Annotated in this window: 51 protein-coding genes and 4 tRNA genes (1 of these 55 only partly in view); 47 read left to right on the top strand and 8 right to left on the bottom strand. The window is 31.9% G+C overall.

Annotated features, from left to right (window positions below):
• Nucleotides 1-388: the end of a lytic murein transglycosylase B gene (mltB, locus tag A9G17_RS03730; RefSeq protein WP_065737560.1), read on the top strand. It extends 686 nt beyond the left edge of the window; the window shows 388 of its 1,074 coding nt (coding positions 687-1,074); its start codon lies beyond the left edge, outside the window; the stop codon is at nt 386-388.
• Nucleotides 389-713: 325 nt separating this feature from the next.
• Here mltB and A9G17_RS03725 read toward each other — a convergent pair whose 3' ends face one another.
• The gene (locus tag A9G17_RS03725) at nt 714-1,520 is read right to left on the bottom strand and encodes a sulfite exporter TauE/SafE family protein (RefSeq protein ID WP_065737559.1); all 807 of its coding nucleotides are present in this window, start codon (nt 1,518-1,520) and stop codon (nt 714-716) included.
• A 296-nt stretch (nt 1,521-1,816) separates the two neighbouring features.
• Between A9G17_RS03725 and A9G17_RS03720 the strand changes: the two genes are divergently transcribed.
• The 4 genes from A9G17_RS03720 (at nt 1,817) to A9G17_RS03705 (ending at nt 6,778) form a co-directional block, all read left to right on the top strand.
• A complete protein-coding gene (locus tag A9G17_RS03720; RefSeq protein ID WP_065737558.1) occupies nt 1,817-2,236 on the top strand; it encodes an OsmC family protein in 420 nt (139 codons plus the stop codon).
• 111 nt (nt 2,237-2,347) lie between these two features.
• Nucleotides 2,348-3,697, top strand: coding sequence for an APC family permease (locus tag A9G17_RS03715; RefSeq protein WP_176714250.1), 1,350 nt, complete (start codon nt 2,348-2,350; stop codon nt 3,695-3,697).
• A gap of 86 nt (nt 3,698-3,783) precedes the next feature.
• Nucleotides 3,784-4,410, top strand: coding sequence for a LysE/ArgO family amino acid transporter (locus A9G17_RS03710; protein ID WP_065737556.1), 627 nt, complete (start codon nt 3,784-3,786; stop codon nt 4,408-4,410).
• Between the two features lie 406 nt (nt 4,411-4,816).
• Nucleotides 4,817-6,778, top strand: a complete 1,962-nt coding sequence (locus A9G17_RS03705; RefSeq protein WP_065737555.1) for a glycoside hydrolase family 3 protein — start codon at nt 4,817-4,819, stop codon at nt 6,776-6,778.
• Between the two features lie 333 nt (nt 6,779-7,111).
• Here the strand turns inward: A9G17_RS03705 and A9G17_RS03700 are convergent, their stop codons facing one another.
• The 5 genes from A9G17_RS03700 to A9G17_RS03680 all read right to left on the bottom strand — a co-directional run bounded on the left by A9G17_RS03700 (nt 7,112) and on the right by A9G17_RS03680 (nt 9,422).
• The gene (locus tag A9G17_RS03700) at nt 7,112-7,720 is read right to left on the bottom strand and encodes a tetratricopeptide repeat protein (protein ID WP_065737554.1); all 609 of its coding nucleotides are present in this window, start codon (nt 7,718-7,720) and stop codon (nt 7,112-7,114) included.
• Between the two features lie 170 nt (nt 7,721-7,890).
• Nucleotides 7,891-8,595 (bottom strand): tetratricopeptide repeat protein, encoded by a 705-nt coding sequence (locus A9G17_RS03695; RefSeq protein ID WP_065737553.1) that lies wholly within the window; start codon nt 8,593-8,595, stop codon nt 7,891-7,893.
• 544 nt (nt 8,596-9,139) lie between these two features.
• Nucleotides 9,140-9,215 (bottom strand) — tRNA-Lys (locus tag A9G17_RS03690).
• A 20-nt stretch (nt 9,216-9,235) separates the two neighbouring features.
• A tRNA-Val gene (locus A9G17_RS03685) sits at nt 9,236-9,311 on the bottom strand.
• A gap of 35 nt (nt 9,312-9,346) precedes the next feature.
• Nucleotides 9,347-9,422, bottom strand: a tRNA-Val gene (locus A9G17_RS03680).
• A 199-nt stretch (nt 9,423-9,621) separates the two neighbouring features.
• Between A9G17_RS03680 and A9G17_RS03675 the strand changes: the two genes are divergently transcribed.
• The 6 genes from A9G17_RS03675 (at nt 9,622) to tusA (ending at nt 13,935) form a co-directional block, all read left to right on the top strand.
• Nucleotides 9,622-10,578, top strand: coding sequence for a PilN domain-containing protein (locus A9G17_RS03675; protein ID WP_065737552.1), 957 nt, complete (start codon nt 9,622-9,624; stop codon nt 10,576-10,578).
• A complete protein-coding gene (locus tag A9G17_RS03670; protein ID WP_065737551.1) occupies nt 10,568-11,041 on the top strand; it encodes a type II secretion system protein in 474 nt (157 codons plus the stop codon). The genes A9G17_RS03675 and A9G17_RS03670 overlap by 11 nt, the downstream gene beginning before the upstream one ends.
• Nucleotides 11,038-11,412, top strand: coding sequence for a hypothetical protein (locus tag A9G17_RS03665; RefSeq protein ID WP_065737550.1), 375 nt, complete (start codon nt 11,038-11,040; stop codon nt 11,410-11,412). The genes A9G17_RS03670 and A9G17_RS03665 overlap by 4 nt, the downstream gene beginning before the upstream one ends.
• A 64-nt stretch (nt 11,413-11,476) precedes the next feature.
• Nucleotides 11,477-12,745 carry a secretin N-terminal domain-containing protein gene (locus A9G17_RS03660; RefSeq protein WP_176714249.1) on the top strand — a complete coding sequence of 423 codons (1,269 nt, stop codon included), beginning with the start codon at nt 11,477-11,479 and terminating at the stop codon, nt 12,743-12,745.
• Nucleotides 12,746-12,872: 127 nt separating this feature from the next.
• The gene (locus A9G17_RS03655) at nt 12,873-13,679 is read left to right on the top strand and encodes a Cof-type HAD-IIB family hydrolase (protein ID WP_065737549.1); all 807 of its coding nucleotides are present in this window, start codon (nt 12,873-12,875) and stop codon (nt 13,677-13,679) included.
• A 19-nt stretch (nt 13,680-13,698) separates the two neighbouring features.
• Nucleotides 13,699-13,935 (top strand): sulfurtransferase TusA, encoded by a 237-nt coding sequence (gene tusA, locus A9G17_RS03650; protein ID WP_065737548.1) that lies wholly within the window; start codon nt 13,699-13,701, stop codon nt 13,933-13,935.
• 35 nt (nt 13,936-13,970) lie between these two features.
• Here tusA and A9G17_RS13380 read toward each other — a convergent pair whose 3' ends face one another.
• Nucleotides 13,971-14,378, bottom strand: a complete 408-nt coding sequence (locus A9G17_RS13380) for a protein YgfX (RefSeq protein WP_081301660.1) — start codon at nt 14,376-14,378, stop codon at nt 13,971-13,973.
• Between the two features lie 268 nt (nt 14,379-14,646).
• Here A9G17_RS13380 and A9G17_RS03645 point away from each other — a divergent pair, with 268 nt between their 5' ends.
• The 29 genes from A9G17_RS03645 (at nt 14,647) to A9G17_RS03505 (ending at nt 50,361) form a co-directional block, all read left to right on the top strand.
• The gene (locus A9G17_RS03645) at nt 14,647-17,178 is read left to right on the top strand and encodes a penicillin-binding protein 1A (RefSeq protein ID WP_065739073.1); all 2,532 of its coding nucleotides are present in this window, start codon (nt 14,647-14,649) and stop codon (nt 17,176-17,178) included.
• A gap of 13 nt (nt 17,179-17,191) precedes the next feature.
• On the top strand, nt 17,192-17,755 hold the full coding sequence (gene rsmD, locus A9G17_RS03640; protein ID WP_065737547.1) for a 16S rRNA (guanine(966)-N(2))-methyltransferase RsmD: 564 nt from the start codon (nt 17,192-17,194) through the stop codon (nt 17,753-17,755).
• Nucleotides 17,755-18,012 (top strand): DUF1145 domain-containing protein, encoded by a 258-nt coding sequence (locus A9G17_RS03635; RefSeq protein WP_065737546.1) that lies wholly within the window; start codon nt 17,755-17,757, stop codon nt 18,010-18,012. Before rsmD ends, A9G17_RS03635 begins: the two co-directional genes overlap by 1 nt.
• 70 nt (nt 18,013-18,082) lie before the next feature.
• Nucleotides 18,083-18,158, top strand: a tRNA-Gly gene (locus A9G17_RS03630).
• 888 nt (nt 18,159-19,046) lie between these two features.
• Nucleotides 19,047-19,268 carry a Flp family type IVb pilin gene (locus tag A9G17_RS03625; protein ID WP_065737545.1) on the top strand — a complete coding sequence of 74 codons (222 nt, stop codon included), beginning with the start codon at nt 19,047-19,049 and terminating at the stop codon, nt 19,266-19,268.
• Nucleotides 19,269-19,650: 382 nt separating this feature from the next.
• Complete coding sequence (locus A9G17_RS03620) at nt 19,651-19,869, top strand: Flp family type IVb pilin (protein ID WP_065737544.1); 219 nt, start codon at nt 19,651-19,653, stop codon at nt 19,867-19,869.
• Nucleotides 19,870-20,409: 540 nt separating this feature from the next.
• On the top strand, nt 20,410-20,628 hold the full coding sequence (locus A9G17_RS03615; RefSeq protein WP_065737543.1) for a Flp family type IVb pilin: 219 nt from the start codon (nt 20,410-20,412) through the stop codon (nt 20,626-20,628).
• 512 nt (nt 20,629-21,140) lie between these two features.
• The gene (locus tag A9G17_RS03610) at nt 21,141-21,359 is read left to right on the top strand and encodes a Flp family type IVb pilin (protein WP_065737542.1); all 219 of its coding nucleotides are present in this window, start codon (nt 21,141-21,143) and stop codon (nt 21,357-21,359) included.
• 504 nt (nt 21,360-21,863) lie between these two features.
• Nucleotides 21,864-22,082, top strand: coding sequence for a Flp family type IVb pilin (locus A9G17_RS03605; protein WP_065737541.1), 219 nt, complete (start codon nt 21,864-21,866; stop codon nt 22,080-22,082).
• 540 nt (nt 22,083-22,622) lie between these two features.
• On the top strand, nt 22,623-22,841 hold the full coding sequence (locus tag A9G17_RS03600) for a Flp family type IVb pilin (protein WP_065737541.1): 219 nt from the start codon (nt 22,623-22,625) through the stop codon (nt 22,839-22,841).
• Nucleotides 22,842-23,346: 505 nt separating this feature from the next.
• Nucleotides 23,347-23,565: a Flp family type IVb pilin gene (locus tag A9G17_RS03595; RefSeq protein ID WP_065737540.1), complete on the top strand. Its 219-nt coding sequence runs from the start codon at nt 23,347-23,349 to the stop codon at nt 23,563-23,565.
• Between the two features lie 513 nt (nt 23,566-24,078).
• Nucleotides 24,079-24,297 carry a Flp family type IVb pilin gene (locus tag A9G17_RS03590; protein ID WP_065737539.1) on the top strand — a complete coding sequence of 73 codons (219 nt, stop codon included), beginning with the start codon at nt 24,079-24,081 and terminating at the stop codon, nt 24,295-24,297.
• A gap of 778 nt (nt 24,298-25,075) precedes the next feature.
• Nucleotides 25,076-26,383, top strand: coding sequence for a TadA family conjugal transfer-associated ATPase (locus A9G17_RS03585; protein WP_081301659.1), 1,308 nt, complete (start codon nt 25,076-25,078; stop codon nt 26,381-26,383).
• Nucleotides 26,380-27,306, top strand: coding sequence for a type II secretion system F family protein (locus A9G17_RS03580; RefSeq protein WP_065737538.1), 927 nt, complete (start codon nt 26,380-26,382; stop codon nt 27,304-27,306). Before A9G17_RS03585 ends, A9G17_RS03580 begins: the two co-directional genes overlap by 4 nt.
• A gap of 3 nt (nt 27,307-27,309) precedes the next feature.
• Nucleotides 27,310-28,182, top strand: a complete 873-nt coding sequence (locus A9G17_RS03575; protein WP_081301658.1) for a type II secretion system F family protein — start codon at nt 27,310-27,312, stop codon at nt 28,180-28,182.
• Nucleotides 28,183-28,187: 5 nt separating this feature from the next.
• Nucleotides 28,188-29,600: a tetratricopeptide repeat protein gene (locus A9G17_RS03570; RefSeq protein WP_065737536.1), complete on the top strand. Its 1,413-nt coding sequence runs from the start codon at nt 28,188-28,190 to the stop codon at nt 29,598-29,600.
• A 48-nt stretch (nt 29,601-29,648) separates the two neighbouring features.
• Nucleotides 29,649-30,503 (top strand): CpaB family protein, encoded by an 855-nt coding sequence (locus A9G17_RS03565; RefSeq protein ID WP_065737535.1) that lies wholly within the window; start codon nt 29,649-29,651, stop codon nt 30,501-30,503.
• Between the two features lie 2 nt (nt 30,504-30,505).
• Nucleotides 30,506-31,945, top strand: coding sequence for a type II and III secretion system protein family protein (locus A9G17_RS03560; protein ID WP_065737534.1), 1,440 nt, complete (start codon nt 30,506-30,508; stop codon nt 31,943-31,945).
• Between the two features lie 18 nt (nt 31,946-31,963).
• On the top strand, nt 31,964-33,136 hold the full coding sequence (locus tag A9G17_RS03555) for a CpaE/TadZ family protein (protein WP_065737533.1): 1,173 nt from the start codon (nt 31,964-31,966) through the stop codon (nt 33,134-33,136).
• Nucleotides 33,137-33,156: 20 nt separating this feature from the next.
• Nucleotides 33,157-33,645 carry a TadE/TadG family type IV pilus assembly protein gene (locus A9G17_RS03550; protein WP_172398260.1) on the top strand — a complete coding sequence of 163 codons (489 nt, stop codon included), beginning with the start codon at nt 33,157-33,159 and terminating at the stop codon, nt 33,643-33,645.
• 2 nt (nt 33,646-33,647) lie between these two features.
• Nucleotides 33,648-34,406: a tight adherence pilus pseudopilin TadF gene (gene tadF / locus A9G17_RS03545; RefSeq protein WP_065737531.1), complete on the top strand. Its 759-nt coding sequence runs from the start codon at nt 33,648-33,650 to the stop codon at nt 34,404-34,406.
• Nucleotides 34,407-34,427: 21 nt separating this feature from the next.
• A complete protein-coding gene (locus tag A9G17_RS03540) occupies nt 34,428-36,419 on the top strand; it encodes a VWA domain-containing protein (RefSeq protein WP_065737530.1) in 1,992 nt (663 codons plus the stop codon).
• Between the two features lie 156 nt (nt 36,420-36,575).
• Nucleotides 36,576-37,889 carry an RCC1 domain-containing protein gene (locus tag A9G17_RS03535; protein ID WP_176714248.1) on the top strand — a complete coding sequence of 438 codons (1,314 nt, stop codon included), beginning with the start codon at nt 36,576-36,578 and terminating at the stop codon, nt 37,887-37,889.
• The gene (locus tag A9G17_RS03530) at nt 37,889-38,344 is read left to right on the top strand and encodes a prepilin peptidase (protein WP_065737528.1); all 456 of its coding nucleotides are present in this window, start codon (nt 37,889-37,891) and stop codon (nt 38,342-38,344) included. The genes A9G17_RS03535 and A9G17_RS03530 overlap by 1 nt, the downstream gene beginning before the upstream one ends.
• Nucleotides 38,345-38,808: 464 nt before the next feature.
• The gene (locus tag A9G17_RS03525) at nt 38,809-40,044 is read left to right on the top strand and encodes an NRAMP family divalent metal transporter (protein WP_065737527.1); all 1,236 of its coding nucleotides are present in this window, start codon (nt 38,809-38,811) and stop codon (nt 40,042-40,044) included.
• A gap of 9 nt (nt 40,045-40,053) precedes the next feature.
• Nucleotides 40,054-40,836 (top strand): LamB/YcsF family protein, encoded by a 783-nt coding sequence (locus tag A9G17_RS03520; protein ID WP_065737526.1) that lies wholly within the window; start codon nt 40,054-40,056, stop codon nt 40,834-40,836.
• 108 nt (nt 40,837-40,944) lie between these two features.
• Nucleotides 40,945-42,540, top strand: coding sequence for a 5-oxoprolinase subunit B/C family protein (locus A9G17_RS03515; protein WP_065737525.1), 1,596 nt, complete (start codon nt 40,945-40,947; stop codon nt 42,538-42,540).
• On the top strand, nt 42,533-44,281 hold the full coding sequence (locus tag A9G17_RS03510; protein WP_065737524.1) for an acetyl/propionyl/methylcrotonyl-CoA carboxylase subunit alpha: 1,749 nt from the start codon (nt 42,533-42,535) through the stop codon (nt 44,279-44,281). Before A9G17_RS03515 ends, A9G17_RS03510 begins: the two co-directional genes overlap by 8 nt.
• 791 nt (nt 44,282-45,072) lie before the next feature.
• Nucleotides 45,073-50,361: an autotransporter outer membrane beta-barrel domain-containing protein gene (locus tag A9G17_RS03505; protein ID WP_065737523.1), complete on the top strand. Its 5,289-nt coding sequence runs from the start codon at nt 45,073-45,075 to the stop codon at nt 50,359-50,361.
• A gap of 437 nt (nt 50,362-50,798) precedes the next feature.
• On the opposite strand, the gene A9G17_RS03500 is transcribed toward A9G17_RS03505, so the two are convergent.
• Nucleotides 50,799-51,647, bottom strand: coding sequence for an aldo/keto reductase (locus A9G17_RS03500; RefSeq protein ID WP_065737522.1), 849 nt, complete (start codon nt 51,645-51,647; stop codon nt 50,799-50,801).
• A 731-nt stretch (nt 51,648-52,378) separates the two neighbouring features.
• On the opposite strand from A9G17_RS03500, the gene A9G17_RS13155 reads away from it, so the two are divergent.
• The 7 genes from A9G17_RS13155 to A9G17_RS03470 all read left to right on the top strand — a co-directional run bounded on the left by A9G17_RS13155 (nt 52,379) and on the right by A9G17_RS03470 (nt 57,358).
• Entirely contained in the window at nt 52,379-52,519 is a 141-nt protein-coding gene (locus A9G17_RS13155) for a hypothetical protein (protein ID WP_216354798.1), read from the top strand.
• Nucleotides 52,520-52,643: 124 nt separating this feature from the next.
• A complete protein-coding gene (locus A9G17_RS13150; RefSeq protein WP_218059749.1) occupies nt 52,644-52,850 on the top strand; it encodes a hypothetical protein in 207 nt (68 codons plus the stop codon).
• Between the two features lie 370 nt (nt 52,851-53,220).
• Entirely contained in the window at nt 53,221-54,453 is a 1,233-nt protein-coding gene (gene sstT, locus A9G17_RS03490; RefSeq protein ID WP_065737521.1) for a serine/threonine transporter SstT, read from the top strand.
• A gap of 182 nt (nt 54,454-54,635) precedes the next feature.
• Nucleotides 54,636-55,274, top strand: coding sequence for an acrylate utilization transcriptional regulator AcuR (acuR, locus tag A9G17_RS03485; RefSeq protein WP_065737520.1), 639 nt, complete (start codon nt 54,636-54,638; stop codon nt 55,272-55,274).
• Nucleotides 55,275-55,476: 202 nt separating this feature from the next.
• Complete coding sequence (acuI, locus tag A9G17_RS03480; RefSeq protein WP_065737519.1) at nt 55,477-56,472, top strand: acrylyl-CoA reductase (NADPH); 996 nt, start codon at nt 55,477-55,479, stop codon at nt 56,470-56,472.
• Nucleotides 56,473-56,713: 241 nt separating this feature from the next.
• A complete protein-coding gene (locus tag A9G17_RS03475) occupies nt 56,714-56,941 on the top strand; it encodes a ChaB family protein (protein ID WP_065737518.1) in 228 nt (75 codons plus the stop codon).
• Nucleotides 56,942-57,073: 132 nt separating this feature from the next.
• Nucleotides 57,074-57,358, top strand: coding sequence for a YciI family protein (locus A9G17_RS03470; protein ID WP_065737517.1), 285 nt, complete (start codon nt 57,074-57,076; stop codon nt 57,356-57,358).
• Nucleotides 57,359-57,671: the final 313 nt, after the last annotated feature.

Below are 57,671 nucleotides of genomic sequence, written 5' to 3'. Positions count from 1 at the left end.
CAGAAATCACGCTGTCGATTTCAATAATGATGGTCACATCGATCTGTGGGATCCGGTTGATGCAATCGGCAGTGTAGCTAACTACTTTAAAGCACACGGTTGGCAACGTGGTAAAAAAGTCGCGGTTATCGCCGATGGGCAAGCACTATCACTTGATACGGGTTTTAGTACAAAATACACCGTTGAAACGTTAGCTAGAGCAGGATTAAAACCGAAAAGTTCATTAGATGGTCATAATAAGGTCAGTTTACTGCGGTTGGATATGGGCGATAGCTATCAATATTGGTATGGCTTACCAAACTTTTATGTCATCACTCGATACAATCATAGTACGCATTATGCTATGGCCGTATGGCAATTAGGCTTAGCGGTGAAAGAGGCGCGATAATACCAAGCATATTTCGTAACTGAAACAAAAGGTCGCATTAGCGACCTTTTTAATTGTTTAAAATTAAAACGGTATAGACTCCTGAATAATTTTTACATAGCTATCTTTTATATCAATATAATTAATTAGAACTCTCTAAACTTCTCTGTGATCACATGCTATAACCACTGCACACATCTTATTATGGCGGTATGGCAAAAACTTAGCGGTAAAAGAGGCTCTAAGCCTAGTGTGTTTTTCTATCCAAACAAAAAGTCACTAATATGTACTGTTTAATTATAAAAATTAACTCTTTCAAAAAAATTAAGAAGAGTAGGGATGAACGTTAGGAAACAATAAGTTTTACTGCTAGCATTAATAAGAAAATACCGAAATAGGTAATCAGTTTATTTACAGGTAATTTTTGCGAAATTTGCACACCGACTTTTGCCATAGGTATACTGGTGAGCATAATTGAAAATACCGCAGGTAAATAGATAAAACCTAAGCTATATTCAGGAAGTTCTTGGATATTCCAACTCGCAATAATGTACCCAATAGTGCCACCAAAAGCGACGGGTAAGGTGAATGCTGCTGATGTTCCAATTGCTTTACGCATATCGACTCCGCATTTTTTCAAAAACGGTACAACCAGTACACCGCCACCCACACCGACCAGCGCAGCAAAAACACCAATTAATGTACCAACAGCAATAAAAATACTGTTACCCAACGAAGTTACTTCAGATGTTTGATTTTGTATCACTTTATTGGTTTTAAAAATAAATTTACTACCAACATAAATTAGAAAAAAGATAAATAGCCATTTTAACCATATACCTGGAATATAAGGGGTCATGTAAGAACCGGCAATTGTACCGATAATGCAACCTATCACCATCTTTTTTAGAATTGACCATTCAATGTTTTTGTTTTTATTTTGGGTCCAACTTGATGATAAACTAGTGCCAATAATTGTCGCTAAGGATGAAGCTATAGCAATATGGTGAGTCCAATGGTTACCCAGATTGAAATAATTGAGCGTAAAAATTAGAGCCGGTACAATCAATGCTCCCCCACTAACACCGAACATACCTGCAAGCAAACCAGCCGCAGCACCGATAATGAGGAAGATAACAAACTCAAAAATCATATTTTTAATCCTTAAGATGGGATAACGTCATTAGCCTACCTATTTGATTCAAAAATAAAAATCATAGCTAGCCAATTGATTGTAAATATGTTTCATTCTGGTTGCAAATAATTTGGTTATTCTATTCGAGTTGTTTAATATATAACGAGAAATCGATTAGCAAAGTAATTAACGTTAAGCTTTAATTGATTAACAAAGTAATCAGCTAAAAGATGAAATAGTGCTTAAAAAATCTTATGTTATTTAGCCTAATCGATAAAAGTTTTAAGATAAATTTAAATTGAAAGGAGTGAAAAATGAAAGATCGTTTAAAGTGGATTGATGATTTTGGCTTTTTAGGCGAAACCGCAAGTGGTCATTCGTTAGTGATGGATGGCGGAATTGAGCATGGTGGGCGTAATCGTGGTGCTCGTCCTATGGAACTTTTATTGCACGGTGCTGCTGGTTGTATGGCGTATGATATTATCGCTATATTAAAAAATAAAAAAAAGGATGTGCGTGATCTTTGGATTGAAATTGATAAAACTCAGGCAGAATCTTCACCAAAAGTTTATACCACAATTAATTTTCATATCGTAATTACAGGTGTGAATGTGGATAACGAAGCGGTTGAAAATGCGATAAAACTTGCTTCTGAAAAATATTGTAGTGCCTCTATCATGTTAAGTAAGACAGCAAAAATGTCCTACACCTATGAAATACGTGTACATGAGTAAATATCTTCTTATAACAAAAAATTATAATCTAATAACTAGCTAATATTAGTGAGTTTTGCAGTAATCATTTAACATTTTATTTAATTGATAGATTGTTACAAAGGAATGATTATGCAACAGTTAAGTAAAAATATGCGATTCCGAGATATGGTTATTTTGGGATTGCTTTTTATTGGCCCTGCCGCACCAGTGGGTTTGTTTGGTGTTTTAGATGCGATAAGTGATGGTGCTATTGCTTTAGTTTATATTGTTGCAACTTTAGTGATGGCATTTACTGCTTATTCGTATGCCAGAATGGCGAATGCTTTACCTCATGCCGGGGCCGTTTATGCTTATTGTTCTTTAGGTATTCATCCAAATGCTGGTTTTTTAGTCGGTTGGCTGTTACTTCTTGATTATATGTTTATTCCAGCCGTTGCTTACTTATTTAGTGGTATTTCTCTCAACGCTTTAATACCTGATGTGCCAGTATGGCTATGGACTTGTCTGGCGGTAGTGTTAACAACTACTCTAAATTTAATTGGAGTAAAAAAATCTGCCAAAATTACTTTAATCATTTTGTTACTTGAAATCCTAATACTTTTTGCGGTGTTATTGGTTGGTATTTGGATCATATTGACTACGGATCTTAACCGAAATTGGTTACAACCTTTTATTGGTGGAGCAGCATTTACTTGGAGTAATCTATTTAGTGCCGTATCCATTGCTGTTTTAGCCTATTTAGGATTTGATGCTATTGCTACTTTTTCGGAAGAAAATAGTGGTCAGCGCAACTTAGTTAGTAAGGCTATTATTAGTTGTTTAATTCTAGCTGGTTGTCTATTTGTAATGCAGATTTACGTTGCATCCTTACTTTCTCCTTATGATTCTGAATATTTGCGTAATCATCCTGAACTACAAGGCAAAGCTTACTATCATATTGTCAATCAAGAGATAAATTTATGGTTGGGATGGGCATTAAGTTTAATGAAAGCGATCGGAGCATCATTTGCTGCAATGGTAGGGCAGGCTGCTGCAAGTCGTCTTTTATTCAGTATGGGACGTGATAAGCGCTTACCTCCTTTTTTTGCCAAAGTAAGTCAGAAAAGCGGTGTTCCGACAATGGCAATCTTATTTGCAGCTCTATTTAATTTATGCTTAGTGATTATTGCTGCTAATAATGCTAAGGGATTACCAACGTTGGTATCATTTGTTGATATTGGAGCCTTAACCGCATTTATTATGTTACACATTTCAGTTATTGGTTACTTTAAATTCAAGAAAGCTTCAAAAGGAGGACTTTCATGGTTTCTTGATGTGTTTATACCTATTGTTGGTATTTTGGTGCTATTACCCGTACTGTTACACATTGATAATTATGCAAAAATTGTAGGTATTATTTGGTTAGTAATCGGTTTGATAATTCTTTATTTTAATAAAGATAAAGCTCAATTAAATTGGTTAGAAAAAGTTAAATATTAATTATCTGATTGAAATAATTTGAACTATTGATTAATCATATTAATTATATACAATACTTGTCCATTTCAATTGAGTATTAAAACAAAATGATTTCAGAAATATTACGAGGCGCTTTAATTTCAGCCAGTTTAATTATTGCCATTGGTGCACAAAATCTATTTGTATTAAAACAGGGATTATTACGAAATCATATATTTTATGTTTCAGGGATCTGTTTTATCTGTGATTTTGTATTGATGTCAATTGGTATTCTTGGGGTTGGGACATTTATCAGTAGTAATCCCTTAATTACGAATATATTAGCAATATTAGGTGCACTTTTTTTAATTTGGTATGGCTTTAAGGCATTTAAAAGCGCAATTAAAGGTACCAGCAGTATGCAAGTTCAATCTCAAGACTCGAATGACAACAGTTTAGTCAAAGTGATTTTGGCAACATTAGCCATTACTTTACTCAATCCACACGTATATTTAGATACTGTTGTTATTGTTGGTGGTATTGCTGGAACGTTAAGCAGTGAACAAAAAATTGCTTTTCTGATCGGGGCTGTATGTGTTTCATTCATCTGGTTTTTCAGTATTGGTTATGGTGCAAGATTACTCACTCCTTTATTTAAACAAAAAAGAATGTGGGTGATTTTAGATTGTTTAGTTGGTTTGGTAATGTTTTATATTGCTTATCGTTTAATTCTGTATGTATATTACGGTAATTAGGCTAAAATTATCTATTCTAGGCGCAATTTCAGTTAGCTACAACATTAGCTAAAGCATATTGTGCTTTATTTTTGTTCTAATCTGTTTAAACTCTTTTCACTTCCCTTTCTTTGTTAGATTACTTTTTCCATAAATATTAAATAGATATAAAAAATTGATGTTTTGTGGAAGTAATAACATAAAAAATGTGATTATTATCACAATTGTATCATTTAATTTTAATTGTTGATTTCTTATTTCTATGATTAATGCTAATTTATTGAGCATAATTTTGGATTGTTACTGTAAAACTTAACAAGTATGCAGGCAAAACCTAAGCACTTTGGTTAGCAAAGTGCTTAGGTTTTTGTTGTTTTAAGCGCACAAAAATTAGCTTAAATATAATAAGTTATTCAAGGAGTATAATATGAAATGTAAAACGATAAAGCTAACATTGTTAATTAGCGCTGCACTTGTATCCAACACATTATGGGCAATTGAGCAGGTTAAAATTGAAAGCCAAGAATTAAAAATCATTACCGTTAATAATCTCAAATTTAAAGATATGAATAAAGATGGCAAACTAACGCCTTATGAAGATTGGCGTTTGACACCAGCTCAGCGCGCGAAGGATCTACTTGCTAGAATGACGCTAGAAGAAAAAGCAGGTATGATGATGCATGGCAATGCTCGAAGTTTGGATGATGAACTTGGTCATGGCGATAAATATAATTTAGAAGAGATCAAGGATCTGGTACTAAATGATAAAGTAAATAGTTTAATCACTCGTTTAGAAGTCAGCCCAGAAGATTTTGCACAACAAAATAATCAGTTGCAAAAAATTGCTGAACTATCACGCCTCTCTATTCCTTTGACTATCAGTGTCGATCCAAGAAATACATTCTATTATGGTAATGAAGTGACCAGTAAAAGTGGTTTTAGTCAATGGCCGGGTACATTAGGAATGGCTGCAATTGGCAGCGAGAAAGATATTAACGAATATGGCGATATTATTCGACAAGAATATCGATCTTTAGGGGTAACTCAAGCATTATCACCAATGGCTGATTTAGGTACTGAACCGCGTTGGGCTCGTTTTGAGGGTACCTTTGGCGAAAACCCTGAATTAAGTAAAAAGATGGTGCGCGGTTATATATCAGGTATGCAAAATGGTAAAGATGGATTAAATTCACAAAGCGTTTCTGCCGTTGTTAAACATTGGGTGGGGTATGGTGCTGCCGAAGAAGGGCTTGATAGCCATAGTTTTTATGGCAAATATGCTTTATTTACACAAAATGATAGTTTGAAACAGCATATTATTCCATTTACTGGTGCTTTTGAGGTGAATGTAGCTGCTATAATGCCGACATACTCTATATTGAAAAATGCTCAAATAAATAATCATAAAATCGATCCTGTTGGTGCAGGTTTTAATAATTATTTATTGAAAGATTTACTGCGTGATACTTATAAATTTAAAGGTGTCATCATGAGTGATTGGAATATTACTAAAGATTGCAATGAAGTATGTATTAATGGATCACCTAAAGGTGTTGCACCTAAAGCAGAAGGAATGCCTTGGGGAGTTGAGGAGTTAACAGTTGAAGAGCGTTTTATTAAAGCTATCCTAGCGGGTGTTCAACAATTTGGAGGAGTAAGCGACAGCTCAACTATTGTCTCAGCAGTTAAGAATAAAAAACTAGATGAGAAGCTAATAGACAGTGCAGTATTGGCAATTTTAACGCAAAAATTTGCTTTAGGCCAATTTGAAACACCTTATACAGATCCAACTGAAGCAAGTAAATTTGTTGGTAATCAACAATTCCAACAAATTGCCAATAAAGCACAATTTAACTCAATGGTATTGCTTGAAAATGAACAACAAACCTTACCACTAGATATTGATAAAAAAGTTTACTTACATGGTTTTATGGCGGAAGCAAAAAATCAATTAAAAAATAAAGTAACTATTGTTGATGATATTGATGATGCTGATGTGGTGGTTGCGCGTATTGATGCACCTTTTGAGCAAAACCATAAAAACTACTTTTTTGGTTTAAGACATCATGAAGGTTCACTTGCGTTTCCTGAAAAAGATAAAAATATTAAATTTATCGCCAAGGCAAGTAAAAAGCGTCCTGTTATTGTAACAGTTTATTTAGATCGACCAGCCGTTCTTACACCGATAAAACAATATGCTAGTGCTATTGTGGCTAATTTTGGTGTAAATGATGAAGTGTTGTTTGAACGTTTGTTTGCTGATAAACCGTATAACGCTAAAATGCCATTTGCTTTACCTGATTCAATGGAAAGTGTACTTCAACAAGCTACTGATTTACCAAATGACATGAAATCTTTATACCCATTAGGTTATGGTCTAACTCATTAATTTATCTTGTTTAATATTATTGCTATCTTAGTGATGGCAATAATATTACTATCGTCATCAGTTATAGCATATCTTTTATTTTTCTATTTAATAATCATCCGAACTATGAATTAAGGATTTTTTAAATACGATTTTTTAATGTAATTAAAATTCAATGGTAACGTATTACTCACTCGTTTTTTGTGAAGAGGTTACAGGTTACACATAGGTTTTAGTAAAAAATAAATTTATTAAATCTCTATTTTACTTTCTTGTGATATATGATCTGACTTTAATATCAAGATTATTAGGCGTACCTATAATAATAGAAAATAGCGATATAATTATTTTTTGTTAATCACAACCACAATCATAATTACTTTTTTGTTTTTTAGCTGCTTGTTGCTTAGCAACAATCGCTGATACTTTTTTCGATACAATGGCCAATTGTTCTTTGGAATCAGAGTAGTTTTGTTCAGCTGCTTTAGCAAACCATTGTTTTGCTTTGAAATAGTCCTGTTTTACACCTGTACCTTTATAATAAAGATTCGCTAAAGTATATTGGGCTATCACATTACCTTTTTTTGCAGCTTTGGTATCCCACTTGATTCCTTGTGAATAATTTTGTTTGGTCCCTTGACCATTATAATAAAGTACAGCAAGTTGATGTTGTGCTTCAATATGGCCTTGATTGGCTGCTTTTTCGAACCATTCTTTAGCTTTAGTATAATCTGCTTGAGATTCATCGGGTTGCTCAAATTGTTTTTCAATACCCTTAAAATGACGCTTTTTAGTATGCGTACCATTGGCATACATAATACCTAAATGAAATTGAGCTTCAGCATTGTTTTGTTCAGTCGCTTTCTGATATTCTTGTTTAAAATCAGATGATATTTGTGGATTAGCACTGACAAAAAAGCTGAAACATAAGCCTAATGTAATTTTAGTAAAGAACTTGATCATACTTCATCCTACAGTAAATCATACATGAGCATATTTTAGAGTACCTGTTTTTTATATGGTGCCATATATTTGGTTAAAATATCATAATTAATATAATGGAAATTTTATTTATTCACACTTAAACATTTTTCCGTTATTAAATTGACAGATTTTTTGGCATTAATTTATTGTTATTGTATATCTTTGGAGAGTTCACACCCCTTTTGTAATCCATTTTTGCAAGCCAAATCATAATATTTTTTGGCTTCATTCATATCTTGTGATACGGCTGTTCCATTATAATACAATACGCCCATTAATAATTGTGCTTGAGGATTATTGGCTTTTAGCGCTTGTTTAAGTAATTCTAATCCTTTAGTGTAGTTTTTATTATTTGACAGATATATGCTTGCTAACGCTACTTGAGATTTTAGATGGCCTTGATTGGCAGCTTTTTCAAACCAGAATTTCGCTTTATCTAAATCTTGTGGAACCACTTTACCTTCATAATATATTAAACCTAAATTATTTTGCGCTCTCACAAAGTTAGCCTGAGCGGCTTGTTCATAATACATTATTGCTTTTTTATAATCAGGTTTTACTCCTTCTCCTTTATTATACATAAGACCTAGATTATATTGAGAGGTCGTATATCCTTGCTTGGCTGACGCTTCAAACCACTTTTTAGCTTGACTATAATCTTGGGTATAACCATTTTGTCCAAAATAGTAATTGGCACCTAAAGCAAATTGCGCTGCAGCATCCTGTAATATAGCTGCTTTTTTATATAACACATCTTTATCGTTATAAGTTTCAACTTCATTATAATCAGAATCAGAACTACAACCCGTCAACAAATTGATCATAATAAACATCGATAATAATAACTTTTTCATAATATTTCCTAAATCATTTCCTTTTGATATTGATATATTTTACATGATAATAAATTTAGGGTGTTAGTTGATTTATTGTGGATGGAGAAGTCAAGGTTATAAATGATTAATAGGGTATTTGCTATTTTAGCAACGTTTATCAAATATTGGTGTTCTTGAAACCTAATTTTATTAAATAAAATTGATTTTAAGGGTTACATTTTGTAGAAAACTCAAGGTGTTAAATTTGACAATTTGGTTAATCTCTTACATGCTCTTTTGAGCCAATATTATATGTTAATTAAAAATAGTTATATATTAATTTATTGAATGTTGGTGTTTTTACTGTTTGATTTATTATCGTTCGTATTGATTTTCTAAAGGAAAAATAATTGGTAGATTTTAAGCTTGATTATTCGGCACATTATGTACCTTATCATTTCATAACGCAGACATTTAATATTTTTTAGATGCATTCCGAATGGATTAGTTAAACGCTAGTATTCTTATAACTCAATATATTTAATTATTGTCTTTGATTAGTGAAACAGAGAATTAAAAAAAGTGGTGGGTCGTGAGCGATTCGAACGCTCGACAAACGGATTAAAAGTCCGCTGCTCTACCGACTGAGCTAACAACCCATATAGAAAACTGCTAAAAGTGGTGGGTGATACCGGGTTCGAACCAGTGACCCCCTCCTTGTAAGGGAGGTGCTCTCCCAACTGAGCTAATCACCCCAAGTGTTTTATTTCTAAAACGTCACGGTAAAGATTGGTGGGTGATACCGGGTTCGAACCAGTGACCCCCTCCTTGTAAGGGAGGTGCTCTCCCAACTGAGCTAATCACCCTTACCGTGTGGATGTGCATTATAAGGCACGTCTTATTTCAGTCAACCTTTTTTTTTAATTTTCTGCAAAATTAGCTTTGTTCGATTTAATTTTAAACGTTTTTTGGATGATGAATCGCAAAAACACCTTTTATTTGTGTTTACCTCAGTTGTTGTGACTATGATTTATGGATGAAATTATTTTTATGAGCAGTCAATTGATGAACATAATAGATAAATGTCGGGTCGTAATTTATGTCGAACCCAAGGTTATACGATATAAGACAAGTCAATCTAACGGACTATTAACGTTTTCCCCGTTTGGCGATTTAATTGAATATGATTATCAAAATTTCAATGATATTGATATTTTTGTTGGTCAACTACAAGCTAAGTTACCAAAATATACCAAATATGAAATAAACCTTTCAGATAACTATATTCAATTAACAAAAGTGATGATGCCGGATGTGAAATTGCAACCCAATGAAATTGCTTTGTATATCGAAGCCTCGATCTATAAATTATTTGAATTATCCGCTAAAAACGTCTTTTTTGATTTTAATTTTTTAACTGATAAACAGAACCAAAAGCAAATTATGATTGCCGTATGCGAGCGTGATTATATTAATAGCTGGATTGAGTTATTTAAAAAAAATGAATGTTTAATCAATTTTATTGGTTGTTCAAGCGATAATAAAAAATTCAATTTTTTACCATGGCGACAAAGTCAATATAATAAGCAAAAACAGTATTTATCAATTGTAATAGTATGTTTGATGGGGGTGATGAGTTGTTTATTTTGTTATATGTGGAGGCAAGCCCAAACAAAATTAACTCGCTGTATGAATGACGTTTCACAGCAACAACTTATTGAGCAAAAGTTAAATGAGCAATTATCAACTTATCTGCCAAATCCTTCCGAGAGTCAAAGACAAATTGAGCAGTCATTAATATTAATTTCAGAACAATTACCTACTAATATTTGGTTATCTTCGTTTACTTATAAACCCGATAAAATAACAATAAAAGGGCATAGTTTTAATTATATTGAACTCACTAATTTTAATCTAAATCTTTTACAACATAAAAATGTCAGTAAAAGCCAAATCAAAACAATTATTAATAATAAACATAGTCTGTTCTTTGAAATGGATATTGATTTAAATGAACAGTGATTTTTTTAATCGGCCACTTTGGCAACAATATTTAATCTGTATTTTATTAATGGTCGTTATTTTTATTATCGGTTATCTGTTTTTTATTTACGATATAAACAAACAATCAGACAAGCAACAAAAATTATATCAAACTAAACAGCTACAAATTGAGTCATTACAATCAAGGCTTAAACATTATCAATTTGGGCAAAACCGTTCATTAATAATCATCAATCAAAACGAATTTGCTCAATATATTGAACGAAACCATTTAGTCCTAAACGCTTTCAAACATTATCAAACGGATGAAACAATAAATTGGGACATTGAACTTAATGGTGAATTTATTGATTTTATGAATTTAATTTCAGACCTTAATAAAGATTATTACTATTTGAATTTTCGAGATTTAAAGATGACTAAACAGGAATCTTATCTACAAATTATATTTACCTTATTATTTAAAAGGAAAATAGAGTGAAAGCAAACTTATTTATAATGGGTTGTTTATTGATTATCAGCTGTTTTAATGTTATCGCGGAGTTAAACTTTTATCGAGATCCATTTGTTGAACCAACGCAAACGTCATGTAATGAACAGAAAGAAATATTATTAAAACAGATACAAGCTTGGCGATTCAAAGGTCTGATTCAACATAAAAGTCATTACTATCCGCAAATTTGGCTCTATTCTGAAAATCAGTGGCTTGCCATAAATCAAGAGGTTCAGCCTAAAGTTCTATTTCCCTGGTTTTTGCAATCTTGGCAAAATCATAAAATCGTGTGGCAAGCTAATTTGACAGATTATTGTCATGAAACGATTGAATGGACAATGTCATTAAATGAGTCATAAAGATATGCAAACAAAAAAGATGTCATCAATTCATCAATGTCAAAAGATATTGTCAAGGATAACAATGATCTGTTTGATCTCAATGATCATAATGATAAGTACTGTTAGAGCTAACGAAAATCAGTTAAGTTTTAATTTGTCTTCAAAAGTTGAGCAGCATGATAATGATTTGATTTCAATGAATTTTCATCAAACAGATATTGCCATTATTTTGCAAGCTTTAGCTGATTGTAAACAAATGAATCTTATTATGAGTGAGAATTTATCGATAAAACAAACCATTAAACTGCAAAATATAGATTGGCAAAAAGCATTAACCATTATTTTAGATTCGGCCAATTTACAAGCCACAATGGATGATAATATTTTATTTATTTCCAAAGCTATCGAACCAGAAATTTTAGAACAAAAAAAGCAATTGGAACTCAAACAACAAGAGCAAAAGCTGCCGCTTGAATCTTTGTCCATTGCGATTAATCATGCAGATCTTGCAAATTTAAATGAAACCATTCAGCAGCAAGGATTATTATCCGAACGGGGCAAAGTGATTCTGGATAAACGAACCAATTCACTTATTATTATGGATTTACCAAAACAGTTTAAAGCGATTAACAATTTGATTAAGTCGATTGATAAACCAATGCCACAAGTACATATATCTGCACATATTGTAACAATGAGTAGTGAAAGTATGAATGAATTGGGAATTGAATGGGGCTATTCAGGGCGTTCATCTCAATTATTAGATAAGTTTGAAGTTGGGTTAGGTATTACTAACTCTACCTCTACCATAGGTTTCAATTTAGCTAAAATTTCTGGTAGTTTGCTTAATTTACAACTATCAGCATTAGAGTCTGAAAATCAAGTTGAAATTATCGCTAGTCCTAATTTATTAACATCGAACCAGAATATGGCATCAATAAAGCAAGGTACAGAAATACCTTATGAAGTTTCAAATGGAAATAATGGTGCAACATCAATTGAGTTTAAGCAAGCCGTTCTAGGATTAGAAGTGACGCCCAAAATACTATCTAATAATCAGATACTTTTAGATTTGTACATTACTCAAAATACCGCAGGGCGCTCAATTAAACGAAGTGAGGGAGGGGAAGCATTGGCTATCGATACCCAAGAAATTAAAACACAAGTAAAAGTTCACAACGGCGAAACTATTGTTTTAGGCGGCATCTTTCAACAAACTAACGATAATCTTAAACGAAACGTACCAAGTGCGAGTGAGCTTCCGATTATTGGTAACTTATTTAAATATAAAGGTAAAAAACAGCAAAAAAAAGAACTTGTTATTTTTATCACGCTACAATTAGTTGAGTAAATGCCATCAGAGTTGTATCATACAGAGTTTATTTTTCTATGGTTTACTTTGAAACTTAATTTACTGTTTCAATGTTTAGTTTTTTTAGTCATCATCATTACAAATTATTATAAAAGTAGAGAATATTATGTTTCGTGTTGTAGCTTCTGATTTAGATGGCACTTTATTAACTCCTGAGCATTGCTTATCACCTTACACTAAACAAGTCCTTCAAGCTTTGCGTAAAAAAGATATTCATTTTGTGTTTGCAACTGGGCGACATCATATTGATGTGGCTCAAATGCGAGAAAACATGGAAATTGATGCTTTTATGATTACTTCCAATGGTGCTAGAGTGCATGATAGCTCAGGGAATCTAATCTTCGGCCAAAGTATTGATCCTGTATTAGCATGTGAGGTAGCAAAAGAATGTATTGATGATCCGTCAGTATATACTCATGTCTATCGCGGTGATAATTGGCTTATTAATAAAGAAGATACTTATTCTTTAAGTTTTTTTAGGGATACAGATTTTACTTATGAATATTTTAATCCATCTGATTTTGAAGCCGACGATATTGCCAAAATTTACTTCACAACAAGTAGTGATTCATTACATCCACATTTAGCCGAAATAAAAAATAGGCTTGATAAAAAATATGGTAGTAAAATAAGTATCACATTTTCATCTTTAAACTGTCTTGAAATTATGGCTGAAAATGTATCAAAAGGCAGTGCGCTAAAAAGGGTAGTTGAAAAACTTGGTCTCGATCTAAAAGATAGTATTGCTTTTGGTGATGGCATGAATGATTTTGAGATGTTAAAAATGGCAGGAAAAGGTTGCATTATGCAAAATGCTAGTTTAGATTTACGTCAAAAACTACCTCAATTAGAGGTAATTGGTTCAAACGTTGATGATGCCGTACCTCACTATTTAAGTAATTTATTACTATAAATTAATCTAATTATATTTTATGACTCTAACTTTTGATAAAAAACTCGATACTCTGGGATTACGTTGCCCAGAGCCTATCATGCTGGTTCGAAAAGCTATAAGAGAACTGGGTATAGGACAAGTACTTTATTTGATCGCTGATGATTTTGCCACTACTCGTGATGTACCGAGTTTTTGCAGATATATGGATCATGAACTGCTTGCCTCACAAATAGAATCCAAACCTTATCAATATTGGATAAAAAAATCCCATTGATCTTTCTGACAAAAATTTCAGGTTAACGATACATTTTAGTAAGTTAACCTAATTTGATAGAGATAGTAACGTAAAGTTCGCCAGTCATTTGGAGAAAAATTATCCGACATTAAAAATAGGGTATGTTGCCTATTGGTTCTTCTTGATTGCAAATTTAAAATAATAATGTAACGAAGTATTAATGGATTGCGTCTTAAATACCACCGTTGTTTATACCAATAGATTTGATTGATATAATGAAATACTGCAAATTCTCCTTTGATTTTTTTGCAACAACAAATGCTTCGCCACCAGTCAATAATTAGGAACAATAAAATAATAAAAGTGTAGTTATTTAATAATGTATCGGCAAATTTTAATAAACATTCAACAACTATAATCAAATAAAATATTGATAATATTATTATTTGTTGACGGGATAAGTTTAATTTAGTTCTCCACATAATAAAAACTTAGTTCAAATAAAACACAATTAATAAATGATGTTGTTAAAAATTGCTTAAAATTAAGCTAAATATGGGAGATAATACGCATAATTAAAGTAATTTTTTATGAGTGACTAATATATCTGCTCTATGACTAGAATATTAAATTCATCATATCAATGTTCATAAAAACTGTGTGTTAAATTATTTGCGGGGGTAACAGAAATTACTTCGTTGCCCTTACTTTTTCCTTTGAAAATTCAGCTAGGAATAATTTGTGATAATAATTAAAGTGTTAAAATTTTTTCTTAAGTTTTTTATCGGCTGTTTTCTATGTGCTTTAGTCATAGTAATTGCTGGTTATGCTTATTATTCAAAAGACTTGCCTGATGTTACAACTTTAAAAGATGTAAGGTTGCAGACACCGCTGCAAATTTTGAGCAAAGATGGAGAGCTTATTGCTATTTTTGGTGAACGTCGACGAACACCATTAAAATATAATGAAATCCCACCGGTAGTGGTTAATGCTGTGATTGCTACAGAAGATGCAAGATTTCATGAGCATTTTGGCATCGATCCGGTCGGCATTGTCCGAGCAATGTACATCGGTTTAAAACAAAAAGGGTTTTCTCAAGGTGGGAGCACTATAACCCAGCAGGTTGCAAAAAACTTTTTCTTAACACCAGAAAAGAGTATTTCACGAAAAGCGAAAGAAATTATTTTAGCGATTCGTATGGAAAAAGAGCTAACTAAAGAAGAAATCATGACTCTTTATCTGAATATGATTAACTTTGGTTCTAGAGCATATGGTGTTGCAGCTGCTTCTTATACTTTTTTTGGTAAAACCCCAGATCAGTTAACTATTGATGAAGTTGCACTATTAGCTGGTTTGCCAAATGCACCTTCCGCTTATAATCCTATTTCACATCCTGATCGTGCACTGACCAGACGTAACTGGGTTTTGGGTCGTATGTTGGATCAATCTTATATTACTCAATCACAATACAATGAAGCAATCAGTAAGCCAATTAATGTAAGTTATCATTCACCACAGATCGAATTTTCAGCCCCATATATTGCTGAGATGGCAAGGCAGTTTATGTACGATAAATTTGGTGAAAATGCGTATACTGATGGCTATAAAGTCTATACAACTATTTCTAAAACAGATCAGTTAGCAGCTGAGCAAGCCGTGCAAAAAAATATTATTGATTATGATATAAGGCATGGTTATCGTGGTCCTGAAAAAATATTATGGAAAAATAATGAAAAGGCATGGAATGATGACCAAATTCAAAATATGTTAAAAAAATATACTTGTTATAGTGGTATGTGCCCTGGTGTTGTTACTCAATCTTCTGATCTAGAAGCAAATGTTGTTTTAACCGATAAATCTAAAATCATTATTGCATTCCAAGATATGAAGTGGGCTCGACCATTTATTAGTGATACTAAACAAGGTTCTTTTCCGAAAAAAGTTTCTGATACATTAAAACCAGGACAACTTATTTGGGTTAAGAAAACAAATGATAAATGGGCATTAGCACAAATTCCAGCCGTCAATGCTGCACTAGTTTCACTTGATTCTGACAATGGTGCTATCAAAGCGATTGTTGGCGGTTATGATTTTTATTTAAGTAAATTTAATCGTGCTACTCAAGCCCTTCGTCAATTAGGTTCAAATATTAAACCTTTTATTTATACAGCAACATTAGAAAAAGGTTTAACTATGGCTACACTACTCAATGATGCGCCTATTGTTCGCTCTACAGGTAGTGCGACTTGGCGACCTAAAAATTCCCCACCAAACTATGCTGGCCCATTACGTTTAAGAATTGGTTTAGGGATGTCTAAAAATGTAATGATGGTTAGAGCGCTGCGTGCAGTAGGAATTGAATATGTTGCGACTTATTTAGAGCGATTTGGATTCCCTAAAGAAAATATCTCACTTAATGAATCTTTAGCTTTAGGTTCTGCTTCGTTCACACCATTGCAAGTAGCAAGAGCTTATTCGGTGATTGTTAATGGTGGATATTTAATTTCACCTTATTTAATTGACAAAATCGAAGACAATAATGGTAGTGGTGTTATTTATCAACATCAACCTTTGATTGCTTGCAAAAATTGTACTGATGAGGTTATCAAAACAGAGTCAATGCCAGTATCCCTAAATAATGTAGAGAATGAAATAGACGAATCAGGTAATGAAGAACCTGAACAAGCTAACCTTAAATCAGATGATAATATGGTGTTACCAAATATCAATCTGGATAATAAAGCAACGGATGTTACTCCAAAATATGCACCTCATACGATCGATAGTGGTTTAGCTTTTATTATGAAAGATGGACTTAGATCCATTGTCTTTGGCGGATCTGATTGGCAAGGTACGGCTTGGCGCGTGAAAGCATTAGGTAGAAAAGATGTGGGGGGGAAAACCGGTACCACAAATGCATCAAAAGATGTTTGGTTTTCTGGCTATGGTGGTAATATTGTAACAACTGTATGGATGGGCTTTGATGATCATCGACGCAATTTAGGTCGAACTATTCGAGCGGAAGCAGGGGCTGTTACAGCCAATCCACTTTGGATTGATTATATGAAAATTGCCTTACAAGATATACCTGTAAAAGAAGATATCAAGCCGGACAATATCATCTCTGTAACCATTGACCAAAAGACAGGGTTATTACCTCAATCTGGTTCCCAAACAATGACGGAATACTTTATTAAAGGTACTGAACCAACATCTTATGCAACTCAAGAAGTTGATACGAGTGTGACCGATTCCCAAGGTAACACTCAAGAACTATTCTAGTAAGGAATTGAGTATGAATGGTTCTATAAGAATTATTGGTGGAAAATGGCGTGGACGTAAATTGGCGGTACTTGACAAACAAGGTTTACGTCCTACTACTGATAGAGTTAAAGAAACTCTATACAATTGGTTAATGCCAGTTATTTATGATAGTGAATGTTTAGATTGTTTTTCGGGAAGTGGTTCATTAGGCTTTGAAGCTGCATCACGAGGTGCAAAAAGTGTAATATTACTAGAAAAAGATAAACAAGTTGCGCAGCTGCTTAATAAAAATAAACAGCTTATTGCTTGTGATTTAATTGAGATTCATCACACTAATACGCTAATATGGCTTAATCAACCTACTCAAAAACAGTTTGATATTGTGTTTATCGATCCACCATTTCGTCAATCACTCGTTGCCCAAACGGTTAGTAAGCTTGAAAAGAATAATTGGTTGAAATCATCTGCATATATTTATATTGAAACAGAAAAAGACCATGAGCTAATGAGTTATATTCCTACTAATTGGCAATTACATCGAGAAAAAATCGTCGGTCAAGTTCACTGCTATCTTTTTATACGAGAAGAAAATTAATGTTTATATTTATTGGTAAATTTTTATATACCATAATGTGGTTATTTTTATTATTTAATCTGATTCACCCTTACCCAAAACCTGCCAATATTGTTGCATATTTGGGTTTGGCCGCTTTTACCCTAACTCATGGCTTGCAAGCCTATATGTTACAGTCAACAATGACGAATAAAGAGAAAGAAGAGGATAAATTTAAAGCACTTCGTCTTTTTATTTTTGGTGTATTTGAATCACTTAGCTGGAAAATTAAAAAATAACGATAAAAGTGGTTGCCAGATACAAAAAATTTTGTATAATGCTCCCACTTCTTTCGAAGTATTCCAATAAGCGGGAATAGCTCAGTTGGTAGAGCGCAACCTTGCCAAGGTTGAGGTCGCGAGTTCGAACCTCGTTTCCCGCTCCAATTCTTCACCTACAAATATCCAATATCGAATAAACCTCCTTATAAAAGGAACTAGTCTATCTACTTTTTAACGGAATTTGGTTAAACTAATCATTAATACATTATATATGTAGTATCAATCATGTTGAAACTTAACATTTATATCTGACAAAAATTACCTTTAATTTTATAATTATATATCTTTTTTTATCCCTCCAAATATTTCTATAATCTTGGATTAATTATCTTTAGTAACTTTACAGTAATTATCATCAAACTTAAAAAATAACACTAGAGAAAATAAAATGTAAGCCAGTAAATGGAGCATTATTATTATGGATATATCAGCAATTTTTAATCAACTAAAATCCATTAGAAACTAAATTTAAAAAAACGAACGTGGTATGTATACAATTGAATATTCAATTATACATCAGGAATTACAATGATAATTTCAGGTATTTTGTGTGATGATGATCCAGTTAAAAAAGCTTTAACTGAATTATTTAATAAACTAAAGCATAAATTTAGTACTATCATTTAATTTTGATTTTACAATTTTAACTTATTATAAGTATTAAAATAGATATAAATTACAGTATAGGAGATAAGCCCAAATTTTTAATATAGCTATTTGAACTTATAAAGTTTCAATTTTCTTTTTTTAATTATCAAACATTCAATATAATTTTTTATTTTATTATTATTATTCATATGTTTAACAATTTATTTCTCTGTTAAGATTTCTTTTATTTACTATTATTTAACAAGCTATATTTAATATAAATTTAACAAAAAAATTATATTTGCATCTAGCAAATTTATATGAAACAGCATATAATTTGTTAAATTCTGTAAAGAGTAATTAATAAAGGTTAGAATAATGTAAATATTAAGGAGAAAGTTATTATGATGTATTTAGCAGCAATCCGTGCACAAATAAGAAATTTCACAAGCAAATTTATTAAGAATGAATATGGTGTAACTGCAATTGAATATGCAATCGTTGCGGCAGGTGTTTCCAGTGTGATTCTGGTTATCTTCAGGGGAAACGGTGGTCCTGTTTTTATAATGCTAGAGGATTTATTTGATAACTTGAAATTCAGACTGGAGAGTGTTATTCATTCATAAGTAATATTATTAATAATAACCACACCTCTATAACCGAGGGTGGTTTATTATTTAGGAGAAGTTAAACACCACTTTAACTTATGACATAAAATGTTGCAAATAGTAAAATATATATTACAAACGTTTTTAGTCCAAAACGCTATTATTCTCTCTATATTTATTCAAATATTGTATTTTCATTCTTTTATATTTGAATTATTTCCAATTTTATAATTCATAATTTAGTTACCGCTTTTTCCTATCATTCAATTTTAAAAAAAATTCAAATAAATTTGCGCTTTTGCTGGTAAATTTATTTTAACAAACATATAATGTAAAAACTTTCTAAAATGAAAGTAAATTAATATTAAAATAAATGTAAATACTAAAGGAAAGAATCATTATGATGTACTTATCAGCAGTTCGCGCACAAGTAAGAAGTTTTGCGGGCAAATTTATCAAAAATGAACGTGGTGTAACTGCAATTGAATATGCAATTGTTGCTGCAGGTGTTTCATCTGTAATTTTACTTATCTTTAATAAAGATACAGGTCCTGTTCGTAATATGTTATGGAATGTGTTTAGTTCATTACAAAGTAAATTAACTAGTATTATTTCTTAATTAGCAATCTTTAATTGTTATTTTGATATGAACCATCCCTTTTAGAACGGGGTGGTTTATTGTGTTAGGTTGGTTGGTTATTGTTGCACTTAATAACAAAACATTGTCAATAATAAAACCGATATTTTAACGGTTATTAAAATGAGTTAATATTCGCTGCTATCTTGATTTGAATCTTGAATTTTCAGTTATTTATACTTGAACTTTAAGCAATTTTATAACTCATATCTAAGTTACCTCTTTTTCTTTCTGACTTTAAAAAATTTAATGATGTTTTAGCAAATTATTTAATTAGTAAATTATTTTTTATTTTAATTTTTTAAAAAGGTTAAAATGTATTAACTTGTTAAAATATTGATTATAAACTATTTTTTACCTTTCATTGCATTGTTCGTGCTTTTTGTAGATTAATATAAAAAAATAAATAAAATTGCGGTTATGCTGGTAAATTTATATTAAACTGCATATAATATGAAAACTTTATGATAAGAAAAGTAAAACAGATTGATAATAATGTAAATATTTAAGGAGAGAGTTATTATGATGTATTTATCAGCAGTTCGTGCGCAATTAAGAAATTTTGCAGGCAAATTTATCAAAAATGAACGCGGTGTAACTGCAATTGAATATGCAATTGTTGCTGCAGGTCTTTCAGCTGTGCTTTTGATTATCTTTGGTAAAGATAATGGTCCTGTTCGTAATATGTTGGCTTTTTTGTTTATTGCATTAGATGATAAATTAATGAGTGTTATACGTTAATTAATAGTTTTTAATTGCTATTCTGATATAAACCACTCCTTTGCAAAGGGGTGGTTTATTATTTTAGCTTTTTATTACTACAAGTAATAATAGCATTGTCAATAATACAACCGATATTTTTAACGGTTAGTGAAATGGGTTAATATTTGCTGTTAACTTGATTTGAATCTTGAGTTTTCAGTTATTTATAAATGAACTTTAAGTAATTTTATGATTCACCCTCAGGTTGCCTTCTTTTTTCTGTCATGGCCTAAAAAATTTAATGGCGTTTTTGGCAAAATATCTAATGAGTAAATTGTCTTTATATTGATTATTAAAATATTAGTTATAAATTATTTTTTTATCTTTCATTGTATTGTTTATGCTTTTGGTATATTGAATATTAAAAATTTACAATAAAATTGCATTTTGGGCTGGTAAGTTTATATAAAACTGCATATAATGTGAAAACTTTCTGATAAGAAAGATAAAACAGTTTAAAAAAAATGTAAATATTGAAGGAGAGAGTTATTATGATGTACTTATCAGCAGTTCGCGCACAAGTAAGAAGTTTTGCAGGCAAATTTATCAAAAATGAACGCGGTGTAACTGCAATTGAATATGCAATTGTTGCTGCAGGTGTTTCATCCGTACTTTTACTTATCTTTAACAAAGATACTGGTCCTGTTCGTAATATGTTATGGAATGTATTTAGTTCATTACAAAGTAAATTAACTAGCATTGTTGGTTAATTAATAGTTTTTAATTGCTATTCTGATATAAACCACTCCTTTATAAAGGGGTGGTTTATTATTTTGGCTTTTTATTACTACAAGTAATAAAAGCATTGTTAATAATAAAACCGATATTTTTAACGGTTAGTGAAATGGGTTAATATTTGCTGTTAACTTGATTTGAGTTTTCAGTTACTTATAAATGAACTTTAAGTAATTTTATGACTCACCCTCAGGTTGCCTTCTTTTTTCTGTCATGGCCTAAAAAATTTAATGGCGTTTTTGGCAAAATATCTAATGAGTAAATTGTCTTTATATTGATTATTAAAATATTAGTTATAAATTATTTTTTTATCTTTCATCGTATTGTTTATGCTTTTGTTATATTGAATATTAAAAATTTACAATAAAATTGCATTTTGGACTGGTAATTTTATGTAAAACTGCATATAATGTGAAAACTTTCTGATAAGAAAGATAAAAAAGTTTAAAAAAATGTAAATATTGAAGGAGAGAGTTATTATGATGTACTTATCAGCAGTTCGCGCACAAGTAAGAAGTTTTGCAGGCAAATTTATCAAAAATGAACGTGGTGTAACTGCAATTGAATATGCAATTGTTGCTGCAGGTGTTTCAGCCGTGCTTCTAGTTGTCTTTAACAAAGATACTGGTCCTGTTCGTAATATGTTATGGAATGTATTTAGTTCATTACAAAGTAAATTAACTAGCATTGTTGGTTAATTAATAGTCTTTAATTGCTATTCTGATATTAATCACTCTTTTATAAAGGAGTGATTAATTTTTTTAGGGTGATTTGTTATTGCAGCAGGCAATAAATAAACATTACCAATAACAAAAGCAGATATTTTTAACGAAGCCGAACACGTTAATGTTTGTTAATATCTTGATTCGAGCCTTGAAACTTCAATTATTTATAATTGAATAATAAGTAATTTTATGAGTCACACCAGGTTGTATTTTTTTCTCCCTCTTATTCGCTTCAAAAAATTAATGGTGTTTTAACGAAACATTTAATGTTAAGTTGCCTTTATATTGATTATTAAAAAAAGTGATTAAAATATTTAATTTATTAACATGTTGATTTTGAAGATTTATTTTTTATCACATGACTAACGGTTTGTTGGGCTTGTATGAAAATTTACAATAAAATTGCATTTTGGACTGGTAATTTTATATAAAACCGCATATAATGCGAAAACTTTCTGATAAGAAAGATAAAACAGTTTAAAAAAAATGTAAATATTGAAGGAGAGAGTTATTATGATGTACTTATCAGCAGTTCGCGCACAAGTAAGAAGTTTTGCAGGCAAATTTATCAAAAATGAACGTGGTGTAACTGCAATTGAATATGCAATTGTTGCTGCAGGTGTTTCAGCCGTGCTTCTAGTTGTCTTTAACAAAGATACTGGTCCTGTTCGTAATATGCTATGGAATGTATTTAGTTCATTACAAAGTAAATTAACTAGCATTGTTGGTTAATTAATAGTTTTTAATTGCTATTCTGATATAAACCACTCCTTTATAAAGGGGTGGTTTATTATTTTGGCTTTTTATTACTACAAGTAATAAAAGCATTGTTAATAATAAAACCGATATTTTTAACGGTTAGTGAAATGGGTTAATATTTGCTGTTAACTTGATTTGAGTTTTCAGTTACTTATAAATGAACTTTAAGTAATTTTATGACTCACCCTCAGGTTGCCTTCTTTTTTCTGTCATGGCCTAAAAAATTTAATGGCGTTTTTGGCAAAATATCTAATGAGTAAATTGTCTTTATATTGATTATTAAAATATTAGTTATAAATTATTTTTTTATCTTTCATTGTATTGTTTATGCTTTTGGTATATTGAATATTAAAAATTTACAATAAAATTGCATTTTGGGCTGGTAAGTTTATATAAAACTGCATATAATGCGAAAACTTTCTGATAAGAAAGATAAGGAAATTTAAAAATAATGTAAATATTTAAGGAGAAAGTTATTATGATGTACTTATCAGCAGTTCGCGCACAAGTAAGAAGTTTTGCAGGCAAATTTATCAAAAATGAACGTGGTGTAACTGCAATTGAATATGCAATTATTGCTGCGGGTATTTCATCCGTGCTTTTGGTTATCTTTGACAAAGATAATGGTCCTGTTCGTAATATGTTATGGAGTGTATTTAGTTCATTAGAAAGTAAATTAACTAGCATCATTGGTTAATTAATAGTCTTTAATTGCTATTCTGATGTAAACCACTCCTTTGCAAAGGGGTGGTTTATTATTTTGGCTTTTTATTACTGCAAGTAATAAAAACATTGTCAATAATAAAACCGATATTTTTAACGGTTAGTAAAATGGGTTAATATTTGCTGTTAACTTGATTCAGATCTTGAGTTTTCAGTTATTTATAATTGAACTTTAAGTAATTTTATGACTCACCTCCAGGTTACTTTCTTTTTTCTGTCATGGCCTAAAAAAATTTAATGGCGTTTTTGGCAAAATATCTAATGAGTAAATTGTCTTTATATTGATTATTAAAATATTAGTTATAAATTATTTTTTTATCTTTCATCGTATTGTTTATGCTTTTGTTATATTGAATATTAAAAATTTACAATAAAATTGCATTTTGGGCTGGTAAATTCATATAAAACTGCATATAATGTGAAAACTTTCTGATAAGAAAGATAAAACAGTTTAAAAAAAATGTAAATATTAAAGGAGAGAGTTATTATGATGTACTTATCAGCAGTTCGCGCACAAGTAAGAAGTTTTGCAGGTAAATTTATCAAAAATGAACGTGGTGTAACGGCAATTGAATATGCAATTGTTGCTGCAGGTGTTTCATCCGTGCTTTTAATTGTCTTTAACAAAGATACTGGCCCTGTTCGTAATATGTTATGGAATGTATTTAGTTCATTACAAAGTAAATTAACTAGCATTGTTGGTTAATTAATAGTTTTTAATTGCTATTCTGATATAAACCCCCCTTTGCAAAGGGGCGGTTTATTATTTTAGTTTGTAATTATTAAAGTAATAAGATAAACCTTGTAAATAATTGAAATAGTTAGTAGAAAAAGTTTAAATTCTGGTTTTATTAGTTTAAGTGTCATATTGGTTAAATTTTTAAATTCAAAATATGTTAGATATTTAATGTTTTACTCTTTTAATTATTTAGCTAATTTTTTAGTAAAAAAATATCATTTTTCAATAATTAGATAATTAATTGATATTTTTTAAACATTATTTAGTATATTAATTTACTAATTACAAAATGTTGTAATAATTATATTTCATTAACTATATGTTTTTTTTATTATTTCTCACAGAAAAAAATTAAAGAAAATTTACATTTAACACTAGCAAAATTATATTAATTCGCATATAATGCAAAAACTTTATGATGATAAAGTAAATTAATTTTAAAAAAAATGTAAACAAAACAGGGCGAATTATTATAAGTGCTTTTGCTGTGTTTTTTGATTGTTTCAATGAAGAATACTATACAATTTATAATATTTTGAGAATGTATTTGGTTTATTGGAATTTAAATTAAAAAGGATCATTGCTTAATTAGCAATGTTTGGTTATTTATTCTAATATCTCTTTTTCTATAAAATAGAAATTGATATAGGATAGTTTGTTATCGTTTCAATTTATAAGATAAAAGTTGCTAATACAATATATTTGCGAGTAGCTTTTGTTGGTTAGGGGCTCAAACAAAAACGCTATGGCTAATGAACAATTTAAGTTTTCTAATGAGTGGGGAAAGGTTCGTGATTTGGTATTTCAAGTTCTAGATCTTGATTTAATTGATCAATTTAAAAAAGAGCCTAATCGAGTTTTACGTGAAATTCAAACTATAATCAGAGATATCATTAATTCAGGCAGTGCTTATATTACAGCTGATGAATCAAATGTATTAGCAGGTATGATTTGTGATGAAATTGTGGGTTATGGGCCAATTGATTCTTTGATGAAAGATGAAACTGTCAATGATATTTTAGTAAATGGGCCTAATAGTATTTATATTGAACGAGCAGGAATTCTTAGTAAAACCGATAAATTTTTTATTAGTGAACGACAGCTACTTGATATTGCGAGACGTTTAGTAAATAAAGTCGGTAAAAATATCGATGAATCACATCCCTTAGTCGACTCAAGAATGCCTGATGGAAGTCGTCTTAATGTTGTTATTCCTCCAATAGCCATTGATGGTACATCAATGTCAATTCGTAAATTTGGTAATGGTCACCGAACATTTCACGATTTAATCAAATTCGGTTCATTGAACGAACATATGGCTAATTTTTTAGTGATAGCTGCTCGTTGTCGGATGAATATTATTATATCAGGAGGGACAGGATCTGGTAAAACAACGATGCTTAATGCTCTTTCTGGATTTATCGGTGAACATGAACGTACCATTACACTTGAAGACGCAGCAGAACTAAAGCTCCAACAAGAACATGTAGTTAGAATGGAAACTAAAAGCGGTGGTGAAGATGGGCGTGGCAAAGTAACCATGCGAGATCTTTTAGTTAATGCTCTACGTATGAGACCTGACCGAATTATTTTGGGCGAATGCCGTGGTGAAGAAGCGTTTGAAATGTTACAAGCAATGAACACAGGTCATAGTGGTTCAATGTCAACACTCCATGCTAATACTGCTAAAGATGCATTAGCGCGTTTGGAAAGTATGATCATAATGGCACAGTCTGAATTACCTATTGTTGCAATTAAGCGTTATATTAGCTCATCTGTAAATTTTATTATTCAGGTCTCTCGTCTTCCAGATGGTCAACGAAAAGTAATGAGTATCACTGAAATTGTTGGATTAGAGTCAGGTAATATTGTTACTCAAGATGTGTTTGAATTTCGCGTTAATGACGAAAGGGATCCTTATGGGAAAATTCAAGGTGAATTTGTCTGTAATGGTTTAGTTAAACGTTCGGCTCTTTATGAGAGTGCTCAATATTATGAAATGTCAGATATTTTAGAAAAACTGATGCTAAATGCAATGGGTATTGAATCATGATTTTTATACTTTCGATAGCTCTCATTTTTGCTGCAATTATAAATCTTTTTGTATTACGTCGTCGTAGAGAGCGTTTACAGGTTTTCTATAGTGTTGAACCTAAAAGTGTATCATTATTGAGTTTGCTTGAAAGCCAAATTGCTGGTCGAGAAAAATCTTTTTCAGATCATGTTCTGTTTGGTATTAATACTTGGCTTAAATTTAATTTTCGACTGCTAATGTCTGGAGAATCTAAATCTAGAACATTTATCTATATTTTAGCTGGAACTATTGCTGGTATTTTTTTAAATAAGAAATATCTAGGTTACGATAATTACGTTGTAATCCCTTTTAGTCTTATGTTTACTATTGCTGTCATTTGTATTTTCAGGAAAAAAAGACTTAAAGCTGATTTTTATTCAAATTTTCCAGAGGCACTAAATATTATAACTGGTCTTATTGCTTCTGGTTACGCAATATCAACAACTTTTAAAACTTGTGGAAATTCTATTGAAGGCGTTGTTGGCAAAACATTAAAAGAAGTTAGTGATAGATTAGAAGTAGGAGATAGCGTTGAAAATGTTTTAATCAATTCTTATCTTCAACTCCCGTTTCCTGAATATTACTTTTTTATTTTGACAGTAATGGTTAATCTTGACAGTGGGGGGGAATTAAAAGAAATTTTTAGTCGATTAGGTAAAATGTTAACTGATAATCGAATTATGGCAAAAACTAGAGATGGCAAAACCGCTGAATTAAGAATGACTATGTGGATTTTAGGTGCTATGCCTTTTTGCTTTATCGGAATACTCAAGCTTGTATCAGAAGAAAATTATAATATTTTAAGCAACACTGATGGCGGTCATTATATTCTTTACTATGTTATAGGAAGTGTTGTTATTGGTTTTCTAATTATCAAAAGTTGGATTAATAAAATAGTTTAAATTATGAATATCTTATTATATATATCAATCTCATTTTTGCTTATCATTATAGGCTGTAGACAGTTGTTTATTACCTATTCGCTATTTCGAAACAAAGAAAAGATTGGTTTATTATTGAATAATGAAAATCCAGAAAGAAATGCTTCTAAAAAAAATGTAAATGAAAAAAATGTTGCTTTTGAAAAAATTGTTGCAAAAAATAGTGTAACAATTAGTTTTTTAAGGAGTTATCAGGAAAAAAATAGCTGGAGAATATATTCTGTTATTATTGTCTTTTCAATATTTTATTTGATTAATCAGATCTTTCAATTAATTGAAGTTAATTCAAATATCTTATTAATTTTATTGGTATTAATTGTTGTTTGCGTCATTATCATTCCGGATATTCTTGTTAAAAAGCAAACAAATAGAAAGATCAAAATGGTTTCACGAGATTTACCTTTGGTTATTGATATGATGGCGATTATGGTTAGATCTGGTATGACAGTCGAGAGTTGTTTTCGATATTTAAGTACAAGAGTGAAACCGATCAATAAAGATATCGCAGCCATTCTAGAAAGAGCTTGTTTAATGATGGACGTTAATGGTATTGAACTTTCAATTGATCTAATTCAACGAGAAGTGCCCAGCAAAGAAATGAGAATGTTTTGTGTAACATTAAGAAGAAGTATTAGTTATGGTAACTCAATTTATGATACTTTGCTAGATTTAGCAGCTGAGATGCGAGAGATGCAGAGATTAACGATAGAGGAACAGATCGCTGCACTTGCAGCTAAATTGACTATTCCAACGATGGTATTTTTTCTAGCACCAGTTCTTGTAATTATTGCAGGGCCTGTTTTTATGAGTATTGTGTCAACGTTTAATAGGATGTAGAGATAATGAATTATTTTTCAAGATGCTGTAAATCAAGTAGATTATTAGAGCCAAAATTTATGGTTGTATGTTCGATGTTATTTTTTGTTGTTGGGTGTCAAAATAGTACATTAAAGTATGATATGAATGAACAACAGAAAATTTATATTAACGAAACAACGAAGAATTATGGTGGTCTAATTGAAATTTATAAACAGCGCTTGAAACATGAAGATACAGAAGATACAAGACATAAACTTGCTAAAGCTTATTATCTTTCTAATGATTTTAATGCGGTGAAAAGGGTTTTGGAGCCTGTAATAAAAAATACTAAAAATGATGGTATTCTTATTCTATATGGTCACGTTGAATCTAGACTGGGTCATAATGACACAGCATTGGAATATTTAAATAGAGCGATTGAAATCGATAGTAAAAATGGAGAAGCGTATAATGTAAAAGGTATTGTTTTACTTAAAAAAAGACAATATGATGCCGCACGTTTTGCATTTCATGAAGCTAGAGAAAACTTTTATGATGAAAATAAAGTAACTAATAATTTAGCGATGTTATCGATATTAAATAAAGAATATAGTGAAGCTTATAAACAGCTCAATATTTTATACACTAAAGGATATCGTGATCAAACCATTCTTCATAATCTACTTTTTACATTAGTAAAATTGGATAAAATGCAATTGGCTAAATCATTTTGTATTGCTCATAGACTATCTAATGAACCAGATATTTTAATTCAAGAGTTGAGACAAATTGAACCAATAGATGCTATAAAATTTAATGAAGTTAAACCATCACAAAGTGATAACCAAAAACAATATACAATTGAAAAAGCTGCGGAACAGCTAGCATCTAATACAAAAACAGACATTACTATTAAAGATAAAAACGCAACTAAATCAATAAAAACAGCTAAATCAGTTACCCCAGCTAAATCAAGCATCAATGCTAAATTATCTAATATGTCTAAATTAGATGAAAAGGATTCATCAACGACGACTAACTTAGTAACAAATGTTCCATCTGTTTCTGCGAAACAAACCAAACAAACCACATCTACTCAGTCCACTATATTAACGGTTCGTTCTGGGGAACATGCAAAGTTTAGTAGGATTACTTTCGAAACAGAGAATAAATTGAGTAAGAAAAATTATTCAGTTGAAAAAATTTCTCCAACGGAATTTAAGTTATCATTTTATGATGTGTCATTACCTGCCGAAGGAATTAATCCTATTATCAAACGTATTTCTGGTAGTGACCGCGATTTTGCTGCTATTACAGGGACCTTAACCGCTGAAAAAACATTAATTCTTAAAATAAAAACTAAACAAAAATCAACAGTGAAAGATTTTTATGTTGGATCTAATTCTAAAGGAAAAACTCACTGTTTTGCATTCGATTTTTATTTAGAAAAGAAATAAGTGCAACGGAAAAAGTAAAAAAATAATATAGTACGGAGTGGAGTTTGCATGAAAGATAAAAAATTAATTGTTTTATATTTAGCCATGATAGTTGTGGGACTTGCCTTACTTTTTACTAAGTCGGCCCCTCCAACTGTTACACCAGACAATCAAACAGTTGTCATTGAACCTCCTAAAAAGGAAGAACCTAAAACCGAGGTTATTAATGTTGCAATAGCAAAACATGATATTGATAAAAAAACAATCTTGACAAAAGATGATTATTATTTCAAGTCAATTGAAGTTGCTATCAATAAAGAAAGACCTAAATTTATAACTAGTGCGGCTGAAATTGATGCCCATGTAGTAAGAAATCATATTGCAAAAGATACTATAATTGAAGAAAGTCTTATTGCATCCCCAAATTCAGAAGATTATGTGATATTAGCATTAAAAGATGGCAATTATATGTTTCCATTTACAATAGATCCAATGGATTCTTATTTAATGAAAAATCTTAAAGGTGGCGATCTCGTTGATCTTTATGTTTTTTATGGTGATGAAACAGATAAAGTAGCGAGAAATCGGGAAGATAAGCTAGTTTCACCTAGTCGTGATTTCGTTAAAAATCGTCTAAAACCAATTATTGTCGGAAAGAAAATTTTATTTTTTGACGTAGAACAAGAGATGGATAAAAGTTATAACAAAAATAACGTTGCTCAAGTTCAATTAGAACTTTCGAATCAGGAAATTAAATTATTAAGAACATTAATGACGAACTCTACAATTATTATGTATCCAAGTACTTTCAAAAAAAATGTTGGAGATGGATTACGTCTTTTAAAAGATAAAGAAAAAAATTGGCCTCTATCTGAAAAAGATATTTTTTCAGGGACACGAATTAATACGTTAAAAGGTAACTAAGAATGCTAATAAGAACTAAATCAATTATTAATATGATCAAACCTATCATCTGCTTATTATCGATTGGCTTCTCTTCGTTGGCTTTTGCTAATATTCATAATTTACAGATCGGACAAAGTAAAACACTTGTGTTACCTGAAAATGTTGGCACAGTATTTATTAGCCAAGATAGTGTTGCAAACTATGAGGTTATTGAAGGTAAATCATTAATTATTTATGGAAAGTCAAACGGTAGAGCAAGTTTAATTGTTTATGATAGTGATAATAATATCATTATTAATGATACTATTAATGTCGATCCACTTTTATATCAAATTACAAATAGACTTGCGCAAAATTTCCCAAATAGCAGTATAACAATCGATCGTTATGATAGTGGTGATGCAAATAATAGATTTGTGTATGTGTTAAGTGGTACTGCGCCAGATACAACAACAAAAGGTAAAATTTTGGCACTTATAGGATCTTCAATTGGGCAAAATGCCGAACGAATAAGGCAGGAATACAGTAATGGCTCAGGAGGATCATCTGGTAGTCAATATCTTACATTTCAAGATTATTATACTTACAGTAATATAATTGATAATATTAGAGTGCTCCAAGAATATCAGGTTAACGTACAATTGACCTTTGTTGAAGTAAGTAAGGATTTTACTGATTCACTAGGGATTGAATGGCAAAGTTTAACTTTGGATAGTATGATGGGTAATGGATCTGCTATCAACTCTATTGGTGAGTTTTCGCTATTGGGTATAAGAAAAGGACTGAATATACATAATATTACCACTATGATTCGTGCTGTAAAAAATGATCGTTTAGCGAAAGTATTAGCACAACCTAATTTATCTGTACTTTCTGGTGAAAGTGCATCATTTTTAGTCGGAGGTGAGATACCTATTGTAACTAAAAACAAAGATGGTGATGCTAATGTTACTTATAAAGAATACGGTATTAAGTTGAATATTAGTACGAAAGTAAATAATGATAAACGTATAAGATTGTTCATGGAAAATGAAGTGAGTTCAGTTTCGGGTTCGTATGCTTTTAATAACTATAATATTCCTACGTTGTCTTCTCGAAGAACAAAATCCACAATTGATTTATCTGATGGTGATAGTTTTGTCATTGCGGGATTAATTAATGAAAGTGATCAGGAGCAATTATCTCGTCTTCCTTTTATTAGTGATATTCCAATTTTAGGAGCACTAGCGAGAAGTTCAACAACGAGTCGTTCTAAATCCGAGATGATAGTTTTTGCAACAGTTAATTTGGTAACACCAAAAAGTAGTTTTGATAGTATTGAATTACCAACTATAGAGCGGACTGATGTAATTAATAGTTTCTTTAATATTAAAAACAATCTTGATAAGCAAAGAAAAAAGACAGTACCAGCTTCTAACGAAAGTGAAAAATTTATTAATGATATGGGCTTTATTGAATAAAAGGTTATTGGGATTCTTATGCAATTATTTGGTAATAAAAAAGATACAGATTCATCAGCAAATACTGCTTCACAAGAATATGTTGTTGGACGAATATCTGGCTATAAGGTAGCTATTGTTAGTAAAAGAACTGAATTGATTGAAAAAGTTCGTTCTGTACTATTTCTATATAATATATTGGGTATGGAGATTATTTCATTAGCATTATCTGAATTGAAAGAAACACCAAGTTGGAATCAATTTGATGCAATTATTGTAGATATCCAAAATGCTGACGATGCAGAGCAAATATCAGAAAATATTAATCGTTGTATTCCTATTCAAGCAACAACAGTACTAGTTGGGAGTTACGATTCAATTCAATTTTCTGAATTTTTATTAAAAAAAGGGATATATTTCTTATTGGAAAATAGCCAATTAGAAAAAATTCCTGATATTTTACATAAAAGAAGTATGACCCCTCCGGGTTCAAGTCAGAGAGTGGGAAGTGTTATTACTTTCTTAGGTTGTAAAGGAGGAATTGGAACTTCATCATTGGTTGTTCATACTCTTAAGAAAATTAGTGATTTAACAAATTATCCACTTCTTTATATACAAGGTGCTACAACAAGCTCTAATGCAGATTTTTTATTTGAAATGCCAATACCTGATGATGGTTCATTAATTGATGTTGGACACTCTTTACAGGTTAAAGTAGAAACTAACGAAAAAGCATGGAACTATAAAGACCTTAATTCTGGAGAATTCAATATTACTATTATTGATCAAAATATGGGGTTAGCTTCATCGTTTAAACATTTTGAAGAAATTATAACATTTTCTAATATTATTTTTATTGTAATAAATAGAGATCCCTACTCTATTAAAGTGGCTAAGAAGATGTTAACAGAAATTGCGCGTGCTAGTGCTACAAATTTTGATTTACTCAATAAGCGTTTTTTAATTTGTCTAAATGATGATGTTCCTTATGATAAAAAAAATGCTTTACGTGATTCGGATATTGAGGATTTTTTAGAGCAGAAAATTGACTTCACACGTAAATTTATTCCGAATATTGGTAAATTTAAGAAAGCAAATGATAGTGCTGAAATAAGAGAAATAGCTGCAGCTATTATTGGCAATAAAACAATGGATAATAAACAACAGAAAGCTTTTTTTTCATTATTAAGGAAAAAGAAAGATAATTTTTAATGCAACGTAGAGAAAAAATTATGTTGAAATATATAGGATTGTTTTTTCGTCAAAAAAATGGAGTTGTTTCAATACAATTTACTATTATTTTTCCGTTTTTAATTATCCTTTTTTTCATAGCGCTTGAGTTTAGCCGAATTATGATTATTGGCTCGGCTTTAGATTTAATGACGACTGAAATAACAAGACAAGCAGCCATTACTGAACAAGACGATTATGCTGAGAAAATAGAAAATTTAGTTCAAACTGAAGTTCCTCTATGGCCTTATATCGCTGAACCTGGTCATTTTAATGTTACTGTAAAGTATTGCAAGGAAGTGAATGATGTTATCAATGACAGGTGTCAAACAACTCTTACCGATGAAACTCATATATTGTTATTTGATTTGAAATATCAATATTTAGTTATTTTTACTGAATTTTTTGGGTTTCTTAACACAGCTTTAACAAGAAAAACTGTCGTTTATCGTGAGTTTATTAAAAGTGAAATGGAATACAAAGGAAATTAGTAATGATGAAATATTCAAAAAACTTTTTCCATAATAAAAATGGGGCATTATCAATTGAGTTTGCATTTTGTTTCTTATTGTTTTTTTTAACAGTCTTCATTATTTATGATGTATACACAACTATTATGTTACAAAATAAATTAGAACGGGCAAATTATACTGTTGCATCTGTTTTTCGTGAAAGATCAACTTTATATAAAGATAGAGTAAAGACTGATGGTGAGGTTTATAGTGCAGATTTATGTTCCGATCGATGGAATTGTTATGTTTCTAGTGAGTTATTTGATTCACAGCAAGTTAATGAGATGAGTAACTTAGCAAGTTCATTATTGAATAATCGTGAAGTTGCTTTAAAGATAGAAGCACTATTTATTTTACAAGATCCTAATAATCAAGGGGATTTGGAAAAAGCTAAATTAGTGACTTTTGGCAAAAATTTACTATCTTGTTCGAATGGTAGCTGCAGTAATAACTCAATTAGAAGTCATTTTGATTCATTACCAGCTATGGATAAACCTTCAAATAATTACCAACAACTCGCTCCATATGTTCCAAAATTGGTAGATTCATCAATTAGGCTAACAGGGCGTTGGATTCCTTTATATCGAGTTTCTATGTGTATTGTTAATGAAGAAAGTCTTTACTTAAAATGGGTAAATTCTAATAGACAAGGTTCTGGTGGCATTGTGCCAAATTTATGTAGTGATGTTGTTGTATTGTCACGTTGTAACGATTCAAGTGTTTGCCCTACTTATAATTAAATGCACTTTCGAGAGGAAAATATGGACAACAATAGCCAATTAATTAAAAAAAATCATGAAGATTCTTTTTTAAAGTGTACTTCTGGGGCAATCGCTATATCTATGGCAATTATGCTTCCTGTTATATTTACATGTATGGCATTTTCAATTAATCAAGCTTACACTATGCGTAATCGGGCTATGATTTCTGAAGCTACTAATGAAGCATCATTAGCAGTGATAGCTATAGATAATAAAAATATCAATGATGAAGCAAAAAAGCAAAATCGAAAATTAGCATTGAATTATATTAATTATTTCCTTTCAAAAGAAATAGGTGATGACTCTAAGACAGATGCAAATTTATTAAGACCAGGTTCTGAAATTAATGTTGATTATGACGAAGATAGACATGAGTATTATATCGCATATAACCAACGATTTAATGAATTTACTGAGATTAAACATAATGAGTATGAAAAACCTAAACCTGTTGTTGTGGGTAATAAGACAGAAAGCTATGGTAATACTAGAAAATATCTTATTTATGATTCATTTGATTTCGTTTTTATCAGCGATTTTTCTGCTTCATCAACATGCCAATATAGTGATGTAAACTGTAATGATTATTCTCCAAATAATAATGCTCAGAGACGTCTTGACTATATGAAAGATGCCATAGAAGACATTATTGAAAAATATAAGGATTATTCACAATATCAATTTGCATTAGTACCTTATGATATCGGTGTGCCCGTAGAAAGCCAAACTAAGAATGCAGCAGGGGGAGAAAATTATAAATGTTCTGTTATGTATAAAATGAAAGAACCTTATAATTCTGTTAATTACAATTTTTGGGCAAACAAGAATGTTGCATTTACGTACTGGAGTAAACTGAAAAAAGATAATGTTATTACCGATTATTCTAACACAGATAACTACTTTCCTAACCATAGAAAATTACTAACTTACTTCATGGATAGTTCTTATTATAATTATTATGCACATATCATTGGACCAGCGTTAGGTTTAGAATATGGTAGTAATAAAGCATTAGTCGATGAGGGTTTATGTACTGAGAGAACTCGTAATCAAGATCGCGCGGAATATGGATTACATCAGTATGCTTGTGGTAAAGATATAAATGATCAGCCAGAACATAATAGAGGCCTCATACATAGTGAATATGCTAAAGTGGTTCAACTATTTGATTATATGTTCTCAGGGGATTATGACGATGTGCATTATTCATTTGCCAACAGTAAAACAGTAGATATAGAAGGTACAATTAATACTCTATTTAGTGATATGGAAAGAAATACTATAACATTTGAGCGTCCTATCTCACCAGTAATTGCAGAATTTTCACCTTTTATGGGCATGTGTCAATCACCGTTATATAGTAATAATCTTATGAATGAAAAAATGATTGGTGTGAAAAAAGTAACTGATGATATATATAGGGAAATTGGGGATGCAAAATATGTTGCGAAATTTCAATCCACACCACATTTAATCCCTTTTAGTAATGATAAAGATCATAATAATAATATTTTAACAAGTCTAAAAAAGATAAATTGGAAACCTGGCGGAGGTACAGACACTATGACGGCACTATTAAGAACTGTACCTGTAATCGCTGAAAGTAATGGTAATAATAAAATTATGATTATTATTAGTGATGGTAAAGACGATAAGGGTGCTGATGTTCTTAGAGATAATTTTTTAGATAAAGGTGTTTGTCAGGCAATAACAGCAGGGTTAAGAGACAAACAGAACTTTGATCGAGGTTATATTAAAAGTCTTGCTAAAAGTGCAATTATTTACTATATAAAATTAAATCCTAATGCTAGTAATTTGACTACGGATGCTGAATATGAGGCTGAGTTCGGTAAGTGGTTTACAAAATGTATGAATGGTAACCCTATATTCTTAATGGAGGCAAAGGATAAGAAGTCATTGACAGATGTTATAAATAAAGTCATTGAAATTGAAACAGGGAAATTCATCAAAAAAAATCAAACTGAAAGTTAATAGGGTAAAAATAGGAGAAATAATGAAATGAAATTAATAAGAATCATGGTGCTATTTTTAGCTTGTTTTTGCTTTACAGCTGTAGCCGATTCAGACACTGACGCAATATTATTATCAACTCAAACAGGGATTAAGACTGTTACCCGCATAAACCTGATGAATACAGGAGTTACTATTGAAAACGGTGATGTTTGGGTCTGGGGTTATAGAGGTAGAGGCTTGCAAGGAAATGGCGTTAGAACCGTTCCCTATAGGAGTGCGCCAGCGAGAGTACAAACGTTCGTTGAAGAAGGGCTTGCTATTACTCAAGTTGCAGCAGGAAGATATCATATTATTGCACTTGATGAAAATGGTGATGTGTGGGGGTGGGGTCGTAATTTACAATATGAAGCAAGTGGTGGCGTGTTCTCAACTTCTACATATGTGTTGACGCCCATCAAAGTCTTGTCTGGTAAAAGAGTTATCGATATTTATTGTAACGAATTTACATCTTATGCTTTAACAGCCAATGGTGAAATTTGGGTTTGGGGAAGAGGTACTCATGGTGAAGCAGGACTTAACGATAGAAAAGTAAAAAATACTGTAAAGCAGATTCCTTCTTCTTTGTTTGAAGGAGATAGAGTGAGAATCATGGGTGTTGGTTATCGAAGCGCTTATGCTATTACACGTGCTGGAACTATTTATGCTTGGGGTGAGACTGTAAGTAATAAATTTTGCCCTGAGAATAAAAAAAGTTGTCTTTATTCCATTCTACCAATAAGAATTAATAATACTTTAGTACAATCAAATTCAGGTATTAAATCTGGTGCAGGTATAAAACAAATTACTGGCGGCAGGCATTTTATGGCTTATTTAACCTATGAAGGTGAAGTTTATGGTATGGGGTTCACAAAGTATTTAGCTGATGGTAAATTTGATCCAAATTCCCTTGAAGAGAATGATGATGAGGAGTGGGTTGATGGTGATGATGATGATGATGCTGATGCTGTAGCTGCAGCGGATGATGCAACTGATGAAAAAGATGGTGAAGATATTCGACATGACCCATATTATGTAACTGAATCTCCTATAGCTATCATTGGAAAAGATGCTCATGATGAAAAAGATGGGGTTGGCTATTCAATTTATTGCCGATTCCGTGGATGTGTAGCTATTACAAAACATAAAAGTATTTTAACATGGGGTATAAAAGGAAGTTCTAGGTTAAAATCAATTCTTTATAACAGAAACAAAGCTTCAGTAGCGCAAAGACCACTTCAAGGAGTGTTGACTAAAATTGATGGTGGTAGACAGCATCTATTCTATTGGAATGAAAGAGGAGAAGTTTTTGGCGTAGGTATAGGTAGCTACCACAAATTTGACCCTTCTACGAGTCATACTCGAGATTGGGATGAGAAGAGAATGGATTTTTTGATGGATGCTATGCACGCTGTTTATGGTAAAGACCATGTTTTAGGACAAGTAAAATAATGATTAATCAAGATTTTATTAACGACGCTATTATTTTAACGATTTGGTTGTGTTTGTTAATTTCTTGTTATACAGATATAAAATACCGGATAATTTCAAATTATATTGTCATAATTATATTTGCTTTAGCGATTTTAAATTATGCCTTTAGTCAGGGAGCACTAAATTATAGTGCTTCCGGTATATTTTTAGTCTGTGGCTTACTGATGTTTTATTGTCGATTAGTAGGTGCTGGAGATATAAAATTAATTACTGTACTTTTGATAACTATTCCTGTAGGTAGTGTAATGTTTTTCTTTGCGGCGACCACATTTTTGGGATTACCTCTGGCAATCTTTGCGATTATCTATAAGTGGCTAAAAAAAGTAAAGGGTGGTATTACGTTACCTTATGGTGTTGCAATTACAGGTGGTTATATTCTTACTTCATTAACTTTCTTTAGAGTATTAATTTAGTCAAGTACTTTATATTGTTATCTTTAATGTGAATAGGCTTTGATGTTAATTCTCCCCCTTTAGTTGAAACATAACTAAAGGGGAATCAAATACCTTTCTAATTTTTTCTATTTCCGATTTCTAGTGATACTTTTTGCGATTTAAAACTGAGTTTTTTACTCAGACACATGTATAACCTGAAACTTCTTTACAATAATTCATCTTAATCATTTTTATCAAAAATTTTAAAATTTATAAAAGTATTTACATGGATTATTTTGGTGCAGTTTGCATCTATTTAGAGTCGCAAAGACTGTTATTTTTAAGGTTGAATCACTATAATTTTAATTAATGTTTTGTTTGAAAAACGACAAATATAATTAATTATCATCATTAATTTTTACTAAACTATGGCATGATAATTGCTTGTAAAAATTATAGAATCATCATAAAAAATTGTAGAGACAAGCTTAAAGGAGATATATATGGAAAATCGGACAAGTAATACTAAAACCTTTGTAAAAAATCGTCGATCTTCCTTGATTAGTGCGATCTTCTTAATGGCAACTTCAGCAATTGGTCCAGGTTTTATCACGCAAACAGCTACCTTTACAGTGACATTAGGTAGTGCTTTTGGTTTTGGTATTTTAGCTTCTATAATCATTGATTTTGTAGTGCAACAAAATATTTGGCGTGTGGTTTCATTAACAAAAATGTATTCTTCCGACATTGCTAATGCGACAATCCCTTATAGTGGCTATATTTTAGCTATATTAGTGATTTTTGGTGGATTAGTTTTTAATATTGGTAATATTGCCGGTGCAGGATTGGGTTTGAATGCTTTAGTCGGGCTTGATCCAAAATGGGGTGGTGCAATCAGTGCATTTATGGCGATCTATATCTTTTCATCACATAAAGCCAGCCATTTTATTGACCGTTTAATGATTGGTTTCGGCTTGCTAATGATCAGTTTAACATTATTTGTGTTATTTGCTGCACATCCCCCTATCGGGCAAGCATTCACCGAAACGCTTTTTCCAAGTAGTATTGATTTTGCCTCTATTACCACTATTGTAGGAGGAACGGTTGGCGGATATATTTCTTATGCTGGCGCACATCGTCTGCTTGATAAAAAAATGGTGGGAGTTGAAAACATTAAATATGTATCAAGCGCAGCAACACGAGGAATTATTGTTGTAGGTGTGATGCGATATATTTTATTTTTAGCAATTTTAGGTGTGGTAGCCAGTGGTGTTACCATTGATATCTCAAGCTATGCAGCTAATCCTGCTTCCCAAGCCTTTCAAGCCGCTTTAGGACAATTGGGGTTGCGTATATTTGGTTTAATTTTATGGGCAGCCGCATTAACCAGTATTATTGGCGCAGCTTATACTTCAATGACGTTTATTACTCCTTTTAAACCTTCTATCACAATAAGGCAACGCCAAATAGCGACAATAATTTTTATTATTTGTTCATTAGCTGTTTATTTAATTATGGGAGCCGCTCCTGTATCATTATTAGTTTTCGCTGGTGGTTTTAACGGCTTAGTTTTACCACTGGGTTTAACAATTTTTATTTTTATCGGTTGGAAACGTGCTGATTTAATGTCTGGATATCACTATCCACGTTGGTTGTTATGGTCTGGTTTTATAGTCTGTGCGATAACTTGGTATATGGGTGCAATGTCAATTGTAACCATATTTAACTATTTAAGGTAAAAATTAAATATGAAAGTAAAAAAATTTATTGATTTAAATAGTGATCTTGGTGAAAGTTTCGGTCAATGGAAAATGGGTAACGACCAAGCAATGTTACAAGTGGTCAGCAGTGCAAATATTGCGTGTGGTTTTCACGCAGGTTCACCAGTAACCATTTTAGACACCCTAAAAGCAGCTAAAACTAATAAGGTTACAATAGGTGCTCATGTAGGTTACCCTGATTTAGTTGGCTTTGGGCGACGTAATATGGACATTGCATCTAACGAACTAACGGCTGATGTGATTTATCAAATTGGTGCACTCAAAGGTTTAGCAACATCAATTGGTGCAAAAGTGAGTTATGTTAAACCTCATGGCGCTTTATATAACACTATCGCGAACGATAAACGTCAAGCTATGTCAGTTATCAATGCTATTTCTCAAATTGATGCTAATCTCATATTAGTGGCACTTGCCGGCTCTCCACTTATCGGTTGGGCAAAACAGCAGGGTTTGCATGTGGTTGCTGAAGCCTTTGCAGATAGATCTTATCATGTTGATGGTACATTAGTTTCTCGTAAAGAAACCGGAGCCGTATTACACGATCCTGAATTAGTCGCAGAACGTATGTTACAACTTGTCAGAGATGGCGGTGTGACTTCTATTGAAGGGAAGTTTGTTACAATTGAGGCAGATTCCATTTGTGTGCATGGTGATAGTGAAGGTGCATTAGCGATGGCACAAAAAGTTCGAGAAAAATTACAACAAAATGGAATTACCATAACTTCGTTTACGAAAATAAGTGATAGATAAATCATTATGTTAGTTTGATAAAATATAAACTTATATCAAACAAATAATTTTTGACTAGTTTTTTGTTGAGATCATGGATTAGATAACCGACAAGGTTAGAGGTACTAAATGCGATTTTTACCCGTAAATATCGATGCAATTATGGTTGAGCTTTCTAGCCTTGAACAGACCATGGCTTTAACTGATCAACTACAAAATAATCTAGCATTTTGGAAAATTGAAGAAATCATTCCAGCGGCTCGAACCGTTTTAATCCGTTTTAACCCAATTCTTACTGATGCCGATACTCTTGCTAAGAACATCTGTGCTCTTGATCTCACATCTGGTTCAATTCCTTCTGGGGAATTAATTATCATAAGTGTCAAATATAATGGTGAAGATTTGGCATACGTCGCTGATCATCTTGGTATAACAGTTAGTGAAGTAATTAATAGACATACTAATAATGAGTATCAAGTTGCTTTTTGTGGTTTTGCACCAGGTTTTGCTTATATGGTATCAAATCATGCTCAGCTTAATGTTCCACGTCGCCAATCGCCTAGAGTTCGTATTCCAGCTGGTTCAGTGGCATTAGCTGGTGAATTTAGTAGTGTTTATCCTCAAGCAAGTCCAGGTGGCTGGCAACTTATTGGTATTACCGAATCTGCAGTTTGGGATATAAATCGAGATAACCCAGCTTTGTTTAAACCAGGTAGCCGCGTTCATTTTGTGGATGCGGCTAAATCTTCTAACAAATATCATTTACCAACGATAAAAAAAGAAGAAAAAAATAACTCTCAGCAAGATATTAAAGTTTTGGCAACGGGATTACAAACTCTTTTTCAGGACAATGGACGAATTGGCCAAGCTGCATTAGGAATCTCAGAATCGGGGGCAATGGATAAAAGTGCACTACATAGTGCTAACCGTGTGCTTGGTAACCCAATTAATGAAGTTGCACTTGAGATCACCCAAGGTGGTTTTAAAACCCAAATAAACCGCTCTATGTTAATTGCAGTCACTGGAGCGGTATGTGACATTAATATCACGACATTACTTGGTGAAAAATATACTGCACCAATGTATCAACCCATTTTATTAGAAAAAGGTGATACTGTTGAACTTGGTAATATTAAATGTGGAGTGCGTAGTTATTTGGCTGTTCGTGGTGGTTTTCAAGTATCACCTATTTTAACAAGTTGTTCATTTGATACATTGGCACAAGTGGGGCCTCCACCAATCACAATTGGGCAAACATTAGCAATCAAATCAACAAATATAAAAGCATCTGTATCATTGAATGAATCACCAGCAATAAACTATCCATGCCCAGGTGATGTAGTGGTATTAGACATTGTGCTTGGGCCAAGAACTGATTGGTTTACGCCTAATGCAATTAAGTTATTAACTGAGCAATTGTGGCGGGTAACGCCTGCTTCTAATCGTATTGGATTAAGGTTATCTGGTGATATTTCATTAACTCGAGATAAGTTACAAGAATTACCAAGCGAAGGTACATGCATTGGTGCAATTCAAATACCAGCAAATGGACAACCTGTGCTATTTTTAAATGATCATCCCCTAACAGGTGGGTATCCGATTATTGGTGCTGTATGCAAATATCATTTAGATTTATCAGGACAAATTCCTATAAATGCTAAAATAAAATTTAATCCTGTTGGAATATTTAAAGAATTTGAAGGGAGTCATATCGACCATGTTTGAGAATAATAAAAAAGTAACACACAGAGTACTCATCGCTAATCGAGGTGAAATTGCAGTACGCATTATTCGCGCATGCCGTGATATGGAGTTTGCATCCATTGCAATTTATGCTGATACGGACATTAATGCGCTGCATGTTCAAATGGCTGATGAAGCTTATGGATTATCGGGAAAGTTGCCGAGTGAAACTTATCTTAATATCGATAAGATTATAGCGATTGCAAAAAGATCGGGAGCTACTATGGTTCACCCAGGATATGGTTTTTTATCCGAACGATCGGAATTTGCTAAAGCTGTTCAAAAAGCAGGATTAATTTGGATTGGACCGAATCCAGAAACAATAGATATTCTTGGTGATAAAGTTAAAGCTCGACAGCTAGCCATACAAGTCGGGGCTCCGTTAGTTGAAGGGACTAAAGAACCAGTACGCGATGCTAAAGAAGTTGTTGAATTTGCACATAAACATGGCTTACCCATTGCTATTAAAGCCGCCTTTGGTGGTGGAGGTCGTGGTTTAAAAGTTGCATGGCAAATGGATGAAGTTGAAGAACTTTACCATTCTGCTGTACGAGAAGCGACAGCAGCTTTTGGACGTGGTGAGTGTTTTTTAGAGCAATTTTTACACAATCCACGTCATATAGAAGCTCAGGTCATTGCAGATAAATTAGGTCATATTGTCGTTGTAGGAACGCGTGATTGCTCATTGCAACGGCGTAATCAGAAACTAATTGAAGAGTCGCCAGCACCATTTATATCAGATCAATTGCAACAACAAATTATTCAAGCATCAATTAACATTTGCGCCAAAGCAAATTATGTTGGTGCTGGAACCGTTGAGTTTTTACTCAGTCATGATGGTAAATTGTCATTTCTTGAAGTAAATACTCGCCTACAAGTAGAACATCCTGTTACCGAAGAAACAGTCGGAATCGACCTTGTTGTAGAACAATTACGTATAGCACAAGGATTACCACTTAGTATTAATGAAACACCTAAACCTCGAGGTCATGCTATCGAATTTCGGATTAATGCTGAAGATGTAGCTAATGGTTTCTTACCTAAACCAGGCACTATTACAAGGTTTGAAGTACCATCGGGGCCTGGCATTCGGTTAGATAGTGGTGTTGTCACTGGCTCAACGATCCCCTCAACTTTTGATTCACTTATGGCAAAACTCATTATTGTTGGTAATAACCGTGAGCAAGCGCTTGCTAGGGCTCATCGTGCATTAGCGGAGTTTTCTATTGAAGGTGTTGCAAGTGTTTTACCATTTGATCGTGCAATCATAGAACATCCTGATTTTTGTCGTGATTTTAAAATACATACGCGTTGGATTGAAACAGAGTTTATACCAATGGTGGATTCATTGCCGAGGCAGGTACCTATAAAAGATTCTACTCTGACCTATACTGTGATCGAAATTGATGGTAAACGTTGCAAAATTGGTTTGCCTGCACAATTATTAGCAGGATTGTCATTAGCTGTGAATAGTGAGTCAGCATTAACTTCATTAAAGAATGTGGAACAATCAGAAACTATTGTTAAATCGCCAGTTTCAGGAAATCTTTTTAAGTGGATTATTAAAGAAGGTCAAGAAGTCCATGAAAGTGATGTAATAGGTATTATGGAAGCGATGAAGATGGAAGTTCAGATTATTGCTCATCGCAAAGGCATCGTAAAATTAATTAGTAAAGAAGGTGATTTTGTCAATACCGGTGATAAAGTTGCGGAAATTAATTAATAGGGTTAGCTCCACTGTTTGATAAAATTGATAGGAGTTTTTCATTTTTAATTGAGCTCTGGTGATTCATTTTTCTAAAATCTTTACATTTTTATCAACAACCCGAGCTTGTTTTAATATGGTTGATATTTTGGTAACTATAAACTATTAATTAAGTTTTTTGATTATTTTCATTGCCAATTTATGTGCGATATGTTAAAAGTGTATAGAAATTATCTCGTATTATCATTTTTCTGTATGGATATTCAGGGATGATTTCTATATCTTGCCTTTTTCTATTGCTGTTTGTATTGATATCCCTCATAACTTAGTTTAGAAAGAATATATTGTTTTGAATATTTAAAGAAGTCTTGAATATTTTCATGTCGTATAAATTTGTAAATTGTCTTGATTCGATATGCTAATTGTTTTGTAACTTAATAAAACAAATTAACTTATTTTGTGTGTCTTTTTTAATTTAAATTTTATTATCAATTATATAATTTTTAAATTTTCAAATTGATATACATTTTCAGCACATTGCTAGGAGGTAGAATAATTGATTTGTAATTTGTTAAATATGTCAACAAGTTTTTTACGTCTTTGTAAACTTATATTTTGTCAAAAATTAAAGAACCCTTAAACCTTTTCCAAGTTTTATATCTATTAATAGTTGTTCGTTAATACACTAATTTATCGATTTATTAATTAATAAATCGATAAATTAGTGAGTTTCATTCAGTACAAGTTTTCAAATAAAAACTGGTTAAATTCCAGCATAAATTAATTGTCGATTTGAATGGGAGGAAATAATGAATAAAGTATACAAGTTAGTTTGGAATGCTAGACGTAAAGCCTTCATTGTAACATCAGAAAAAGCGCAATCAAAAGGGCGATTATTTTTGGTTAATTTGTTATCTGTAGCAACTTTAACCGCAGCAATGGTACCTGTTAGTTATGCACAATGTATCGAAACATCTCTTAAAAATAATAGTTGCGAGACAAAAATTACTAGTCAATATGCAAATCAAAATTTATTAAGTTTACAACGTAGTGATTATCTAAATCATCTGTTGAGTACTGCAAATCTTAACAGTTCGGTTGAAATCTCTATTCCACACCATCTTGAATCTAATGACGATGGTTATACCTACACAAGTAACTCTGATGTTGATAACTTAGTTATAAACCAACCTGCCGGAGATATCATTGGTGGAACAAATGGTATTAATATTAATCATAATGGTACTGGATCAACAAATATATCAATTAATGGTAATGTCACTGGTAAACAAAATGATGGGATACATGCTTCAAACTCAACTAATACTCAAGACTTAAACATTATAGAGACCGTAGGAGCCGACATTCACGGTAATTTGAATGGAATTAATGTTGCTAATAATGGTCACGGAACAACAACAATAACAACTTCAGATTCCGTTGTAGGTGACGAAAGTGATGGTATTGTTGTGGTGAACGACGGTGATACAAAAGGTATTAAAGTAATCCAATCAGCAGGGAGCATCCATGGTAAAAAAAATGGTATTAATGCCGACAATAGAGGTAAAGAGACTACACATATCACAACCGCAGGTGAAGTTATTGGTGATGATAATGAAGGGATTAATGCCGTCAATGAACAAAATGCTGGTAATATGGTTATTGAACAAAACAGTGGTTCAATTAGTGGTCATTTAAACGGAATAAAAGCTAATAACTTGGGTAATGGTTCAACTACAATCACAACTACAGCCAAGATTACTGGGCAAAATAATGATGGAATATTTGTAAATAATAATAGTAATACCCATGATTTATCGGTTACCCAATCTTCCGGTTCAATTAGTGGAGAATTAAACGGAATCAATGCTATCAACGGCGGTAATGGGGCAACTATTGTAACCACTTCAGGAACGATTACAGCTAATCAGCAAGATGGTGTGGCTATTGTCAATCAAGCCAATACTAGAAAACTAACTTTCAACCAATTAAAAGGCGATATTACAGGCAAACAATATGGTATCAATATTGTCAATAATGGTAATGGTTTAACATCTATTAACAGTTATGGTAATGTCGAAGGTCAACAAAAAGATGGTATATTTGGTATTGGTGGTGTAAATACTAACGATTTAAACGTTAGTCAATCTACTGGTAGTATAAAAGGTGAACTAAACGGTATTAATATGACCAATCAAGGAAACGGTTCGACTTTAATTACGACTAATGGTGAAGTAACCGGTCATCAAAATGATGGGATATTTGCTGTTAACGAAGTGAATACTCATGAACTAACAATAAATCAATCTGCAGGCAATATTCATGGCCAATCAAATGGAATAAATATTAATAACAAAGGTAGTGGCTCGACGATTGTTAGCGCATCTGGCGATGTAATCGGTGACAATAATTACGGCATTAGTGCTGTTAATGAAACAAATACTAAAGACCTTAATATTCGGCAACCACTAGGTAATATTCATGGTAAGCTTGATGGTATTAATGTAGAACATAAAGGAACAGGAACAACAACCATCGCAACCTCTGGACAAGTGATAGGTGATCAAGAAAATGGAATCTATGCCATAACTCAAACGAACACTAAAAATTTAACAGCCAAACAATCATCTGGTTCTATTTTAGGGAAAAAAAATGGTATTAATTTTAATAATTTAGGAACTGGTTCAACTTTCATTAACACCGCAGGACAAGTAGAGGGTAGCGAATATGATGGAATACTGGTTAATAATGATACTCACAGTCAAGATGTCAACGTAATGCAAACTGCGGGCAGTATAAAAGGTAATTTAAATGGCATTAATGTTAACAATAAAGGAAACGGCACTACATCAATAACAACTTCTAATGATGTTATTGGAACTCAAAACAATGGTATGACCGCTGTTAATGAACAAAATACCCAAGATATAATTGTTTCTCAGTTAGCCGGTAATATTCAAGGTTTACAAAATGGTATTAATATGTTTAACAATGGTAAAGGTGCCACATCAATAAATACATCCGGAAAGGTTATCGGAAAACTTAATGATGGTATTTATGCGTTTAATAACAACAATACTACTGATCTTAAAGTTAGCCAATTAGAAGGTGAAATTAACGGTAAACACAATGGCATGACAATTGAAAATAATGGACAAGGTTTAACATCTATTACTACTTTAGGTAAAGTCATAAGTGATCAAGAAGACGGAATATTTGCAACAAATAATACTAATTCTAAAGATCTAAACATAATTCAATCTGGTGGTGAAATTATTGGTAATAAGAATGGTATTAATATTGTTAATAATGGTCAAAGATCAACCGTTATAAGTATAGCAGGAAAAGTTATTGGTAATAATAGTAATGCTATTTCAGCTGTAAGCCAATCCTCAACCAATAACTTATTATTTGGACAGACACAAGACAGTGAAATAATCGGTAAACTTAATAGTATTGATCTTGCTAATCATGGACAAGGTTCAACAGGTCTTAAAGTTGCAGGCAAAATAATTAGCCAAAATTTAGATGCCATTATTGCAACTAATTATTCTAATTCGAATAATTTAACATTTAGACAAGAATCTAATAGTGAGATCCAAGGTGCTAAAAATGGGATTAATTTCACTAATCAGGGAAATGGTTTTACTCGTATTGTTAGTGAAGGAAAGATCATTGCTAATAACGGTTCAGCAATATTAGTCTCTAATAACGATACTGCCTCAGATTTATTAATAAACCAAACAGATGGTACCATAAATGGTTTTGATAATGGTATTGAGGCAACCAATAGTGGTACAGGGATTACAGAGATTAACATTTTTGGCAAGGTAAAAGGACAATCAGGAACAGGTATTTATACCACAGGTAAAGAAGGGTTAGAAACCCATATAAATTTAAATCAGGGTGCAGATGTCTCATCGGATAGTGACATTGCAATAAAAAACGAAACCACAGATTCAATTATTTCTCTAAATGATGGTTCTAAAATTAGTGGACAAATTATACTTGGAGAGGGTAATGATACATTGTTTATTAATGAAGGAGCAGATATATCACAACTAACCGCAATAGATGGTGGTAATAAATTTACGCGCGTAGGTGGATCGTCTGACGATGATACCCTTAACCTTAATGTTCATCTTATAGGCTCATCAACTTCAAGCGGTTCGATTGGAAATGTATCAATCGTTGGATGGGAAAATATTAATCTCAGTCAGATTGGTAAATTGACATTAACAGGTGATTTAAATACAGATAAATTAACTCTTGAATCAGGCTCAATTGTTGATCTTCAGTCCACTTTACATCAATCACAAATTAGTGGAAGTGTTCATAATGGAGGGACCATTACACTTGGTAATTCCTATGCAGGAGACAGTTTGATTATTGCTGGCGATTATGTTGGATATAATGGGAAATTAGTGCTTGATACCGTCGTTCAAAATAGTGATAGTCCAACAGATCGATTATTAGTAAACGGTAATGTTTCAGGAAACACATTTATACAAATTAATAATATTAATGGGTTAGGTGCTGATACGAGTAATACTAATGGCATTGAATTAGTCCATGTCGATGGAGTAAGTACGAATGATGCATTCAAAATGCAACAAGACCATTTAGATGTTGGTGCATATGAGTATTATTTGCATAAAGGAGATCTTAACAACCAAAATAACAACTGGTATTTACGCAATAATTTACCTAATAACCCAACAAACCCAACAAACCCAACAAATCCAACGAATCCGACAAACCCAACGAATCCGACAAACCCAACGAATCCGACAAACCCAACGAATCCGACAAACCCAACGAATCCGACAAACCCAACGAATCCGACAAACCCAACGAATCCGACAAACCCAACGAATCCGACAAACCCAACGAATCCGACAAACCCATCGAATCCGACAAACCCAACGAATCCAACAAACCCAACGAATCCGACAAACCCGACGAATCCAACGAATCCGACAAACCCGACGAATCCAACAAACCCAACGAATCCAACAAATCCAACAAATCCAACAAATCCAACAGGACCAACGAATCCAACACATCCAACAGATCCAATCGATCCTTTGGAACCAGTCGATCCAAGTATTGATCCAGATACAGGAAAACCAGTTAAACCAGCAGGTATAAAAACTTATCGTAAAGAAGTTCCTCTATTTGGAGCAATCGCAGAACAACTTCGCTTAGCAGAAAATATTATGCAAAGTAATTTACATCAACGTATTGGTAATATGCCGTTGTTAGATTCACCAATAAGTTGGGGTAGAATTATAACTAAACGTATTGATGTAGAACAAAATGGCATTACTAATATTCAAAGCAAAGGAAACTATACTGGTTTTCAATTGGGAAGTGATCTTTGGCAAGAAGACAATTGGCGACTGGGTGCTTATTTTGGCTATTTGTATGGTAATATGACCGTTAATGGATTTGCTAGTGGTCGAAATGGACAAGTGGGTAAAAATGGTATAAATTCCTACTTCTTAGGTGCTTATAGTACTTATATGCAAGACAATGGTACTTATTTTGATATTGTTTTACAAGGGGCTCGTCATCGTATCAATGTAAAACCTGATAGTAATAAAAACAGCAAACAAAAAAGCTATGGCTTAAGCGCATCAATTGAAACAGGTAAACCATTTATCTTATCGGCTAATGGCTGGAAGTTTGAACCACAAGCCCAAATCATACATCAATGGCTTGATATGCACGATAGCCATATTAGTGGTGATACCAAAGTAAAACATAGTAATAATAATGCTGTGCTGTTCAGAATTGGTGCTCGTTTTGAAGGTAATTTCAAAATGGACGATACGTTATTACGTCCTTATGCTCGTGTTAACCTGTTCTATTCACCAAGTGGTGCTGATCATGTAACCTTTGCTAGTAAAAATGCTGCTACGGAATTTAGTAATGGTGCTAAATATTTAAGTTCAGAAATGGCAATAGGTGGGAGTTTTGAAATTAATAATCAATTCAGCGCTTATACAGAAATCGGCCATACTTGGACAAATGGAGGGGATGCAAGAGTCAAAGCACCGATTAGCGCATCTGTTGGTATTCGGGCTAATTGGTAATTGTTAAATAAACTTTCACTAAAACATAAAAAACCGGTATGGCATAGCGAATACCGGTTTTTTTAATTATTTTTAATAATATCATTCAAAAAATATTTTTCAAAAACTTTATTCAAACAACTTGATTTAGAATAACCATATCTGAACGTATTATTATCGATATGAATGTCACACAGCTGGATTAATAAGAGATATTACAGTTTTTATATTTTAATCTTAAAGATAAATTGTTATAGGATTTCTAGCAAAGATCTGGATTTTACTTTGTCATAAAATAAGGATTGTTTAGAATGCAATCAACTTGTTGCACTAAATATTTACTATCATTAGACATAGATAAAATTAACTCATACTTTTTAAAGGGGTTAAAAGCCCCCCCCTTTTTGGGAGGCGATCATGATGTTTATTAATATTAAATCTATATTACAATTTTAAAGTTAAATATTAGGTCGGCGTTTAGTCAGCCACTCTACAACTGCAGGATCTCGATGTGAGAAAAATGCACTGGTCGCAGTATCAATTGCGGTAATATCGATCATATCTTGATGTGAAAGTTCAAAATCAAATATATTAAAATTTTCGGTCATACGTTCTTTTCTCACTGATTTTGCTAAACAGACAATTTGGCGTTGAATTAACCAGCGTAAAATAACTTGACCAACTGATTTATTATATTTATTACCAATTGCTGTTAATACAGGATGATTGAAAATATCATTTTTTCCTTCAGCAAAGGGCGCCCATGCTTCAGGCTGAATCGTTTTACTTTGCATCCAAGGAGCTGCTTGTAATTGTTGGTTGAATGGATTAACTTCTATTTGATTTACAGCAGGTTTTATTTTATTAAAGGCCATTAAATCAGCTAAACGATCTGGCTGAAAATTACTGACACCAATGGCTTTAATTTTTCCTTGCTCGTAGAGCTCTTCCATTGCATGCCAAGCACCATAAATATCACCAAAAGGTTGGTGGATTAAATATAAATCAATATAATCCACTTGTAATAAATTTAATGATTGTTCAAATTGGATTTTAGCACCTTCATAACTAGCTCGGTTTAACCAAAGTTTGGTGGTAATAAATAGATCTTTTCGGTCAATCCTACTAACTTTAATTGCATTTCCGACTTGTCGTTCATTTTGATAAGCGGTTGCAGTGTCAATCAGGCGATAACCGACATCAATTGCATCTAATACTGCTTGTTCACAATGCTTTTCATCAATTTGATAAACACCAAATCCTAAAGTTGGCATCTCGATCCCATTATTTAATTTTATCTTTATCATAATGATCACCTCTACAAAAAATTAACTGAAAATACCGAGTGTTATTGTATTTTATGATTATTTATCAATTATATTATTTAGTAAAGCTAAAAATATTAATCAGTTAAAATAAAGTTTTGTATGCCAACAACTTTACAAACAATCATCTATCGTTTGCGTTTAGTTTAATTATTAAACGTCATCAGATAGTTTTATTAGGATTAATTTAGTTAGAATAAATTCCAATACATTTTTTGATAACTGTAAATTTTTTTAATTCATTAAGGTTTGATAGATTGATTTGCTTTTTTATCTACTTTAGTTACAAGATAATTTACTGAACAATACTATTGCAATTTTAATTTATCGCATATTAGAAGTTGCGTTATTTGTATATGATTATTTTTTGGTATTAATAATAAAACATTGAGGATTCTGTTAGATGATAATTATATTATTGTATGAATATTGATGTTTTAAGCGATTTTGAAAATGTTTAAAACTCTGTTATTAAATACAAAGGATCAGTTATGATTTAAAGTGCAAATCATTTCGATTTATATAATAATTTTATCAGATTACTATTGTCCAATTTCGGTATTTTTTAGAGAAAATCTAAAAGAATTGACTAATATATTAAAAAAAAAGAATAAAATGACGATTCGTCCTGTACTTCTTGATAAATCTTATCGTTTACTGAGTCATGGGACAACGGTAATTGTTTAACAAACAATGATAATACTGAATATGTTATGTCTGCATCATGGATCTGCACATTAGATATGTTTCCTGCAAAATTGACAGCAGTTACTAGACAAAAAGTCATTCACACAGCAACTTATCGAAAAGAGCTAGAAATTTGCAATACAAGTTCCCATTGCCAGACAGGCTGAACAAGTTATTAGCGCAGTTACACAAAGTTATTTTGATAATCCAAGCAAATTAGCCTATAACCACATTGAGTTATTTTAACAAGATGGTTTTGATGTACCTCTCGTAAAAGACTATGCTGCTTGGTTGATCTGTTTTCTGATCCCTGAAGAATATAACCAGCAAAATTACGATCTATTAATTGGTGAAGTTGTAGGTGCATGGGCTGAAGATCATCTTTATGAAAATGGCCATTGGCAGTTTGATGAGATAAGTAATGAAATGAAGACGTTGCATTATATAGCGGGTAATCAGTTTTTTATCACAGGTAAAGGAGTTGTTGTTAAGAATTAGCCTAGATATTTTCTAAATTTATTACACAATTAATAATATCTTTAAAGTTATGATGTATAACGATAAGTTGTCCATTAATCAATTATATTTAAAATGTTGCTTAACATGGAAATCGTCCAACATTTTTTAAATGTTACTGTCTAATTATTGGCAAAAACAATGATTTGCTGGTATTTTTTACTTTTTAAATTTTTATAAAATCATGATCTCTCGCCAATCATTTTTAATATCCTTATATATAAAAAGGAATAACAAATCTTAATAATTGAATAATGTGATATAAAAAATAGTTATCATAATAATTTTTTTATAGTTTTACTGTTCAATTATGGTAATGTTTTGCCGTTAAATTATTATATAGGGAAATACTATGCCTCATTCAACTAATAGATTGGTTCGTATTTATTTTAAAGTAGGGCTGATACCGCAAATTATATTAGGATTAATTCTAGGTATTGCATTAGCCGCTATTTCGAAAGATCTTGCATTAGATATGTCCTTCATTGGAGCACTTTTTATTAATGCCTTAAAATCCGTTGCTCCTATTTTGGTTCTTATTTTAGTTATTGCTTCAATATCCAATCACCAACATGGTAAACGCGCTAATATGGGTGAACTTCTTACGCTTTATTTTTCTGGAATGATGTTGGCCGCATTATTAGCAACGGTTGCTAGTTTTATCTTTCCTTCTGTTATTTCATTAGGAGATGCCGCTAACCAAAGCAAATTAACCCCTCCAGGTAGTATTATTGAAGTATTAAAAACGTTGTTTAACAAAATGATCGACAATCCAGTAAATGCATTGGTTAATGCTAACTATATTGGTCTTATCATTTGGGGTGTTGGTATTGGGATTGCGTTAAGGCACTCAAGTGAAACGACCAAAACAATGATGAACGATCTGTCTTTAGCAATTTCATTCATTGTAAGAATAATTATTCGCTTTGCACCATTAGGCGTATTTGGTTTAGTTGCTTCAACTCTTGCAGAAACAGGTTTTGGGGAGTTACTTAAATACGCCCATCTATTAGTCGTATTAGTGTCTTGTATGTTAATTGTGGCATTAATTATTAATCCATTATTAGCGTATATTGTTATGCGTAAAAATCCATTTCCACTCGTTTTGACTTCATTAAAAGATAGTGCCATCCCAGCATTCTTTACTCGTAGTTCAGCAGCAAATATTCCGGTTAATATCGAAATTTGCAAAAGATTAAAAATGGATGAAGATACCTATTCTGTAGCAGTACCATTAGGTGCGGCTATTAATATGTCAGGTGCGGCAATTACTATCACTATTTTAACTTTAGCGACCGTTAATTCTTTGCATATAGAAGTGGATATTTTTTCTGCGGTATTACTTTGTATTGTGACGAGCATATGCGCATGTGGTGCATCCGGTATCGCAGGCGGGTCTTTACTGCTTATTCCTGTTGCTTGTAGTATGTTTGGTATACCTAACGAAATTTCAGCAAAAGTCATTGGTATTGGGATTGCTATTGGTGTAATTCAAGATTCTGTTGAAACTGCACTTAATTCATCTAGTGATGTCGTATTTATCGGTGCAGTATCAGAAAAAGTTCAACGTAATAAGACAAAATAGTTTTAAAATATGTAGATAACCGTTAGCTTATACTTATCTCAACAGCCTGATAAAAAAATTTATCAGGCTTTTTTATTAACCAATAGATATAGTCATCAGGCAAATTATTGCATTTATTGATATGACTATTTATCATAATTCAAAATTCAATCAATTATATTCACGTAAAATATTGGAATATTATGCCATCTAATCAAACTATTTCTGCTTCGACATTTCCCAAAAAAGGTAATACAAAAAAAGGTAATGAGACAAGATCTGCATTGATTCGTAGTGGAGTAGAATTGATGACCACATATGGATACATTTCATCAAATATTGAAAATATTTTAAAGCAGGTAGGCGTGCCCAAAGGTTCCTTTTATTATTACTTCAAAAGTAAGGAAGACTTTGGAAAAGCAATCATAGCCAGTTATGACAGTTTTTTTGCTCATAAATTAGATAAACATTTAAATGATTCGTCGATTAAATCACCTATCGCCCGAATTAAAGCTTTTTACGAAGATGCAAAGCAAGGTATGGCAAAGTATGATTATAATCGTGGATGCTTAATTGGCGAATTAATTCAAGAAGAATCACTCTTACCTCAAGGTTATGCGCAACTGCTTGAACAGGTTCTGCAAAGTTGGCAAGTTAAAATAGAAAAATGCCTTGAATTAGCAAAAAAATCAGGTGAAATTAACGCAAAAATTGATTGTAAATTATTATCTGAATTTTTTTGGTTAGGTTGGGAAGGTGCGGTAACACGAAGCAAATTGCTAAAAAAATCAGAACCGTTAGATACATTTATAACTGTTTTCATTAATATGATGATTAAATAGAATGTAAAATCCTAATATATTATAAATTTATTTTTTTAAACCTTATCCAAATATAATCTATTGCTTTTAACTAGACGAACGGTCTATAATTTTTAGACCAATCGTCTATTAATAGTAATTAAATTATCTAACTGACGAGCCAACTATTTCTGTGAGTCAATTATCTATTGGTTTATTATCCATTACACAATAAGGAATATGTATGTCATTCAATGCCATTATTTTAGAGAAAAATGAGGTTACAGGTTTTTCCCATTCATTGAAAACTATAACGAAACAACAACTACTTCAACAACAAGGCGATACCTTAGTAAAAATACAATATTCAAGTATTAATTATAAAGATGCATTAGCATTGACCAATAAAAGTCCTATTGTTAGACAATGGCCAATGGTTCCCGGTATTGATGGTGTAGGGACGGTAATTGAATGTCAAAGTGGCCGTTATCAACCAGATGATTTGGTTATTTTGAATGGTTGGGGGTGCGGTGAAACACATTGGGGATGCCTTGCTCAATATGCCTATTTGAAATCAGATTGGTTAATTCCATTACCAAGCAATCTAACTCCTTATCAATCAATGATTATTGGTACTGCAGGGTATACAGCTGCTTTATGTGTTTTGCGTATTGTTGATTTTGGCGTTAAACCAGAAGATGGCAAAATTTTAGTTACAGGCGCTACAGGTGGCGTTGGTTCAGTTGCTATCGCATTATTGAGTAAATTAGGTTATCAGGTCACCGCCTCAACCAGTAAAATGACGGATGAAGATTATTTACATAAACTGGGTGCGGTCGAGATTATTGATAGCCAATCATTGAAAGAACCTAATCGACCATTACAAAAAGAACAATGGTCAGCAGCAATTGATGTGGTTGGTTCGTATACATTAGCAAACATTTGTGCACAAACTCAATATGGTGGTATTGTCACTTGTTGTGGTCTTGCTCAAGGTATGGATTTACCGGCAACGGTTGCGCCTTTTATTTTACGTGGCGTGACATTAGCAGGTGTTGATAGTGTGATGGCTAGCTATGATAAACGGGTTGCTGCATGGCAATTAATAGCACAATATTTTGATGAAAAACTATTTTCTCATATAGGCAAAACAGTTATGTTAAATGAATGTTCTGACGTAGCTAATAAAATGATAGCTGGACAAATTAAAGGACGTTTTGTGGTTGATGTTAATCATTAACGTAAAAATTAACAATATAAATTTCTTATTATTTAGCGGTGTAAAATATTCACCGCTCATTCAAGTTAAGTAAACAGTCGATTTAAATGTAAACAAAAAGGATTAATTAAGTAATTATCCTTGTATTTCCTGTGAAATCAGAATAAATTCAATCTAAGTAAGTTGTTTTGAAAGTAAAGTTCGCAATGACCGTTTAAAATTATCAATATTTAGTGAGTAATTTAAAGAGGGGAAATGTGATATGCCTTATCAAACACGAGATGATCTACCTGAATCGGTTCGACATGTTTTACCTGCCCATGCTCAAGATATTTTTAAAGAAGCTTTTAATAATGCAATAAAAGAGTATCAAGATCCTAAAAAACGACGAGACAATAGTTCGTCTGAACAAATTGCGTTTCGAGTTGCTTGGTCGGCGGTGGAGAAGCTTTATCATAAAGATGAAAATGGCAAATGGGTTGCTAAATAATCACCTAAATGATAAATATTCTTTGTTTTAACATTTATTAATACTATTGATTAATAATCGATAAAAAGATAGTATAAAATCTAAGCCAACATGTATGGTTGGCTTAATTTATATTTAAATCAAGGAATTAAAATGTTTATTTTTTCTCTTACCTATCTTAAACCCATTAATGAAGTAGAAAAATATTTACCACAACATATTGATTATCTAGAACACTATTATCAATCAGGGCATTTTATTGCTTCTGGTCGCAAAGTACCTCGCAAAGGTGGTGTAATTCTTTGTTGTGCTGATAGTCATGAACAAGCCATGTCAATCATACAAGAAGATCCGTTCTATATTCACTACATTGCCGAGTATGAACTGATAGAATTTATCCCTACAAAGTATGCAAAAGAATTTGAAGTATTTATTTAATTATTGTCGATTGTTTAAAAATTATTTTTTAATAACATTGAATATTAATATCGATCTTCAATTTAAAATTAAATAGTTATATTATCTATTTGATAAAATAAATATTATGTTAGTTATCTAAAATTTAAACTTTCATATTCGCTTATCTAATCAATCCTATCTTTAAACATAACCATTCAAAAAAATTAATTGAAACTGTGAACCTTTTTTGCTTTTTTAAGCCTCTATATATGTATGTTATTTAATAAATAAAATGATATTAAATTCATTTAATTTTACTATTCGAGTATGACGGATTAAATAAAGATTAAAA

Origin of the sequence: Gilliamella sp. wkB7, from assembly GCF_001693435.1 — a bacterium.
Classification (GTDB): domain Bacteria; phylum Pseudomonadota; class Gammaproteobacteria; order Enterobacterales; family Orbaceae; genus Gilliamella; species Gilliamella apicola_N.
The sequence above is the reverse complement of the archived record's forward strand: the minus strand, read 5'-3'. Positions and strand labels throughout refer to the sequence as shown.

Excerpts from the sequence above, each read along its gene's own strand:
- A9G17_RS03585 (WP_081301659.1), top strand. The coding sequence starts at position 25,076 with ATGGCTAATGAACAATTTAAGTTTTCTAATGAGTGGGGAAAGGTTCGT.
- A9G17_RS03660 (WP_176714249.1), top strand. The coding sequence starts at position 11,477 with ATGATCTGTTTGATCTCAATGATCATAATGATAAGTACTGTTAGAGCT.
- A9G17_RS03635 (WP_065737546.1), top strand. The coding sequence starts at position 17,755 with ATGTTTATATTTATTGGTAAATTTTTATATACCATAATGTGGTTATTT.
- A9G17_RS03565 (WP_065737535.1), top strand. The coding sequence starts at position 29,649 with ATGAAAGATAAAAAATTAATTGTTTTATATTTAGCCATGATAGTTGTG.
- A9G17_RS03675 (WP_065737552.1), top strand. The coding sequence starts at position 9,622 with ATGAACATAATAGATAAATGTCGGGTCGTAATTTATGTCGAACCCAAG.
- A9G17_RS03525 (WP_065737527.1), top strand. The coding sequence starts at position 38,809 with ATGGAAAATCGGACAAGTAATACTAAAACCTTTGTAAAAAATCGTCGA.
- A9G17_RS03550 (WP_172398260.1), top strand. The coding sequence starts at position 33,157 with ATGTTGAAATATATAGGATTGTTTTTTCGTCAAAAAAATGGAGTTGTT.
- A9G17_RS03470 (WP_065737517.1), top strand. The coding sequence starts at position 57,074 with ATGTTTATTTTTTCTCTTACCTATCTTAAACCCATTAATGAAGTAGAA.
- A9G17_RS03570 (WP_065737536.1), top strand. The coding sequence starts at position 28,188 with ATGAATTATTTTTCAAGATGCTGTAAATCAAGTAGATTATTAGAGCCA.
- A9G17_RS03560 (WP_065737534.1), top strand. The coding sequence starts at position 30,506 with ATGCTAATAAGAACTAAATCAATTATTAATATGATCAAACCTATCATC.
- A9G17_RS03700 (WP_065737554.1), bottom strand. The coding sequence starts at position 7,720 with ATGATCAAGTTCTTTACTAAAATTACATTAGGCTTATGTTTCAGCTTT.
- A9G17_RS03575 (WP_081301658.1), top strand. The coding sequence starts at position 27,310 with ATGAATATCTTATTATATATATCAATCTCATTTTTGCTTATCATTATA.
- A9G17_RS03655 (WP_065737549.1), top strand. The coding sequence starts at position 12,873 with ATGTTTCGTGTTGTAGCTTCTGATTTAGATGGCACTTTATTAACTCCT.
- A9G17_RS03705 (WP_065737555.1), top strand. The coding sequence starts at position 4,817 with ATGAAATGTAAAACGATAAAGCTAACATTGTTAATTAGCGCTGCACTT.
- A9G17_RS03515 (WP_065737525.1), top strand. The coding sequence starts at position 40,945 with ATGCGATTTTTACCCGTAAATATCGATGCAATTATGGTTGAGCTTTCT.
- A9G17_RS03475 (WP_065737518.1), top strand. The coding sequence starts at position 56,714 with ATGCCTTATCAAACACGAGATGATCTACCTGAATCGGTTCGACATGTT.
- A9G17_RS03625 (WP_065737545.1), top strand. The coding sequence starts at position 19,047 with ATGATGTATTTAGCAGCAATCCGTGCACAAATAAGAAATTTCACAAGC.
- A9G17_RS03720 (WP_065737558.1), top strand. The coding sequence starts at position 1,817 with ATGAAAGATCGTTTAAAGTGGATTGATGATTTTGGCTTTTTAGGCGAA.
- A9G17_RS13380 (WP_081301660.1), bottom strand. The coding sequence starts at position 14,378 with ATGTGGAGAACTAAATTAAACTTATCCCGTCAACAAATAATAATATTA.
- A9G17_RS03530 (WP_065737528.1), top strand. The coding sequence starts at position 37,889 with ATGATTAATCAAGATTTTATTAACGACGCTATTATTTTAACGATTTGG.
- A9G17_RS03670 (WP_065737551.1), top strand. The coding sequence starts at position 10,568 with ATGAACAGTGATTTTTTTAATCGGCCACTTTGGCAACAATATTTAATC.
- sstT (WP_065737521.1), top strand. The coding sequence starts at position 53,221 with ATGCCTCATTCAACTAATAGATTGGTTCGTATTTATTTTAAAGTAGGG.
- A9G17_RS03725 (WP_065737559.1), bottom strand. The coding sequence starts at position 1,520 with ATGATTTTTGAGTTTGTTATCTTCCTCATTATCGGTGCTGCGGCTGGT.
- A9G17_RS03615 (WP_065737543.1), top strand. The coding sequence starts at position 20,410 with ATGATGTATTTATCAGCAGTTCGTGCGCAATTAAGAAATTTTGCAGGC.
- tusA (WP_065737548.1), top strand. The coding sequence starts at position 13,699 with ATGACTCTAACTTTTGATAAAAAACTCGATACTCTGGGATTACGTTGC.
- A9G17_RS03715 (WP_176714250.1), top strand. The coding sequence starts at position 2,348 with ATGCAACAGTTAAGTAAAAATATGCGATTCCGAGATATGGTTATTTTG.
- A9G17_RS03505 (WP_065737523.1), top strand. The coding sequence starts at position 45,073 with ATGAATAAAGTATACAAGTTAGTTTGGAATGCTAGACGTAAAGCCTTC.
- A9G17_RS03540 (WP_065737530.1), top strand. The coding sequence starts at position 34,428 with ATGGACAACAATAGCCAATTAATTAAAAAAAATCATGAAGATTCTTTT.
- A9G17_RS03600 (WP_065737541.1), top strand. The coding sequence starts at position 22,623 with ATGATGTACTTATCAGCAGTTCGCGCACAAGTAAGAAGTTTTGCAGGC.
- A9G17_RS03710 (WP_065737556.1), top strand. The coding sequence starts at position 3,784 with ATGATTTCAGAAATATTACGAGGCGCTTTAATTTCAGCCAGTTTAATT.
- A9G17_RS03580 (WP_065737538.1), top strand. The coding sequence starts at position 26,380 with ATGATTTTTATACTTTCGATAGCTCTCATTTTTGCTGCAATTATAAAT.
- A9G17_RS03590 (WP_065737539.1), top strand. The coding sequence starts at position 24,079 with ATGATGTACTTATCAGCAGTTCGCGCACAAGTAAGAAGTTTTGCAGGT.
- A9G17_RS03620 (WP_065737544.1), top strand. The coding sequence starts at position 19,651 with ATGATGTACTTATCAGCAGTTCGCGCACAAGTAAGAAGTTTTGCGGGC.
- A9G17_RS03500 (WP_065737522.1), bottom strand. The coding sequence starts at position 51,647 with ATGATAAAGATAAAATTAAATAATGGGATCGAGATGCCAACTTTAGGA.
- rsmD (WP_065737547.1), top strand. The coding sequence starts at position 17,192 with ATGAATGGTTCTATAAGAATTATTGGTGGAAAATGGCGTGGACGTAAA.
- acuR (WP_065737520.1), top strand. The coding sequence starts at position 54,636 with ATGCCATCTAATCAAACTATTTCTGCTTCGACATTTCCCAAAAAAGGT.
- A9G17_RS03695 (WP_065737553.1), bottom strand. The coding sequence starts at position 8,595 with ATGAAAAAGTTATTATTATCGATGTTTATTATGATCAATTTGTTGACG.
- tadF (WP_065737531.1), top strand. The coding sequence starts at position 33,648 with ATGATGAAATATTCAAAAAACTTTTTCCATAATAAAAATGGGGCATTA.
- A9G17_RS03520 (WP_065737526.1), top strand. The coding sequence starts at position 40,054 with ATGAAAGTAAAAAAATTTATTGATTTAAATAGTGATCTTGGTGAAAGT.
- A9G17_RS03610 (WP_065737542.1), top strand. The coding sequence starts at position 21,141 with ATGATGTACTTATCAGCAGTTCGCGCACAAGTAAGAAGTTTTGCAGGC.
- A9G17_RS03510 (WP_065737524.1), top strand. The coding sequence starts at position 42,533 with ATGTTTGAGAATAATAAAAAAGTAACACACAGAGTACTCATCGCTAAT.
- A9G17_RS13155 (WP_216354798.1), top strand. The coding sequence starts at position 52,379 with ATGTCTGCATCATGGATCTGCACATTAGATATGTTTCCTGCAAAATTG.
- A9G17_RS03595 (WP_065737540.1), top strand. The coding sequence starts at position 23,347 with ATGATGTACTTATCAGCAGTTCGCGCACAAGTAAGAAGTTTTGCAGGC.
- acuI (WP_065737519.1), top strand. The coding sequence starts at position 55,477 with ATGTCATTCAATGCCATTATTTTAGAGAAAAATGAGGTTACAGGTTTT.
- A9G17_RS03605 (WP_065737541.1), top strand. The coding sequence starts at position 21,864 with ATGATGTACTTATCAGCAGTTCGCGCACAAGTAAGAAGTTTTGCAGGC.
- A9G17_RS03535 (WP_176714248.1), top strand. The coding sequence starts at position 36,576 with ATGAATACAGGAGTTACTATTGAAAACGGTGATGTTTGGGTCTGGGGT.
- A9G17_RS03555 (WP_065737533.1), top strand. The coding sequence starts at position 31,964 with ATGCAATTATTTGGTAATAAAAAAGATACAGATTCATCAGCAAATACT.